Annotated in this window: 54 protein-coding genes, 1 tRNA gene and 1 pseudogene (1 of these 56 running past the window's edge); 29 read left to right on the top strand and 27 right to left on the bottom strand. The window is 32.6% G+C overall.

Features of this window, described 5'->3' with window-relative positions; all coding sequences use genetic code 11:
• Window positions 1–355: 355 nt before the first annotated feature.
• Window positions 356–1030: a DUF4294 domain-containing protein gene (locus tag C4S35_RS13750; protein ID WP_104000729.1), complete on the bottom strand. Its 675-nt coding sequence runs from the start codon at window positions 1028–1030 to the stop codon at window positions 356–358.
• Between the two features lie 83 nt (window positions 1031–1113).
• On the opposite strand from C4S35_RS13750, the gene C4S35_RS13755 reads away from it, so the two are divergent.
• Window positions 1114–2202 (top strand): M42 family metallopeptidase, encoded by a 1089-nt coding sequence (locus C4S35_RS13755; protein WP_104000730.1) that lies wholly within the window; start codon window positions 1114–1116, stop codon window positions 2200–2202.
• Window positions 2203–2288: 86 nt separating this feature from the next.
• Here the strand turns inward: C4S35_RS13755 and C4S35_RS13760 are convergent, their stop codons facing one another.
• From C4S35_RS13760 to C4S35_RS13775, 4 genes are all read right to left on the bottom strand, one after another.
• Complete coding sequence (locus C4S35_RS13760; protein WP_104000731.1) at window positions 2289–3722, bottom strand: TolC family protein; 1434 nt, start codon at window positions 3720–3722, stop codon at window positions 2289–2291.
• Window positions 3715–6882 carry an efflux RND transporter permease subunit gene (locus C4S35_RS13765; protein WP_104000732.1) on the bottom strand — a complete coding sequence of 1056 codons (3168 nt, stop codon included), beginning with the start codon at window positions 6880–6882 and terminating at the stop codon, window positions 3715–3717. Before C4S35_RS13765 ends, C4S35_RS13760 begins: the two co-directional genes overlap by 8 nt.
• 22 nt (window positions 6883–6904) lie before the next feature.
• Entirely contained in the window at window positions 6905–7987 is a 1083-nt protein-coding gene (locus tag C4S35_RS13770; protein WP_104000733.1) for an efflux RND transporter periplasmic adaptor subunit, read from the bottom strand.
• Between the two features lie 168 nt (window positions 7988–8155).
• Window positions 8156–8551, bottom strand: coding sequence for a hypothetical protein (locus C4S35_RS13775; protein WP_104000734.1), 396 nt, complete (start codon window positions 8549–8551; stop codon window positions 8156–8158).
• A gap of 339 nt (window positions 8552–8890) precedes the next feature.
• On the opposite strand from C4S35_RS13775, the gene C4S35_RS15855 reads away from it, so the two are divergent.
• Complete coding sequence (locus tag C4S35_RS15855) at window positions 8891–9169, top strand: DUF1801 domain-containing protein (protein WP_208618886.1); 279 nt, start codon at window positions 8891–8893, stop codon at window positions 9167–9169.
• A 153-nt stretch (window positions 9170–9322) separates the two neighbouring features.
• Here the strand turns inward: C4S35_RS15855 and C4S35_RS13785 are convergent, their stop codons facing one another.
• The 3 genes from C4S35_RS13785 to C4S35_RS13795 all read right to left on the bottom strand — a co-directional run bounded on the left by C4S35_RS13785 (window position 9323) and on the right by C4S35_RS13795 (window position 13597).
• Window positions 9323–10279, bottom strand: a complete 957-nt coding sequence (locus C4S35_RS13785; protein ID WP_104000736.1) for a phosphoribosylaminoimidazolesuccinocarboxamide synthase — start codon at window positions 10277–10279, stop codon at window positions 9323–9325.
• A 95-nt stretch (window positions 10280–10374) separates the two neighbouring features.
• On the bottom strand, window positions 10375–12723 hold the full coding sequence (locus C4S35_RS13790; protein ID WP_104000737.1) for a S9 family peptidase: 2349 nt from the start codon (window positions 12721–12723) through the stop codon (window positions 10375–10377).
• A 46-nt stretch (window positions 12724–12769) separates the two neighbouring features.
• Window positions 12770–13597 (bottom strand): Cof-type HAD-IIB family hydrolase, encoded by an 828-nt coding sequence (locus C4S35_RS13795; protein ID WP_104000738.1) that lies wholly within the window; start codon window positions 13595–13597, stop codon window positions 12770–12772.
• A gap of 194 nt (window positions 13598–13791) precedes the next feature.
• On the opposite strand from C4S35_RS13795, the gene hmpA reads away from it, so the two are divergent.
• Window positions 13792–14994 carry an NO-inducible flavohemoprotein gene (gene hmpA / locus C4S35_RS13800; RefSeq protein WP_104000739.1) on the top strand — a complete coding sequence of 401 codons (1203 nt, stop codon included), beginning with the start codon at window positions 13792–13794 and terminating at the stop codon, window positions 14992–14994.
• An 11-nt stretch (window positions 14995–15005) separates the two neighbouring features.
• A complete protein-coding gene (locus C4S35_RS13805) occupies window positions 15006–15431 on the top strand; it encodes an Rrf2 family transcriptional regulator (RefSeq protein WP_104000740.1) in 426 nt (141 codons plus the stop codon).
• A gap of 46 nt (window positions 15432–15477) precedes the next feature.
• Here C4S35_RS13805 and C4S35_RS13810 read toward each other — a convergent pair whose 3' ends face one another.
• The gene (locus C4S35_RS13810; RefSeq protein ID WP_104000741.1) at window positions 15478–16428 is read right to left on the bottom strand and encodes a PhoH family protein; all 951 of its coding nucleotides are present in this window, start codon (window positions 16426–16428) and stop codon (window positions 15478–15480) included.
• Between the two features lie 21 nt (window positions 16429–16449).
• Window positions 16450–16995, bottom strand: coding sequence for a hypothetical protein (locus tag C4S35_RS13815; protein WP_104000742.1), 546 nt, complete (start codon window positions 16993–16995; stop codon window positions 16450–16452).
• A gap of 123 nt (window positions 16996–17118) precedes the next feature.
• On the opposite strand from C4S35_RS13815, the gene C4S35_RS13820 reads away from it, so the two are divergent.
• The 5 genes from C4S35_RS13820 (at window position 17119) to dnaN (ending at window position 21995) form a co-directional block, all read left to right on the top strand.
• Complete coding sequence (locus C4S35_RS13820) at window positions 17119–17946, top strand: SAM hydrolase/SAM-dependent halogenase family protein (protein ID WP_104000743.1); 828 nt, start codon at window positions 17119–17121, stop codon at window positions 17944–17946.
• A 63-nt stretch (window positions 17947–18009) separates the two neighbouring features.
• Complete coding sequence (locus tag C4S35_RS13825) at window positions 18010–18306, top strand: putative quinol monooxygenase (protein WP_104000744.1); 297 nt, start codon at window positions 18010–18012, stop codon at window positions 18304–18306.
• Between the two features lie 52 nt (window positions 18307–18358).
• Entirely contained in the window at window positions 18359–19084 is a 726-nt protein-coding gene (gene gldF / locus C4S35_RS13830; protein ID WP_104000745.1) for a gliding motility-associated ABC transporter permease subunit GldF, read from the top strand.
• Entirely contained in the window at window positions 19084–20769 is a 1686-nt protein-coding gene (gene gldG / locus C4S35_RS13835; protein ID WP_104000746.1) for a gliding motility-associated ABC transporter substrate-binding protein GldG, read from the top strand. Before gldF ends, gldG begins: the two co-directional genes overlap by 1 nt.
• Before the next feature lie 107 nt (window positions 20770–20876).
• A complete protein-coding gene (gene dnaN / locus C4S35_RS13840) occupies window positions 20877–21995 on the top strand; it encodes a DNA polymerase III subunit beta (RefSeq protein WP_104000747.1) in 1119 nt (372 codons plus the stop codon).
• Window positions 21996–22178: 183 nt separating this feature from the next.
• Here dnaN and C4S35_RS13845 read toward each other — a convergent pair whose 3' ends face one another.
• The 3 genes from C4S35_RS13845 to C4S35_RS13855 form a co-directional block, all read right to left on the bottom strand.
• Window positions 22179–23951, bottom strand: a complete 1773-nt coding sequence (locus C4S35_RS13845; protein ID WP_104000748.1) for a MutS-related protein — start codon at window positions 23949–23951, stop codon at window positions 22179–22181.
• A 63-nt stretch (window positions 23952–24014) separates the two neighbouring features.
• Window positions 24015–24848 carry a universal stress protein gene (locus C4S35_RS13850; RefSeq protein ID WP_104000749.1) on the bottom strand — a complete coding sequence of 278 codons (834 nt, stop codon included), beginning with the start codon at window positions 24846–24848 and terminating at the stop codon, window positions 24015–24017.
• 352 nt (window positions 24849–25200) lie between these two features.
• Entirely contained in the window at window positions 25201–25407 is a 207-nt protein-coding gene (locus tag C4S35_RS13855; RefSeq protein WP_104000750.1) for a hypothetical protein, read from the bottom strand.
• Window positions 25408–25977: 570 nt separating this feature from the next.
• Between C4S35_RS13855 and mnmE the strand changes: the two genes are divergently transcribed.
• The 3 genes from mnmE to C4S35_RS13870 all read left to right on the top strand — a co-directional run bounded on the left by mnmE (window position 25978) and on the right by C4S35_RS13870 (window position 29432).
• Window positions 25978–27366 (top strand): tRNA uridine-5-carboxymethylaminomethyl(34) synthesis GTPase MnmE, encoded by a 1389-nt coding sequence (mnmE, locus tag C4S35_RS13860; RefSeq protein ID WP_104000751.1) that lies wholly within the window; start codon window positions 25978–25980, stop codon window positions 27364–27366.
• A gap of 325 nt (window positions 27367–27691) precedes the next feature.
• Window positions 27692–28258, top strand: coding sequence for an ATP-binding protein (locus C4S35_RS13865; RefSeq protein WP_159916764.1), 567 nt, complete (start codon window positions 27692–27694; stop codon window positions 28256–28258).
• Window positions 28259–28676: 418 nt separating this feature from the next.
• The gene (locus tag C4S35_RS13870; RefSeq protein ID WP_104000753.1) at window positions 28677–29432 is read left to right on the top strand and encodes a DUF4339 domain-containing protein; all 756 of its coding nucleotides are present in this window, start codon (window positions 28677–28679) and stop codon (window positions 29430–29432) included.
• A gap of 633 nt (window positions 29433–30065) precedes the next feature.
• Here the strand turns inward: C4S35_RS13870 and C4S35_RS13885 are convergent.
• The 6 genes from C4S35_RS13885 to C4S35_RS13910 all read right to left on the bottom strand — a co-directional run bounded on the left by C4S35_RS13885 (window position 30066) and on the right by C4S35_RS13910 (window position 34434).
• Complete coding sequence (locus C4S35_RS13885) at window positions 30066–30659, bottom strand: 2OG-Fe(II) oxygenase (protein ID WP_104000756.1); 594 nt, start codon at window positions 30657–30659, stop codon at window positions 30066–30068.
• Between the two features lie 222 nt (window positions 30660–30881).
• Entirely contained in the window at window positions 30882–32345 is a 1464-nt protein-coding gene (locus C4S35_RS13890; RefSeq protein ID WP_104000757.1) for an AAA family ATPase, read from the bottom strand.
• A gap of 59 nt (window positions 32346–32404) precedes the next feature.
• Window positions 32405–33523: a vWA domain-containing protein gene (locus tag C4S35_RS13895; RefSeq protein WP_104000758.1), complete on the bottom strand. Its 1119-nt coding sequence runs from the start codon at window positions 33521–33523 to the stop codon at window positions 32405–32407.
• Between the two features lie 104 nt (window positions 33524–33627).
• Entirely contained in the window at window positions 33628–34011 is a 384-nt protein-coding gene (locus tag C4S35_RS13900) for a YchJ family protein (protein ID WP_104000759.1), read from the bottom strand.
• A gap of 16 nt (window positions 34012–34027) precedes the next feature.
• Window positions 34028–34270: a hypothetical protein gene (locus tag C4S35_RS13905; protein ID WP_104000760.1), complete on the bottom strand. Its 243-nt coding sequence runs from the start codon at window positions 34268–34270 to the stop codon at window positions 34028–34030.
• An 11-nt stretch (window positions 34271–34281) separates the two neighbouring features.
• On the bottom strand, window positions 34282–34434 hold the full coding sequence (locus tag C4S35_RS13910; RefSeq protein WP_104000761.1) for a hypothetical protein: 153 nt from the start codon (window positions 34432–34434) through the stop codon (window positions 34282–34284).
• A 538-nt stretch (window positions 34435–34972) separates the two neighbouring features.
• Here C4S35_RS13910 and C4S35_RS13915 point away from each other — a divergent pair.
• The gene (locus C4S35_RS13915; RefSeq protein ID WP_104000762.1) at window positions 34973–37816 is read left to right on the top strand and encodes a PAS domain S-box protein; all 2844 of its coding nucleotides are present in this window, start codon (window positions 34973–34975) and stop codon (window positions 37814–37816) included.
• Window positions 37813–38208: a response regulator gene (locus C4S35_RS13920; RefSeq protein ID WP_104000763.1), complete on the top strand. Its 396-nt coding sequence runs from the start codon at window positions 37813–37815 to the stop codon at window positions 38206–38208. Before C4S35_RS13915 ends, C4S35_RS13920 begins: the two co-directional genes overlap by 4 nt.
• 74 nt (window positions 38209–38282) lie before the next feature.
• Here the strand turns inward: C4S35_RS13920 and C4S35_RS13925 are convergent, their stop codons facing one another.
• Entirely contained in the window at window positions 38283–38837 is a 555-nt protein-coding gene (locus tag C4S35_RS13925) for a hypothetical protein (protein ID WP_104000764.1), read from the bottom strand.
• 92 nt (window positions 38838–38929) lie between these two features.
• On the opposite strand from C4S35_RS13925, the gene C4S35_RS13930 reads away from it, so the two are divergent.
• From C4S35_RS13930 to C4S35_RS13955, 6 genes and pseudogenes are all read left to right on the top strand, one after another.
• Window positions 38930–39178, top strand: a complete 249-nt coding sequence (locus C4S35_RS13930; RefSeq protein WP_104000765.1) for a hypothetical protein — start codon at window positions 38930–38932, stop codon at window positions 39176–39178.
• Between the two features lie 176 nt (window positions 39179–39354).
• Window positions 39355–39795, top strand: coding sequence for a KTSC domain-containing protein (locus tag C4S35_RS13935; protein WP_104000766.1), 441 nt, complete (start codon window positions 39355–39357; stop codon window positions 39793–39795).
• Between the two features lie 167 nt (window positions 39796–39962).
• Window positions 39963–40208 carry a hypothetical protein gene (locus C4S35_RS13940; RefSeq protein ID WP_146059557.1) on the top strand — a complete coding sequence of 82 codons (246 nt, stop codon included), beginning with the start codon at window positions 39963–39965 and terminating at the stop codon, window positions 40206–40208.
• 303 nt (window positions 40209–40511) lie between these two features.
• Window positions 40512–41267, top strand: coding sequence for a DUF4369 domain-containing protein (locus C4S35_RS13945; RefSeq protein WP_104000768.1), 756 nt, complete (start codon window positions 40512–40514; stop codon window positions 41265–41267).
• Between the two features lie 18 nt (window positions 41268–41285).
• Window positions 41286–41672, top strand: a pseudogene (locus tag C4S35_RS13950) (TlpA family protein disulfide reductase); the annotation flags it as partial.
• 173 nt (window positions 41673–41845) lie between these two features.
• Window positions 41846–41926: transfer RNA gene (locus tag C4S35_RS13955), tRNA-Tyr, on the top strand.
• Window positions 41927–42077: 151 nt separating this feature from the next.
• On the opposite strand, the gene C4S35_RS13960 is transcribed toward C4S35_RS13955, so the two are convergent.
• Both C4S35_RS13960 and C4S35_RS13965 read right to left on the bottom strand, forming a co-directional pair.
• Complete coding sequence (locus tag C4S35_RS13960) at window positions 42078–42767, bottom strand: SIMPL domain-containing protein (RefSeq protein WP_104000770.1); 690 nt, start codon at window positions 42765–42767, stop codon at window positions 42078–42080.
• Between the two features lie 55 nt (window positions 42768–42822).
• The gene (locus C4S35_RS13965) at window positions 42823–43461 is read right to left on the bottom strand and encodes a rhomboid family intramembrane serine protease (RefSeq protein WP_104000771.1); all 639 of its coding nucleotides are present in this window, start codon (window positions 43459–43461) and stop codon (window positions 42823–42825) included.
• A gap of 115 nt (window positions 43462–43576) precedes the next feature.
• Here C4S35_RS13965 and C4S35_RS13970 point away from each other — a divergent pair, with 115 nt between their 5' ends.
• On the top strand, window positions 43577–44446 hold the full coding sequence (locus C4S35_RS13970; protein WP_104000772.1) for a lysophospholipid acyltransferase family protein: 870 nt from the start codon (window positions 43577–43579) through the stop codon (window positions 44444–44446).
• A 106-nt stretch (window positions 44447–44552) separates the two neighbouring features.
• On the opposite strand, the gene C4S35_RS13975 is transcribed toward C4S35_RS13970, so the two are convergent.
• The 4 genes from C4S35_RS13975 to C4S35_RS13990 all read right to left on the bottom strand — a co-directional run bounded on the left by C4S35_RS13975 (window position 44553) and on the right by C4S35_RS13990 (window position 48907).
• Window positions 44553–46040, bottom strand: a complete 1488-nt coding sequence (locus C4S35_RS13975) for an aminotransferase class V-fold PLP-dependent enzyme (RefSeq protein WP_104000773.1) — start codon at window positions 46038–46040, stop codon at window positions 44553–44555.
• 379 nt (window positions 46041–46419) lie between these two features.
• The gene (locus C4S35_RS13980) at window positions 46420–46956 is read right to left on the bottom strand and encodes a porin family protein (RefSeq protein WP_104000774.1); all 537 of its coding nucleotides are present in this window, start codon (window positions 46954–46956) and stop codon (window positions 46420–46422) included.
• Between the two features lie 34 nt (window positions 46957–46990).
• A complete protein-coding gene (locus tag C4S35_RS13985; protein ID WP_104000775.1) occupies window positions 46991–47767 on the bottom strand; it encodes a membrane metalloprotease in 777 nt (258 codons plus the stop codon).
• 96 nt (window positions 47768–47863) lie between these two features.
• A complete protein-coding gene (locus C4S35_RS13990; protein ID WP_104000776.1) occupies window positions 47864–48907 on the bottom strand; it encodes a hypothetical protein in 1044 nt (347 codons plus the stop codon).
• A gap of 258 nt (window positions 48908–49165) precedes the next feature.
• Between C4S35_RS13990 and C4S35_RS13995 the strand changes: the two genes are divergently transcribed.
• From C4S35_RS13995 to C4S35_RS14005, 3 genes are all read left to right on the top strand, one after another.
• Complete coding sequence (locus C4S35_RS13995) at window positions 49166–49681, top strand: RNA polymerase sigma factor (RefSeq protein WP_104000777.1); 516 nt, start codon at window positions 49166–49168, stop codon at window positions 49679–49681.
• 61 nt (window positions 49682–49742) lie between these two features.
• A complete protein-coding gene (locus C4S35_RS14000; protein ID WP_104000778.1) occupies window positions 49743–50657 on the top strand; it encodes a FecR family protein in 915 nt (304 codons plus the stop codon).
• The gene (locus C4S35_RS14005) at window positions 50644–53178 is read left to right on the top strand and encodes a TonB-dependent receptor plug domain-containing protein (protein WP_104000779.1); all 2535 of its coding nucleotides are present in this window, start codon (window positions 50644–50646) and stop codon (window positions 53176–53178) included. Before C4S35_RS14000 ends, C4S35_RS14005 begins: the two co-directional genes overlap by 14 nt.
• Window positions 53179–53260: 82 nt before the next feature.
• Here the strand turns inward: C4S35_RS14005 and glmM are convergent, their stop codons facing one another.
• Window positions 53261–54649, bottom strand: a complete 1389-nt coding sequence (gene glmM / locus C4S35_RS14010) for a phosphoglucosamine mutase (protein ID WP_104000780.1) — start codon at window positions 54647–54649, stop codon at window positions 53261–53263.
• 119 nt (window positions 54650–54768) lie between these two features.
• Between glmM and C4S35_RS14015 the strand changes: the two genes are divergently transcribed.
• The 5 genes from C4S35_RS14015 to C4S35_RS14025 form a co-directional block, all read left to right on the top strand.
• Entirely contained in the window at window positions 54769–55353 is a 585-nt protein-coding gene (locus C4S35_RS14015; protein ID WP_104000781.1) for an acyl carrier protein phosphodiesterase, read from the top strand.
• A gap of 65 nt (window positions 55354–55418) precedes the next feature.
• Window positions 55419–57104 carry a gamma-glutamyltransferase gene (ggt, locus tag C4S35_RS14020; RefSeq protein WP_104000782.1) on the top strand — a complete coding sequence of 562 codons (1686 nt, stop codon included), beginning with the start codon at window positions 55419–55421 and terminating at the stop codon, window positions 57102–57104.
• 20 nt (window positions 57105–57124) lie between these two features.
• On the top strand, window positions 57125–57265 hold the full coding sequence (locus C4S35_RS16375; RefSeq protein ID WP_146059558.1) for a DNA alkylation repair protein: 141 nt from the start codon (window positions 57125–57127) through the stop codon (window positions 57263–57265).
• 12 nt (window positions 57266–57277) lie between these two features.
• The gene (locus C4S35_RS15530) at window positions 57278–57379 is read left to right on the top strand and encodes a DNA alkylation repair protein (protein ID WP_146059560.1); all 102 of its coding nucleotides are present in this window, start codon (window positions 57278–57280) and stop codon (window positions 57377–57379) included.
• A gap of 56 nt (window positions 57380–57435) precedes the next feature.
• A protein-coding gene (locus C4S35_RS14025) for a chloride channel protein (protein WP_104000783.1) crosses the window boundary here: on the top strand, window positions 57436–57671 show its beginning. 1549 nt of this gene lie beyond the right edge of the window; 236 of the gene's 1785 nt are visible here — the first part of the coding sequence; it begins with the start codon at window positions 57436–57438; the stop codon falls past the right edge of the window.

Raw genomic sequence — 57671 nt, forward strand, 5'->3', positions numbered from 1 at the left:
GAAAGTGTTTTCCTCTCCCCGGCCCTCTCCGAAGGAAAGGGTGACAAAATGGATAGATTGATGCTAATCATTATACAATTGGTCGCAGAAATGTAGTACTGTTAGTATACACTTTCACTCCTATATAGGAGAACAAATCAATAGTGGGCATTAGGACTGTTCCTTCGTAGAAATCAAAAATTCGATGAAACGCTGCGCGCGTTAGGGATAGCAGCGGAAAGCCCACAAGAAAGTGAAGTGAAACGCAACTTTATGAGGACTTGTAACGAATAGCCCGACCGTTTATAAAAAAGAGGCTAATACCCTTATTGATAATAGCCTCTTTTTTTATAAGCGGGAACGCCCAAATGGTACTCTAATTTATTTTTTGTGCTTTTGACAACCAAGAATCCGTTAAGCTGTCATAATCTACAGGAGCTGCAGGTTTTTGATTTTGCAATCTTCCAGATTCGAAAGCTCTTACCAATATTGTTTCTATTAAATAGTCTTCGTTGACATCGTAAGGAGCATATTTTGTCTTTAAATTGATATCAAACATACTAGCCGCTGTGTTAGACCAAAAAGCTTTCCAACCACTTTTAAGGTTTTTGACTAGATCATATGTTGTTATACCGGTTTGACGATGAATTAACTTTACGAGTATTTGACCTTGCTTACGGGACAGCTTTTTGAGCTTGGATTCAAATTCATTACTAAGGTAATCTTCAACTATCTTAAAGTATTTCTTCTTTTCCTTATTTGTATGAAGTGCTGCCATTCCTTTATTAAGAACAATCAATCGCTCCGAAGCCAGTTTTGCATAAGGATAGGTTTTATAAACTCTGTTTTGAAGAATCATAAATTGCTTTTTCGCTTCAGGGTCGAGTTTCTCTTTAAAGACTACTAATTCGGGTAATTGTATGGTGTCATTTAGTATTGAATCGTTTTCAGTTAATACATAACCCATCTTGGTAGTATCTTTTGGGGTTATTTGAGCATTAACTTCTATAGTTGTAAAAAGTAAAAAAAAGAAAAGTATACCGATCTTCATTGGTTGAAAAATTTAATTGCCAAAATTATACATTATTAATGCAACTGTGATGCCAAATTTATAATTTAGCAAAAAATAACTTTATGAGTGCTAAATCAATATTAAAAAAGTCATCACTTGACTTTTTAGAAAACTATCTTAATAATGCATCGCCTACAGGATATGAAAGTGGCGGGCAAAAATTATGGATGGATTATTTGAAACCCTATGTTGATACTTTTATAACCGATACATACGGTACTGCTGTAGGAATTATAAATCCAGATGCTCCATACAAGGTAGTAATTGAAGGTCATGCAGACGAAATTTCTTGGTATGTAAATTATATTACTGAAGACGGCTTAATCTATGTAATTAGAAATGGTGGTTCAGATCATCAGATTGCTCCTTCAAAACGTGTCAATATCCACACTAAAAACGGAATTGTAAAAGGTGTTTTTGGCTGGCCAGCTATCCACACTAGAAATAGAAGTAAAGAAGAAGTGGCTAAAGTCGATAACTTGTTTATTGATATTGGTTGTGAAACTAAAGAGCAAGTCGATAAAATGGGAGTTCATGTTGGTTGTGTGATTACATATCCTGATGAATTCATGATTTTGAACGAAAATAAGTTTGTTTGTCGTGCCATTGACAACCGTATGGGTGGGTTTATGATTGCTGAAGTGGCTCGTTTGTTACACGAAAATAAAATAAAACTTCCTTTTGGATTGTACATCACGAATTCTGTTCAGGAAGAAGTAGGTCTTCGTGGTGCAGAAATGATTACTAAAACTATCAAACCAAACGTAGCAATTGTTACTGATGTTTGCCACGATTCTACTACTCCAATGATCGAAAAGAAAATTGAAGGTGATACAAAAATCGGCAAAGGTCCTGTAGTTACTTATGCGCCGGCTGTTCAGAATAATTTGAGAGAACTGATTTTAGAAACTGCTATGGCTAAAGAAATTCCGTTCCAGCGATTGGCTTCCTCTCGTGTTACCGGTACAGATACCGATGCTTTTGCTTACAGTAATGGCGGTGTAGCTTCGGCTTTGATCTCATTGCCTTTGCGTTATATGCATACAACCGTTGAAATGGTACACCGTGATGATGTAGAAAATGTCATTAAATTGATTTATGAGACCTTATTGAAATTGGAAAATGAAGAAACCTTTTCTTATTTCAAGTAATTTTTAGCTGTCAATAAATTTATCTGCTTTATATTTAATAAAAGAAGCCGGGCAATTATGCTCGGCTTCTTCATTATAGGTTTATTTTATCTCCAACCACCTCCTAAATCTCTATACACATGTACAAAAGCATTCATCTGATTTTTTTTGGTTTCTATCAATTCCATTTTAGAATCTAATGCATCACGTTGCGTCATAAGAACTTCAAAATAATCTATTCTAGCTGACTTAAACAATGCATTAGAAGCATCAATAGACTTGTTAAGAGCATCAACTTGTTGCGATTTTATACTATAACTCTTTTCTAGATTACTAATCTTCGATAGTTGGTTCGAAACTTCCAAATACGCATTTAGGATAGTACGTTCGTAGTTATACATTGCCTGAAGTTGGCGTGAATTGGCATTGTAAAACTCTGCTTTAATTCTATTTCTATTAATAAGCGGTGCTGCTAAATCCCCAGCTAAAGAATACAGTAAAGATTCAGGAAATTTCACTAAATAAGATGTTTTAAACGCTTGTAATCCAAAGGCTGCAGAAATATCAAGTGACGGATAAAATTCAGCACGAGCGACTTTTACATCTAATTTTGCTGCTGTCAATTCTAATTCAGCTTGTTTGACATCTGGACGATTTTCTAATAATTGTGACGGAATTCCAGACTTTATAGCTATTGTAGAAAAATTCAAAAAGACATTTTTATCTCGCTTAATTTTTTCTGGATATCGCCCTAATAAAAAGTTGATTCTATTTTCCGTTTCTACGATTTTTTGATTGATTTCAAACTCCATACTTTTTGATGACAAAACCTCTGCTTGAAATTTTTGAACCGCAAGTTCAGTTGCTCTTGCTGCTTCTTTTTGAACTTTTACAATATTTAAGGCATTATTTTGCAATTCAATAGTTTGTTTTACTATCTCTAGTTGACTATCTAAAGCTAACAATTCATAATATGAATCAGCTACTTCGGCAATAAGATTAGTAACAACAAAATTTTTGCCTTCAATTGTGGATAAATACCTGCTTACAGCTGCTTTCTTAGAATTATGTAGTTTTTTCCAAATATCTACTTCCCAGTTGGCATAAGCTCTCAAATTAAAATCAGTAAGAGGATCTGGAAATTCTTTTCCTGGAGCAACTTCAGTAGAAGCATCACCAGCCCCTTGGCTGGTATATCTTCCCACTTTTTCCACTCCTGTCCCAGCTCTCAAGCCAACTGAAGGTAATAAGGCTCCTTTTCTAACTCGGATGTCATTCTTAGCAATTTCTATTTCTTGCAAAGTAATATTTAATTCCTGATTGTTTTTTAAGGCAATATCGATTAAATCAACTAGGTTTTTATCATTGAAATAGTTGTGCCAAGTAACCTTTGACACATTAATTGAGTCTTTACCACTGCCATAACTTTCAGGAACAGTACTATTTGCCGTTGATGATGCTACCGACGGGGCTTTACAGCTAATTATGCTAAGGCAAGTGCTCAACATTATAACAAAGCTTTGTAACTTATTTTTATTCATTATGATCGATTTCTTCGGTTAATGGATTATTGTTTTGTTTTTTGACTAATTTAATTTTTGCCGCAATACTACCAAATATGTAATACAATCCCGGAATAATTAATACACCACAAACAGTTCCTAAAAGCATTCCTCCAAGAGCAGCGGAACCAATGGTTCTATTCCCTATTTTACCTGGACCTGATGCAAATACTAATGGAATTAATCCAGCAATAAATGCAAATGAGGTCATTAATATGGGACGGAATCTAACTTTGGCACCTTCCAAAGCTGCTTCTAATATTGTTGCACCTGCTTCATGCTTTTGGACGGCAAATTCAACAATCAAAACGGCATTTTTACCAAGCAACCCAATAAGCATTACAAAAGCTACCTGAGCATAAATGTTGTTTTCTAAACCACAAATTGAAAGTAATAAAAATGACCCAAAAATACCTGCAGGAAGAGATAATATGACTGCAAAAGGCAAAATAAAACTTTCGTATTGCGCTGCTAAAACTAAATAAACAAACAGTAAACAAATCAGGAAAATAAATATCGCTTCGTTACCACGACCAACTTCATCTTTAGATATTCCTGCCCAATCTATACCAAATCCTCTTGGTAAAGTTTTTTCTGCCACTTCCTGGATCGCTTTAATAGATTCTCCGCTACTGTAGCCAGACGCAGATTGACCACTTATTTCGGCGGCATTATACATGTTGTGACGTGTGATTTCTGATAAACCGTAAACTTTATCCATATGCATAAACGCCGAAAACGGAACCATTTCATCACGATTGTTTTTGACATACAACTTCAAGATATCTTCTGGTAACGCCCTATATTCTGGAGATGTTTGAACAATAACCTTATATTGGCGATCGTATTTAATAAAACTAATTTCATAGTTACTACCAACCAATGTAGAAAGCGTGTTCATGGCATTATCTATAGTAACACCTTTTTGTTGGGCCATATCGTTATCAATTCTCATCATGTACTGCGGGAAACTTGCACTATAGAAACTAAACACCGATGCTAATTCTGATCGTTTATTCAATTCCTTTACGAAATCATTGTTTACCTTTTCCATTTTCTTGTAATCGCCAGAGCCTGCTTTATCAAGCAAACGCAATTCAAATCCGCCCGCTGCCCCATAACCCGGCACCGCTGGTGGTTGAAAAAATTCAAGAGTTGCACCTGTAATATTTTTTGATTTTTCTTCGAGTTCTTTCATGATCTCATCAACAGAATGCTTGCGGTCTTCCCAACTTTTTAGGTTAACTAAACAGGTTCCTGAATTGGCTCCTGTTCCTTCAGTTAAAATTTCAAATCCAGCCAATGCTGATACAGATTTAACACCATCAATTTTTTCTGCAATTTTTTGAAGTTTTAAAGCTACATCATTGGTTCTTTCTAAAGAAGATCCTGGAGGAGTTTGTATAATAGCGTAGAACATTCCTTGGTCTTCATTTGGAATAAATCCTGATGGAAGACTGTTATTTAAAAAAAATATTCCTAGACAAAAACTGATTAAAACACCAAATGTTAATGTTCTTCGATTTACAATTTTATTAAGTATCCCTGTATATTTTCCAGTAAGTTGATTGAATTTATCATTAAATCCATCTAAAAAATTATTTAACGGAGTTTTCTTTCTTGCAACACCGTGATTATTTTTTAACATCATAGCACAAAGAGCAGGCGTAAGTGTTAATGCCACAACGCCAGACAAAATAATACCTGTTGCCATTGTGATAGAAAATTGTCGGTAAAAGATACCTACCGGACCAGACATAAATGCAACAGGAATGAATACTGCCGCCATCAAAAAGGTAATGGCTATAATAGCCCCACTAATTTCGTGCATTGCCTTTTTAGTAGCCTTGAGGGGACCTAAATGCTCTTCTTCCATCTTAGCATGTACTGCCTCGATGACAACAATGGCATCATCAACTACAACACCAATAGCTAAAACAAGCGCAAATAATGTAACCAGATTTATCGAAATTCCAAAAATCTGCATGAATGCAAATGTTCCAATAAGTGAAACAGGTACTGCGATTGCTGGAATAATAGTAGAACGCCAATCACCTAAAAATAAGAATACTACTAATCCTACCAGAATAAAAGCTTCAACCAAGGTGTGAATTACTTTTTCGATAGAGGCATCTAAAAATTTTGATGCATCATAACTAATTTCATAATCTACCCCTTTAGGGAATGAGGTACTCTTGATTTCTGCTAATTTTGCTTTTACGTCTTTAATTACTTGAGAAGCATTACTTCCATACGATTGTTTTATTGTTATGGCTGCAGAAGGTTTACCGTTTAAATTCGAATAAATATCGTACATCGAACTTCCGAATTCTACATTGGCAACATCTTTCAGTCGCAGAATTTCACCATTTGGATTGGATTTTAAAATAATATTTCCATATTGTTCTTTAGTGGTAAAACGTCCAGAATATTTCAAAACAAATTCAAATGCTTGAGAGCGTTTTCCCGAACTTTCTCCGGTTTTACCCGGCGAAGCTTCTAAGCTTTGTTGGGATAAAGCTTCCATTACTTCATCAGCAGAAATCTTATACGCTAACATTCTGTCTGGCTTCAGCCAGATGCGCATCGCATAATCTCGGTTACCCACAATATCTGCATCACCTACTCCATCAACTCTCTTAAGTTCTGAAAGAATATTAATATCTGTAAAATTATATAAGAATTTTTGATCCATTGTCGGATCTTTGCTATACAAGTTAATGTACATCAAATTGTTAGACTCTTCACGAGTAATTTTTACTCCTTCTCTAACTACAAGTGGCGGTAGTTTATTAACTACTGACGCAACCCTGTTCTGAATATTTATTGAAGCTTGGTTAGGATCAGTTCCTAAATTAAAGATTACTTGAATTGAAGCTTCCCCATCATTACCGGCATCAGATGCTATATATTTCATTCCTGGAACACCATTAATAGCTCTTTCTAAAGGAATTACAACTGATTTAATCAACAATTCATTATTTGCTCCAGGATATTCCGCTGTGACATTTACTTTTGGAGGCGAAATAGACGGCAATTGAGTAACTGGCAAATGGGTTATAGCCAAAATCCCAAGTAATACTATCATCAGTGATATCACTATTGACAATACTGGTCTTTCTATAAATTTATTAAACATTTCTTTATCTTTAGGATTACGACTATTCTGCTTTTAATTTCAAATGATTCAGTACTTCTGATGGTTTCTGAAAGGCATACTTTATTTTATCATCCTCTTTTACTTTCTGAACACCTTCCAATAGAATCTTTTCATTTTCAGTAATACCGCTTTTTACTACATAAAGGTCTGGCATTTCTCCTGTAATGGTTATTTCTCTTGATTTCACAACATTGTTTTTATCAACTACAAAAACATATTTTTTATCCTGAATTTCGTAGGTTGCTTTTTGAGGAATTACTAAAGCATTATGTTGTGGTACTATCATCTGAATCTCCCCACTTTCTCCATTTTTTAGCAATTTATCTGAGTTTGGAAACCTAGCCCTGAACGAAATATTTCCTGTTTCACTATTGAATTCACTTTCAATAACTTCTACATTTCCTTTATATTTAAAAAGTTGTTCGTTTGCTAAAAGTAAACCTACTTTAGTTTCGCCACGATCTTTAACATCTGTTTGATAATTCAAATATTCTGGTTCAGAAACATTGAAATAAGCAAACATCTGACTGTTATCTGACAGACTAGTTAACAATGCACCTTCGTCAACCAAACTCCCTAATTTTAATGGAATACGGTCAATAGTTCCAGAAAATGGAGCTCTGATTTCAGTAAATGATAAATGTAATTTTGCCAAAGAAACTTCGGCTCTAGCTTGTTCTAGTTTTGCCATTGCCAAAGCCTGTTCATTTTTTGAAACTATCTTTTTATCCACTAAAATTTTAGTGTTTTGTAATTCAATCTCGGCTCCTTTAGCTTCTGCCTGTGCTTTTAGTAATTCAGCCTGAAACTGTGTTGGCATAATTTGAAACAATATTTGACCAGCTTTTACATACTGACCTTCATCAACATAAATTTTTTGCAGATATCCTTTTTCTTGATTACGAATCTCAATATTTCTTATTGATTTAATTTGTGTAACATACTGTTTAGTAAAACAAGTATCTATTCGTAAAGGATTAGTAACTGTAAACTTAGTAACTTCTTCTTTTTCTTCCTTTTTTGAGTTACAACTAACAAGAAATAACGCGGCCATTAAGCCCGTAAACACAGCAATTTTTTTCATGATTTAAAATAGTAATTAAGCAATTGATTTGTGGAATTCAACGATTCCTTTTGGAGGTAACAAATACGTAAAGTTGCCTGGAATTGGCACAAAAGCCATTCAAGAAAATAAATAAGTATCACTTAAAAAAGGCAATACTAATCAGTAACAAATAATATCAATTGATTATCAGATTCTTAACACTTTATTTGTAATGTAGATTGGTGTAGATTGGCCTCTGATAGGCTCACAATTATAAAAAACATTGTGGTAATATGGATTTTCAAGAGAATCACCATAAGACAAATACCATTTAGCAAGCAAAGAGTGTTTTACTTGGAATAATTTATTTGTTTTACCATCTTCATGATTATCGCAATGAGAAAATTCTTCATCTAAGTCAAAATCACTATATTCAATCAATGAGTAAGAATGATGTAAAATAGTAATTTGATCTTGTTCTATTGATGGAAGATTACAATTTGAAATTGAAACAAAAGTACTTTTATACAAATTCGCTTGCATTTTATTTCCTCCTGTAAGCAGTAAGGTAAAAAAATATAATATAAATACTGTTTGTTTCATTTGCGAACAAAAGTAAAAAAATATATGCATCAAAAAACGACTAGAATGTTAAAAAAAACCAATATCGCTATTATAATTTATTTAGGATTATAGTCGTTAGAAATTTAATTTTACTGAAAAAAAAGGTACTATTATCTTGATTTGATAATTTAGACAATGCCATAAAGTTTAGATAAAGGCCATTAACAGAAATTGAAATCTTGACTTTTTTATTTACTTTAGTTTTATCGAATCTTGTATCTATTTCTTTCCATAAAAATACCCCAAATAGTGTGTAACTTTTTGGGGGCAGTCTATTACAGTGACGCTTTTTTAAAATTCAATAAAATTATTAAAAACTTGCAATTAGTTTTGATTCTGGTAATTTCAAAAATACAACAGCATCTTTTGCGTTCGCTATTTCGATATATTTTAATGCGTTGGCACCAATTGCATTTTTCTCTTCTAGGAATCTATACCGACCAAGAACTGCTGAATCAGATCGTCATCGAACTTAGCTCCCAAAAATTAGATATGGGAAAAGGTTGCATCCGATTTAAAAAGATGGATCAAATTCCATTTGATTTAAATGCAGAATTAGTGCAAAAAATATCTGTTGAAGAATGGATTAATTGTTAAGAATCTCAAATTAAAAAATCAAAATAAGCAACAATCTTAAAATTAAAAATTACGAATGTCATTAAAAAAAGATTTTAGGATGGGTATTACTCATAAAAAAAAACCGCAATTCATAGTGTGAATTGCGGTTTTTTATTGAATCTATTTTTAGATTTATTTTCTACTCTTTAGATAAGCCAAGACATTTTTCTCAATTCTTTCATCAATATTTGAAATATCAGCCTTTAAAAAATTTTCTCCTAAGATATTTTCATATAATTCGATATATCTTTCTGAAACCGTTTGAATATATTCATCAGTCATATCAGGAATTTGTTGTCCTTCCAGCCCTTGAAAACCATTTTCAATTAACCAGCGACGAACAAACTCTTTTGATAATTGTTTTTGTTCTTCGCCTTTATCCTGACGTTCTTGATATCCTTCAGCATAAAAATAGCGAGAAGAATCCGGTGTGTGAATTTCATCAATCAAGACAATCATGTCTTCTTTGGTTTTACCAAATTCATATTTGGTGTCAACCAAGATCAATCCACGGCTAGCTGCAATTTCAGTTCCTCTTTGAAATAAATCTCTTGTGAATTTTTCTAAAACGATATAATCTTCTTCAGTAACGATTCCTTTTGAAAGAATAGCTGAACGCGAAATATCAGCATCATGTTCTCCATTATCTGCTTTCGTGGTTGGCGTAATAATAGGTTCCGGGAATTTATCATTTTCTTTTAAACCTTCTGCCATTTTTACTCCGCAAATTTCTCTTTTTCCAAGAGCATATTCACGAGCAGCATGACCAGAAAGATATCCACGAATCACCATTTCAACTTTAAAAGGTTCACATAAATGACCAACAGCAACATTAGGATCAGGAGTTGCAATTAACCAATTAGGAACAATATCCTGCGTCAATTCCATGAATCTAGTAGCAATTTGATTTAGGATTTGACCTTTGTACGGAATTCCTTTTGGCAAAACTACATCAAAAGCGGAAAGCCTGTCTGTAGCAACCATAACCAAAAGTTCATCATTAATATTATAAACTTCTCTTACTTTACCTCTGTAAACTGATTTTTGATTAGGAAAATTAAAGTCAGTTGTTGTAATTGTATTGCTCATTATAGTTGTTATGTTGTGTTGTGTTGTTTTTAATAAATGCAAATTTAAAATTATTTCATACAGATTCACTAAAAAAAGAGTAGTTTTTACTTACTCTATTTTTCAAGAAGCGTATTGTTGAATAAATTAAGAATACGGCTGTATTCATCAACCCAAGAATAGGTTTCTTTAAAACCATGAGATTCAACCGGGAAACTTGCTAAAGTCCATTTTTTCTTTCCTAATTCTATAAAACGTTGTGATAAACGAACGATGTCTTTGTACTCCACATTGTCATCAATCATTCCATGAAGCATCAATAAATTTCCTTCTAAATTATTTGCAAAATAAATTGGAGAGCTTTTTTTATAGGCATTTGGATCGGTTTCCGGGAAATTAAGAATATTTCCTGTATATCCATGATTATAATGCGCCCAATCCGTCACTGAACGCAATGCAGCCCCCGAAGCAAATTCTTTGGGAGTAGTAAGCATTGCCATAAGCGTAATGAAACCACCGTATGAACCGCCATAAATTCCAACTCTGCCAGCATCTATTCCGTAGTTTTGAATCAAATAATTTTTTCCGTCAATCTGATCCGTTAAATCTTTTCCTCCCATAAATCGATAAATTCCGGTTCTGAAGTCACGACCATATCCATCACTTCCTCTATAATCTATATCTAAAACAGTGTAACCTAAATCCACTAATAAATTATGGAACATGTATTCTCTGTGATAATTACTCCAATAATTATGGGCATTCTGTAAATAACCTGCACCATGAACAAAGAGTATCGCCGCTTTATTTGCTTTGTCCGTTCGTGGTTTGTATAATCTGGCATGCACTAAAGTTCCGTCTTGTGCTTTATAAGTAATTACCTCTGGTGTGCGCCAAGAATATGCTTTGAATGCTTCGGTTGTTGAGTTTGTAATTTGGCTAAGATTTGTATTTTTTTTATTTTCGGCAACATACAGTTCCCAAGGTTTATTTTTATAAGAATAACGAACCAATAAAGTATTCTCATCTGGAGATAAACTTACTTCGTGTGCGCCATCCTTAGTAAGAAGTGGCTGTAAAACACCATCTGAAACAGGCAGTTTATAGAAATTTCTATTTCCTGGATGCGTTGTATTGGTCGTTAAATAAAATGATTTTTTATCTTTTGACAAAGTCACATTACGAACTTCCCAATTCCCTTTAGTGAGTTGTATTTTCTTTTTTGACTTTAAATTATAAGTGTATAAGTGAGAATAGCCCGTTACTTCTGATGGAAAATAAATGGTTTGGTTGTCACCAAGAAATCCAAGTGTTCCCGAATCAAAAGAATCTGAAGGAATTCCGGGTCCGCCAATCCATGCTTCATCGTGTTGGTGTTCAATTTCCTCAAAAGTTCCTTTTTCTAAATTTAGACTCACCAACCATCTATCCTTATTATCTTGACTTCTTATTTCAGCAATTCCGTAAGAACCATTTTGATTATAAACAGGTTCCTGAACAACAATTAGTTTATCCGCTTTTTCTTTGTTACTTGATTTTTCATACAAACTCAAATATTTTGGCGCATCTTGAATATGACTCAATGATGAAAAATTTACCATGTAAACAGAATCCTTAGCAATATTGTAAATTCCAAATTTAGTGTTTACCAAATTATTTATAGATACTTTTTCCTTAGTATCAGGCGTTTTATTGTACCCATCAGCAGTAACGAAAACTTCCATTTTTTCGCTTTTTGTATCTGGCTGTTCTGTCAATCTAAAAGTCGCATAATTTCCATTTGGGTTTATTTTTATACTTTCCAAAGCGTTTTTTCCATAATAATATCCTTTTGGAAAATCCGATTTTACAGCATTTGTTTTTACCAGATTCCATTTTTTCTTGGCCTCTTGATCCCGCACAAATTGAAACAGTTCATTCTGCTGATTTTTCAAAAAAGAATCGGTATCGGTATCAGCATCAACCGCTTTTCCTTTCTTAAAATTAGTAATTTGAATTATTGTTCCCTCTTTAGTATTGTATTTGAATACATTTTCATTCTGCTCAAAAAATACAATCCCATCTTCAAAACCCAACTGCAAGTTCGAAATTGAACCACTCTGTTGATACAGTTTTTTAGAAACCTTATTTTTAGCTGAGTAGGAAAATAACCTTCCTTTATCAATATAATAAAATAAATCTGAGGCTTTGTTTTCCTTGAAATCAAACTTAGAAAATTCAGCTTCTTTTAAAGAGGCCAATTCCGGTTTTGAAGAACCATTTTTCCAAAAATAAGTAGATAATCCAAATTCATTATTTGGATTCCATTCGAAATAAACTTTTTTTCCATCCAATGACCAACGCCCATTTACTGGCTGAACGCCAATAAAAGCATCGCCTTTCATTATTTCTTCTAACTTTAAATTTTGACTTTGACTTGCTATGGAAAAGAAAATACAAATAAGAACTGCTATTTTTTTATTCATTTTATTAAAGGTTATTTTAGAGGAGATTTAGGTTTGGTTGGGAAAATTATTTCGAGACTTCTAAATTTAAAATTGTTTGCGAAAGGTATTTTGCAACACCATCATTATCATTTGAAGTAATTATTTCTAAATGCGGAAGCTTGTTTTTCAAACTATCAGGAGCATTGCCCATTAATATCCCTCTAAAAGTTGAATTCAACATTTTTTCATCATTATAGCCATCCCCAAATGCTATTGCATGTTCAAACATTAAATTCTCTTTCTCAAGTATTTTAGCAATAGCAATGCTTTTATCGACCGATTTATCCATAAATTCTAAACAAAGCGGTAAGCTAAAAGCATGACTAAAAACATCAGGATGCTTCACCAGAATTCTATCCCTTAATATTATTAATTTAGCATGGCTGTCGTGCGTAAAAAACATTTTAATTGCGCTGACATCTTCAAGCGTTTTAAAATCAACTAATTCTGGGATATAATTTAATTCGGTTTGAAAACTGTTTAGTTTTTCATTGTGCTTATTTGTTTGCCAAACATTTTCTTTAAAAAGTACCGTTGTAAATTCAGGTTCAATGTCTAATGCCAAAACCGATTTTATTGCCTCACTATCCATATCGTAAGAAAAAAGCAATTCTTTATGAGGAGAATGAATTCGAGCGCCATTGGAAGTAACTAAATAAACTGGACATCCTAAACTTTCCACAATTGGCATAGCATCAAGATGATGACGGCCGGTAGCGACAATAATTAAATAGTTTTGATTGTGAAGTTTTTGAAAAACAGTTTTGGTATATTGGGATATTTTGTGATCTGAATTGAGTAAAGTTCCGTCTAAATCACTAATAACTACTTTAATTTTTTCTTTTAAAATCATTTCTTTTTAACTGAAATTTTATTTATTACAAATTTATTGCATTTTTAAGAGAAACGCAAAAATTTATAAAAAGTTTAGGTTATCATTTCCTGACGATATTTTAAAAAATACATTTAAAACACATTGTTGCATTTAAAATACAACAATATATAAAATGATTGCTATATTTGTAAAAATTAAAATATAATAAAGTCATGAATTCAAGTCAAAAAGAATTAATAAAAGCAACTGTACCAATTTTAAGAACAAATGGAAATGATTTGATATCCTATTTTTATCAAAGAATGTTATCCAATAATCCAGAGTTGAAAAACATTTTTAACATGGCAAATCAAGCTAGTGGAAAACAACAAAATGCTTTAAGTGGAGCTGTTCTTGCTTACGCTGAAAACATAGAAAATCCTACTGTTTTGATTAATACGTTAAAATCAATTGGAAATAAACATGTAAGTTTAAATATTCAACCAGAGCAATATGATATTGTTGGAAACCATTTAATTGCATCGATAAAAGAAGTATTAGGTGATCTCGCAACAGTAGAATTAATTGAAGCCTGGACCTGTGCTTACAATGAATTGGCTCAAATAATGATTAGCATTGAGGCTGAAATGTATCAAAACACAATTAATAAAAAAGGAGGCTGGAAAGGCTGGAGAACCTTCATAATCTCCAAAATTGTAAAAGAAAGCGACGAAATTAATTCATTTTATCTTACGCCGGAAGACAGCAAAAAAATTGCCGATTTCTATCCGGGTCAATATATATCTGTGAGTACTTTTATTCCTGAATTAGGTTATAAACAGCCTAGACAATATAGCCTGTCTTCTTATTCTAATAGTGAATATTATAGAATTTCGGTAAAAAAAGAAATCAGTCAAAATACAACTCCTGATGGAATTGTTTCCAATGCATTACATAACAAAAAGGAAGGTGATATAATTGAAGTTAGCGCACCAGCGGGGGTGTTTTTTGCAGATCCAGAAGCTAAAAATCCTTTGGTATTAGTTAGTGGCGGTGTTGGACTTACTCCGATGATGAGTATGGTTGAAACCAATAAAAATTCACTTCAAAAAAATCGAACAGTTTGGATTCACAGCTGTCGCAATGAAAATGTTCATGCGTTTAAAAATACTATCGAGGATTTAAACAATGAAAATGAGTGGTTAACCTCTTTCGTTTTTTATGAAACTTTACCCGAATCAGCAACAAACGCTATCAAAGGAAGAATTGATTTGCATCAAATTAAAGAAGAAATCCTTATTGAAGATGCAAAATATTATATTTGCGGACCGGCTATTTTTATAAAAGTTCAATATCAATCTTTGGTTGCACTTGGCGTAAATAGAGAAAATATTCTGTATGAAGAATTTGGCCCTCAATTATTAAGCCTTAATTAGTAAATTTTAATATGAAATTGAATCACTTTACCGATTTTAGTATGCGCGTTTTGATGTATTTAAATCAAAAAAATGATACTCCCCAAAGTTCTTTGGATGATTTAGCCAATACTTTTAAAATTTCGCGAAATCATCTCATTAAAGTGGTTCAATTCTTATCGGCAAATCAATTAATTCTCACCAAAAGAGGAAAGAATGGCGGAATAGTGATTTCTGAGAAAGCAAAAGAAATTCTATTAGGCGATTTAATTCACCTATTAGAACAAGACGATACACCTATCGTCAACTGTGATTCAAAACCTTGTATCTTTCAATCACACAATTGCAAACTAAAATCGTTGTTCAATTCCGCTTATCAGGCTTTTATTGAAAGCTTAAATCAGCACAAACTTTCTGATTTAGAATTCAAAACTTGGAATACTATGTTTCAGGATTAATAAAAAAATTAAAAAAGGAGGCTTTATGAAAAAGCCTCCTTTTGTTTTAATCATTATTTTCAATCATTTTATAGGCATCAATTACTTTTTTAACTAATCGGTGTCTCACAATGTCTTTATCATCCAGATATATAATTCCAATTCCTTCCACATCTTTTAGAACTAATATTGCTTCTTTAAGCCCTGAAATAGTTCTTCTTGGTAAATCGACTTGTCCTGGATCTCCCGTAATCATAAATTTGGCGCTTTTTCCCATACGAGTCAGGAACATTTTCATTTGCGAATGAGTAGTGTTTTGGGCTTCATCCAAAATTACAAAAGCATGATCCAAAGTTCGGCCACGCATAAATGCCAAAGGTGCAATCTGGATAATTCCTTTCAATATATAATCTTCCAGTTTTTCATTGGGCAACATATCACGCAAAGCATCATATAAAGGTTGCATGTAGGGATCCAATTTTTCCTTCATGTCACCTGGAAGAAAACCAAGGTTCTCCCCTGCTTCAACTGCCGGACGCGTGAGTATAATACGTTTGACTTGTTTTTCTTTCAATGCTTTTACAGCCATGGCAACACCAGTATAGGTTTTCCCTGTTCCTGCCGGTCCAACTGCAAAAAGCATATCGTTTTTATTCATGGTATCCACTAACAATTGTTGGTTGGGAGTCATCGCCTTTATGATTTTACCGCCCACTCCGTGTACCAGAATTTTGTCATGATCGCCCATTCGCTCCACTTGCTTACCATCACTTAAAATAACACGCTCAATAACGTTGTTATCAATAGTATTGTAACGTGTAAAATGAAGCATCAACCGTTGAAATCGTTTTTCGAACTCGTCCAGAACTTCTTTTTCACCAAAAGCTTTCAAGGTCGTTCCGCGAGCGACAATCTTTAATTTTGGGTAATATTTTTTAATTGTTTCAAGATGAGTGTCTTGAGCGCCCCAAAAGTCTTTTGGAGCGATGTCTATGAGCTCGATTATCCTTTCGTTCAAATTAAGTATTTTTAGGTTATTTTAATTTAATGTCAATCGCAATCCAATTCCGTTTGAATTGGTAATTAAATCCAGTTTTTGATTATTGTATTGTTTATATCCAATAGTCGATTGATTATTAAATTCAGTAACGACATTTTCAATTTTTTTTGAAAACCCAATTTTTATTGGAATTGCAGCTGCAAACGAAGCAAGTCCAATATATGTTGCTACACTGGGTTTTGCTCTTCTACCACTCGAACCACTTCCGCTTCCAGGTATTCCGGCTGAAACTATAGTAGAAAATCCATCCGAGATCGCATTATCAAATGCAACTATACCTAAATCAAACACAACCATCCCCAATCCGCCATATAACATAATATTTCCTATCGTTTTCTTTCTCCTCCCGGAATTATAATCCGCCAGTAATTTTTCATTATTTGCTAATAGCGCTCTGACTCCATCCGACGAAATTTTATTATTTTCCATATCACTAATGGTACCATTTGACTTATAAATTAGTTTTTGAGAATAAGATTGAAAACTACAAAAGAAAAGCAAAAGAAAAAAAATGGGTTTGATCATAAGTTTTGTTTTAAATTCAAATTGAAAATTCTATTTAATTAAAGATTAAAATACTTTAGCTTTGCGTTTCTCAAATTTAATGAAAATTAGGTTTACAAAATACCAATAGTTATAAACAAATTTATGTCAATAATTACCCTTACTTCCGATTATGGCTTGAAAGACCACTTTGTAGGTGCGTTGAAAGGGAAAATATTGTCCGAGTATTCCGAAGCAACAATCATAGATATTTCGCATGATGTAGACCCATTCAACACTGTTGAAGCAAGTTACATTATTGGAGCTTCTTACGCGAGCTTTCCAAAAGGTTCTGTTCATCTCATTGGAGTTGATATGGAATTTAATAAAGAAAACCAACATATTGTCATGCAATGGAATGACCATTATTTTATTGCCGCCGATAATGGGATTTTAAGCATGATGTCACAAAAAATTGTTCCGCAAAAAATGGTGGCAATTAATATACACGATCGTTTACCGAGTGAAGCTACTGATCTGGATGTTTTTGTAAAAGTAGCCTGTCATTTAGCCAAAGGGGGATTAATGAATGTCATTGGTAAAGAAATCAATACGATTAAGCACGTTACAAATCTACAAGCCACGATTTCAGAAGATGGGAATTCACTAAAAGGAAATGTGATTTACATTGATCATTTTGGAAATGTTATTACTAATATTTCTAAAAAGTATTTTATTGAAGTTGCCAAAGGCAGGCCTTATGAAATCGTTTTGAAAACCAAAAATATTAAAACTATTTTGCCAAATTATTCGGCCATTGCAAGTTCTGATAAATATCCGATTAAGTCTTATGAAGGAGAAAAATTAGCCATTTTCAATGAAGCTGGTTATCTGGAAATTGCTATTTTCAGAAGTAATCCTTCTAAGGTAGGATCTGCGAATAGCTTGTTGGGATTGAATTACAGAGATATTATAATTATAAAATTTGTTTAAAGTTTAAGGTTTAAAGTTGAGCAGCTTTAAACCTTAAACTTTAAACCTTAAACAAAAAAAACAATGTTTGTACGAATAGTAAAATTGAGCTTTCACCAGGAAAACATTCCTGCTTTTTTAGAAAACTTCGAATTGATGAAAGAAAAAATACGAAACGCTCCAGGAAATCGTTTTTTAGAGCTGTATCAGGACAAAGACAATAAATGTATTTTTTTCACCTACAGTTATTGGGAAACCGAAGAAGATTTAGAAAATTATAGAAAATCAGAGCTTTTTTATGATGTTTGGTCTTTTACCAAGAAATTATTCAACGATAAACCAGAAGCTTGGAGCGTTGACAAATTAGTGAGTTTACAGTAATCCACTTCAGTTATCAGTTTCAAATAACCAAATCAACGAATAAACAAAAAAAATGAAATCCATATTATTACGAGAGATAAAATCTTTTTTTGGTTCACCCATAGGTTACTTGGTAATCGCTATTTTTTTAATTAGTAACGGACTATTTTTGTGGGTCTTTGAAGGAGAATACAACATCTTGAATACTGGTTTTGCCGATTTAACTCCATTTTTCACCTTGGCCCCATGGATATTAATCTTCTTGATTCCGGCAGTAACTATGCGCAGTTTTTCTGATGAAAAGAAACAAGGAACTTTAGAATTATTATTGACCAAACCATTGAGTATTTGGCAAATTGTAAATGGGAAATTTCTTGGAGCTCTACTCTTAATTGTGATGGCAATCATTCCAACTTTTATTTATGTTATGGTAATTTCTCGTTTGGGAATTCCCGAAGGTAATATCGATATGGGAAGCACAATTGGTTCTTATTTTGGTTTATTGTTTCTAATTGCAGGATATTCTGCCATTGGAATCTTTACGTCTACGCTGTCCGAAAATCAAATTGTGGCATTTATAATTGCCGTTTTCCTATGCTTCGTTTTCTATTTTGGGTTCGAAGGTTTATCAGCTATTGTTCCTAAGATTTCTTCCTTTATTTCCTCCTTAGGTATGCAGGATCATTTTAAAAGCATGAGCCGTGGAGTTCTGGACACCAGAGACATTATTTATTTTTCAAGTGTTACGGTTTTCTTTTTATCCTTGACTGTTTATAATTTAAAATCTTTTAAATCGTAATGAAACCTATTAAAAAAAGCAACTTAAAAACTTTATTGGTTACAATCGCAATTTTGCTGATTATAAATGGTATTGGGAACCAATTATTTCATCGTTTTGATTTAACCAAAGATAAAAGATATACACTTTCTGCCACTTCTGTAAACATAATTAAACAAATACAAAATCCTTTGTCTATAAAAATTTATATGCAAGGCGATTTACCAGCTGAATTCAAACGATTACAGCAGGAAACTCGACAATTATTAGAAGAATTTCAGGCGTATAACAAAAATATTGTTTTCGAATTTGTAGATCCATTGGAAAACAAAGACGAAAGCATGGACAACATAAAAGAATTGTATCGCAAAGGATTGACTCCAATAAATATTACCGTTGATGACAAAGGGAAACAGTCGCAAGCTATGGTTTTTCCTTGGGCGATTGCAGTCTATAATAATAAGGAAGTCAATATTCCTTTGTTGAAAAACAGAATGGGTGCTTCGACTACTCAAAAAGTAATTGGATCCGTTCAACATCTGGAATATTCTATTGCTGATGCTTTAAATAAAATTACTAAAGACAAACAAAAAAAGATAGCTGTACTCAAAGGAAATGGCGAGCTTCAGGATATATTAATGGCTAAATTTTTAATGCAAGTAAGAGAAAGTTATCACATTGGACCTTTTACTTTAGATTCGGTTGCCAAAAATCCTATTGGAAGTTTAGACGCTTTAAAAAAATATGATTTGGCCATAATTGCTAAACCAACAGAAACTTTTTCGGATGCAGAAAAACAGGTTTTAGACCAATTCATTATAAATGGGGGTAAAACTTTGTGGCTTGTAGACCAAGTTTCTGCAGAAATGGATAGTTTATATAATTCATCAGGATCAACATTAGCATATCCAAGAGATTTAAATTTGAATGATTTATTCTTTAAATACGGAATCCGAATAAATCCAGATTTGATAAAAGACGAACGTGGAAGTCCAATAAAATTAGCTTCCGGAGATCAAGGAAGCGCAACTCAATTCCAGGAATTCAACTGGAAATTTGCACCTCAGGTTTATCCAAATAGTCCGCATCCAATTGTGAAAAATTTAGGTGGAATCAAATTCGATTTTGCTAATGCAATCGATACGTTGAAAAACGGAATTAAGAAAACCATCTTGTTGCAGTCTTCTCAATATTCGAAAAAAATTGGCACGCCAACAGAAATCAATTTAAATACAGTAACCGAAGAAACAAGTCCAAATGATTATCTGAACAAAGGAAATATTCCGCTTTCGGTTTTGTTAGAAGGTTCATTTCATTCTATGTTTGAAAATAGGGTTTTACCATTCGATCAAAAGAGTTTTGAAAGCAAAGGAAAAGAAAACAAAATGATTGTTATATCAGATGGTGACTTGATAAAAAACCAATTGGATAAAAACTTTCAACCAGTAGAATTAGGTTACGATCAACGCTTTGGAAATTTGTATGATAATAAAGATTTTCTAATAAATTGCGTCAATTATTTGCTGGATGATACTGGACTTATTAACATTCGAAGCAAAGATCTTGACTTGCCATTATTGGATAAAGAGAAAGTTTATGAAAACTACACCGCTATACAATTCATAACTATCGGGCTACCAATTCTTATTTTAGCACTTTTTGGAATCCTATTTACATTCCTAAGGAAGAGAAAATACAGCAAGTAGATGTTAATAAAAAATTTTCCATACTAAAGTACTTTACGATATATTTGTAAAATGTATGGTTTTTAAAAATAAAATAAAAAGTATACCAAAAAAATAAAATATAACAGATGAAATTTATAGTATCGAGTTCGTACTTATTGAAACAATTACAAGTTTTAGGTAACGTTATCAACAGTAGCAATACTTTACCTATTTTAGATAATTTTCTATTTGATTTAGATCAGAATGTATTGACGGTTTCTGCATCGGATTTAGAAACAACGATGTCAGCGGCATTAACTATAGATTCTACGAGCAAAGGAAGTGTTGCTGTACCGGCAAAGTTACTATTGGAAATCCTAAAAACATTTCCTGAGCAGCCATTAACGTTCACTGTTGAAGAAAATAGCACGATTGAAATTAGTTCTAATTCTGGAAAATATGCTTTGGCCTATGCTCCGGGAAATGAATTTCCTAAAGCTGTAAACTTAGATGATCCTTCAGTAACATTAGTTCCTGCCGATGTTTTGGCAACCGCTATCAGCAAAACTATATTTGCTGCTGGAAATGATGATTTACGTCCGGTGATGTCCGGTGTTTTCTTTCAGTTTTCGCCACAAGGATTGACATTTGTAGCTACTGATGCTCACAAATTAGTCAAATATGCACGTACAGATGTTGTGGCTTCTCAAGTGGCTGATTTTATTATGCCAAAAAAACCTTTGACTATTTTAAAAAATATTCTCACAAGTTCCGATGCTGAAATAAAAATTGAATACAACGATTCGAACGCTACGTTCTCTTTTGATAACTATATTTTGATGTGTCGTTTGATTGATGGTAAATATCCAAACTATGAAGCGGTAATTCCAAAAGAAAATCCAAATAAATTGATGATTGACCGTTCACAGTTTTTGAGTTCTGTTCGTCGTGTTGCTATTTTCTCTAACAAAACTACACACCAGATTCGTTTGAAAATCGCTGGTGCTGAATTGAATGTTTCTGCTGAAGATATTGACTATTCTAATAAAGCAGAAGAAAGATTGACTTGTGATTATCAAGGTGATGATATGCAAATAGGATATAACTCTCGTTTTCTTACGGAGATGTTGACTAACTTGCAATCAGATATGATTATGCTTGAAATGTCTTTACCAAACAGAGCTGGAATTCTAACTCCTGTTGATGGATTAGAAGACGGTGAAACGGTAACCATGCTTGTAATGCCAGTAATGCTAAATAGCTAACCACTATTTAGATTTTAAAATACGCTATTAACTAAACCATTTTTATATTTAAAAAACCGTCTCGTTTAATTACGAGACGGTTTTTTGCTTTTAGTCCTTTTAATTTTTGACATTCCGACGAAGGGGAATCTCATCGTGTAAATCCTTTTGAATAATTTTACAATATGTTAACTGAACACTTTTCTAAATTACTCCCATTTTTTTCATTAGGAAAGTAGCACTTCGATTTTTACAAATTCCATCCCGAAGTTTATAGTCAAAATGTAATTCGTCATTGTGGATTTCGACTTCAAAACATTTATTGGTAAGTGTATTAGGAAAGTCATTAGTTGTCAGACAAACTTCAATATCATGCGTTGCGATGGCGCCAATAGCCTTTTTTGCAATCACTTTTTTGACAACTTCTATGGTTCCATTTCGTTTATCATCAGAATTGGTACCTCTTAATATTTCATCCAATAAAACAAAAGCTGGTCTTTCTTGCAATTCATCCATAATTTGTTTTAGACGCTTTATTTCGGCAAAGAAATACGATTCACTGTCGGATAAAGAATCTGATAATCGCATTGAAACCAAAACTGGTAAAGGATGTACATTTGCACTGCTGGCACAAACAGCCGATCCCATTCCTGACAACACCATATTAATCCCTAAGCTGCGCAAAAAAGTACTTTTGCCAGACATATTAGAACCCGTCAAAATCATGAAGGATTGCGGATGAAAACGCACCTCATTCCCTACTCTGGTTTTCTCATTTAGCAACGGATGACTTAGATTAGAGAAATCAATTTCGAAATTTGTATTTATATTTGGAAAAACAAACCCCGGATTATTATAGGATAAATTACCCAAGCTATTCAACATTTCAAATTCACCAATTACTTCTAACCAATCTTCGAGCGCTTCAGCATGACTCTTTTTCCATTTTATCAAAGATTTTAAAACATGAAGATTAAAAAGAAAAGTTCCGTTGAATACTAATGCGGTTACAAAATTTCCAATACTGTCCATTTTCGAAAATAAAACAGCCAATTGCTTCAGATGAACACTGGCGTTTTCTTTTTTATAAGTCAGTTTTTGTCGCAAATCAATCAATTTTTGAGATTCGAAAGTTTCCTTCTCAATTTTTTGAACCAGTAAACTATATTGATTGATGATTTTGTCGACGTTTTCTGCATTGGCAATTTCAATTTGAATACGTCTCAAAAATCTACCCATAAAAGCTAAATTAAAAACAAACAAATAAGTTAAATAGGATACAAAAACTAGCTTTGATGTCACCAAATATGCGATAAAAACACCAAAGAATAGAACAGGTGAAATATAAGAAATCAACATTGTAGCTTTTGATAGAGGCCTACTTTCTGAGGTACTCCATTTCAATAAAGTTTCATAACTGGATTGCGTATCCTGACTTATTTTGGCGAAAGCCAAGAATTCTTGACGCCAATCTAGCTTTGTGGATAATTCTTTAATGGCTTTATGATTTTTTAAAATTTCCTCATTTGGCAAAAGCGTTAAAAGTTGTTTAGCCAATGTTTTTTTACCAATAAATGTGGCTGTTCTGTTTAGGTTTTGAAATAGGGAATCTTCTCCAAAAATATCCAAATCGTATGCATAAGGATGATGAAAATCGTTGAACTCCTGACCGTTTTCAAAAATGATTTTTTTCCTTTCTAAATAAGATATTTCATTTTTATTAATTTCAATTAGGGCAATCAATATCTGTTTTTGTAAAGATAATTTTGAATGAAAACGCATTAAAAGAATAAATGACCCAAAGAGTACAACAGCCAAAATAATCAAAACAACTTCGCTTGTTTGAATGTAATAATAGATGGAAACTAAAAAAAGTACAATAGTTAGCAGTCTAAAAAAACTGATACTATTGTACTTTTTGTTAATTGTATTTAATTGTGTTGAATAGCTTTCTTTTTTCGATTTATATACTTCCATAATTCATTTGATGAAATGCAAATATAACGAAATTAGATCTGGGCTTGAAGCCTAATTTTAGCATCAATCAATATGGATGGCTAAAATTGGAATATCAAAATTGGTCGCCATTTTTTTAGTGAAACTAGGTTTGAATAATCCTTCAAAAAAACCTCTTTTATAGGTAAGCATAGTCAATACATCAATCTCTTTATACAGAATAAAATCTAATATGGTTTCTTTTACTTCGTCACTATTAGTAACAAAAAACTCTATTGGCTCTTGCATAAACTCTGTTTCCCATTTTTCTATTGTATCTTCAGAGACATCAGAATCACTTGTTTTTACATAGAGACATTTTACTTTAGCCTTTGTTTTTTTAGCAATATCCAAAACGGTTTTAAGTGCCTTTTTATCTTTAGGTCTGAAACGGGTTGTAAACCCAATTGTTTCAACTTGTTTGAATTTTGCATCTACTGGTACGCACAACATCGGAACATCGATTTTTGCTATTGCAGACCCTGTGTTTGTACCTAAGAAGAAGGATTCCCACCCTGTCGCTCCGGAAGTTCCCATTACTACAAAATCAATTTTATCTTCCTTGATAGATCTTTTAATATTAAATAGCAAATCACCATCCATAAGTCGGTGAGAAATTTTTATTTCGTCCAGATTGCGTTCTTCAGCTATTGCCCGGAGTTTTGGAATCTCCTCTTTAAACATCGTAAATTGGGATAATTCCAACGAATCATAGATTACTGCATAATTTTCCGGGAAAAACTGATTATCAAACACGGGTAATTCAAATGTATGCAACAAAATGAGCTCTCCTTGAACTATTTTTGCAAATTCTAAAGCATGCACAAAAGCATTCGTGGCAACTTCAGAAAAGTCAGTGGGAAATAGAATTCTTTTCATTTTAGCATGTATTTTAAATTAGTTCTTTTATCAAAGATAATCATTATACTACATGTTTAACCTGACAATTATCAGGTATTTACTTAATTATTTAAAAAAAACAAAAAATATTTCGTATTAATTTAATAAATTCTAAAAAGTAAAATAATAATGCAGTCAAATTAATTTTTATTCGGGAATGGCAAGAATTGGAATATTACATGAAAAGCTAGTTTTTTTGAAAGACTAATCTGGAATAATTTTTTTTTTCAAAAAAATTCTTATGATAAACATGCATCGTAATCATGTTAATTTTATTCAAATCAATAATTTCTGGAATAATACCCTCAATATTATTATTGCTAATGAGATGCTAGGTAATATCTTTATCCTTGATACTTTTCTGAAACTCTTCCCTAAAAGCATCTATGTATGCATCAAATACTTTAGCAAAGTCGATTACTTTTTTTTGAACTTTGATACCTTCATAATTACATTTTATAAGGAAAAGTATTTTTGTTATTTGCTCGCATTTTAATTTTTCAGGTATTGCAAATAATACAGCTTTAGTATCATTCATCACTTTTATAGTTGCTGTTTCTAAAAAAAATTTCTGTTAAACTCGTTACTCCTGTGGTTCCCATAATAACATAATCGATATCTTCATCTATTGTAATCTTAAATATTTTATTGATTAAATTGCCATGATCCAAAAGATTACTTATTTTTATATGTTCCAAATTATTTTGTTCCGCAATTCACCTTAAAAAAGGAACTTAATCTTTATAATTCTCAAAAATACCTAACTCTAAAATATCATAAATTTTATTCAACACACCCGTAACATTACTGTAACCTACTTTAGGTAAATCATAAACATTTAAAGTAATAATTTCCCCTTTTATGCTATCGCCTAGTTTTAATGCCTAAATGAATGCATTTATAGAAGCTTCTAAAAAGTCCATTGGAAACAGAATTTTTTTCATGATCTTTAGTGATTAACTATTTATATAAATTTACAAAAAAAAACAAATTATCTCGTTAATTCCCTGATTTAGTTCGTTTTAACCTCTAGTAACGTTAATGGTTTTATATGTGAGTCTTGCTGTCATGTAAGTTTTACTTACTTTTGCATAAAATTGAATACAATATGATACCTCATGATTCCATAGTAGCATTAGCAACCCCTTCTGGAGCTGGAGCAATAGCCGTAATTCGAATTTCTGGCGAAGATGCCATAGTTATTGGTAATTCTGTTTTTCGATCCATTAAAAACAAAAGCTTATTACAACAAAAAACCCATACGTTACATTTAGGCCATATTATTGATGGCCCCAAAACTTTAGATGAAGTCTTAGTCTCCATTTTCAAAGCTCCGAACTCCTATACAGGTGAAAATACAATAGAAATTTCCTGTCATGGCTCCACCTACATTCAACAGCAAATTATTCAGTTATTGCTTAGAAAAGGATGCCGAATGGCTGATCCTGGTGAATTTACATTAAGAGCCTTTTTAAACGGTAAACTTGATTTATCTCAAGCCGAGGCTGTAGCAGATTTGATTTCATCAGATAATGAAGCCTCACATCAAATTGCCATGCAACAAATGCGCGGTGGTTTCTCTAACGAAATTGCCAAATTGCGTGAAGAATTATTAAATTTTGCTTCGTTAATTGAACTCGAATTGGACTTTGCTGAAGAAGATGTAGAATTTGCAGACCGTACCCAATTTCATGAATTACTGAACCGAATTGAATTTGTTCTCAAGCGATTAATCGATTCGTTTGCGGTGGGAAATGTCATCAAAAATGGAATTCCTGTGGCTATTGTGGGTGAACCCAATGTGGGAAAATCCACGCTTTTGAATGCTTTATTGAATGAAGAACGCGCCATCGTTTCCGAAATTGCTGGTACGACACGTGACACGATTGAAGACGAATTGGTGATTGGAGGAATTGGATTTAGATTTATAGATACCGCGGGAATTCGTGAAACCGAAGATGTAGTAGAAAGCATTGGGATTCGTAAAACTTTTGAAAAGATTGAACACTCTCAAGTTGTAATATTTCTTTTTGACAGCTCAGAATTTAAAATATCTGGTTTAAAATTGAAAGTAGAATTGGAGAAAATCAAAAATCAATTTCCGTTAAAGCCTTTAGTGATCATTGGTAATAAAGCTGATAAATTAACCGAAATTGAAATTCAAAATCTAAAAACAGAGATTCCCGAAGTTTTGCTCTTATCTGCTAAAGAAAAAACAAACGTTGAAGATCTTAAAAATGAATTACTGTCCTTTGTCAATACCGGGGCTTTACGAAACAATGAGACAATAATAACCAATACAAGACATTACGATTCCTTACTAAAAGCTTTAGACGAAATACAGAAAGTAAAATACGGGTTAGAAACTAACTTGTCTAGTGACTTGATGGCATTGGATATTAAGGAAGCTTTGTACCAATTTGGGATGATAACAGGACAAGTTACGAATGATGAATTGCTTGGTAATATTTTTGCTAATTTCTGCATCGGAAAGTAAATAGCCAAAATTTTAAAAAACTGAAACAAACTGAAACCATGTAAATCAATGGTTTTTTATTTTTAAGATTTTTATCTTTACTTTTTTATTTTTTTTGTGTTTTTTGTACCAATATCGTACCTCTTTAAAATTACTTATTAGATTAGAATGAAAATCTGACAGATTATGTCCATTATTTACCAATGATTCTTTTTAAATCGAATAACCACTATTTATTTCAGTTAACAATGAGCTCGATTTAAGTATTAATCGTAGGTGTGAATTTTGTAAAAATTAGTTTGTTGCGAAGACTTGAAAAACCGGTCAAATTGACCAACATATTCCAGTGCAAACTGACCACCCATTCCATTACAAAGCAAATATTGAAAGAATCAATTTTGACCAAACTCGTAATGTGAATCGAAATACTATACTGCGTCTGGCAGAATGTAAATTTGTAGAAAAAAATGAAAAAATTTTAATCACAGGAAGTACTGGTGTCGGCAAAAGCTATTTAGGCTCTGCCTTGGATTATCAAGCGCGTATCCAAGGTTTTAAAGTGAATTATTTTAATAACTCGAAGTTGTTTGCTAAATTAAAAATTGATAAAGCAGATGGCTCTTACTTGCGAGAATTAGCTAAAATAGAACGGCAAGATGTTATCATATTAGACGATTTTGGACTCCAAGCTTTGGATAGCAGTAACCGAATTACCCTTTTAGAGATTATTGAAGATCGGCATAACAATGGTTCTATAATTGTAATTTCACAAATCCCAGAGCATGGCTTGTATGACATCATTGGAGAAAAAACCATTACTGATGCCATTTTAGATAGGCTGATAAATGAATCTCAGCGAATCGAATTGCACGGAGAATCTATGAGAAAGAAAAGAGGGATAAACAAAGGGTAATATTTTAAATGAATTTGAATATTAATTAACAGATGGAAAAAGTAGTTTTTAATGAAAAATAAAGGTGGTCATTTTGCTCTAGAATTAAGCGATCATTTTGAATTGGAATTCGGTGCTCACTTTAAATTGAAATTGGGTGGTCAATATCACTTGAATTTGCACTTATTCCAAAGTCGCTGCAGCTAATACTCGAAAATCCTCACAATGGAACTATTCTTTAAAGCCAAAATTGACCCAGTAGCATTTTTAAAAGGAAATTATATTGTACGGGTTTACAGAAAAATGAAAACTTCATAATTTTTAATTGAATATCACGGACAAACATTCAAATTAAAATACTGTATAGGAAAAAGCGATTTGTTTTGTACTTTTGAATATTCAAAAAGCATCAAATCTATAAATACACAAGTATCATTACATGAATATCTATTATACACACAACGGAAATGAAAGTAGTGGTCCATTTGGACTAGACGAATTAAAGAGTAAAAAAATCACAAAAACGACTCCCGTTTGGTGTCAGGGAATGGAAGACTGGAAATATGCAGGAGAAATAACGGAATTGAAAAGTCTTTTAATGGTAGCACCTCCGCCTTTGAAATCTATGATTACAACTGCTCAAGCACCAAAAGAGATAGAAAATGATTTAGAAAAAGAGATGGATCCTAAAATTTTAGGGCTAAATAAGAACGTCTTTTTTCCAACAATAATTGTTTTAGTTTTAATCATTGTATCCGTAAGTTTTAATCTTTTTGAAGAAAATAGAAAAAATTTATTAGAACAAAAAAATACGATTACCGAAAAAAACAACCAACAATTTCAATTACAAGAAAAAGAAATTGAGGAACAAAAAATTCGTATTGCAGAGCAAGAGCGTAAAGAAGCAGAAAGGATCACTGTCGAAAGAAACCAAAAAATAAGCAGTAGACTTTTGGAGATTCAGAAAATTCTTCTCACTGATATTAGAAATTTAGAAGAGGCAAAAAATAAATTAATTGAGGCAAACGAGTTTGAGTTTTTAAGAACAACCGATGAAAAAAATGATGATATCAGTTTAATTCAAAGAGATATTGAGCATTGGATTAGTGAAATTGATAACCTCAGAAAAGAAAAAGATCAATTGTATTTAGAATTGGAAAAAACACAAGCAAAAATAAGTGGAGTTAGTGAATAAAAATTAGATTTTATTTTTAAAATTACTGTTTATTGATTTCGTTTAACTACTAAAAGAAATCTTTAAAGTATGGAAAAGCATTGTTCTGTTGCAATATATCCTTCTGAAGACGTTATAGTTTTGCTTAAATCCATGAACAAAGATTGGCCAAGGAAGTGGGTTGGTTTCATAGTAAAAATTCGTTGGGACATATTTCCATCTGTGAATTCAAAGCTACTATTGTGACAATTGAAATTATTAAAAATCGCTTAAGCAGCGTATTCAATACTTTAAAACCCGTTGAACTCTGTTTAAATGAATTTAGCTATAATCCCAATGGCGCATTTTTTACATCACCCAATAAAGATTAAAAAAACAGTTTGAAACCGATAATGAAACGATCTTAAGAATCGCTTCATAAATTGGATATGCAAAATTGTGTTGATCAAAATTGTGTCCATTGCAAGAAGATTAACTCGTAAAAAGCTTGAAAGAGCTAAAAGTTTATTTTTTTTGATAGACGTGCATTTTTTGTTTGACAGTACTGTTTTGCAAAAGCTTGATGGGAACATAAAACAGTTTTTTGCAATCGATCAATTTAAATGTGATAATAACCCACAACCAGAAGGTATACAGGGAACACTTTTTTAGTAATCAATCACACTTCAACCATCCTGTAATACTCATTCGGGTATTTTGGGTTACCAAAACCTCGTGAACCAACTCGTCACTTTTGAAGAAAACCGTTTTGCCCTGAGTAGGTGCAATTTTTTGGTTGTTGTTTAGCTGATGAATTAACAATTCGCCTCCGTCACTTTCTTGCCAATCACTATTCAAATAACTAATCATGGAGTATTTTCGGCTCGGGTTATTTTTGAACTGGTCCAAATGCTTTAGATAAAAATCACCTTTTTCATACAAGGAATAATGAAACTCATATCCTGTAATTCCAGTATAACAACTTAGATTCAAATAGGTTATAAAAGCTTCAATTTGAGCAAAAAATTCGTTTTCGAAGATATTATTGTGTTTCTTATCCAACCAATAAATAGAATCGCTTCTCACCGCACTATCATATGAAACAGCTTCTGAGTTACCTGTTCCTGCTTCCATTAACAAACTCTGTTGATTTAGGTTGAGTAAATTTTGCTTTAAGCTATTGGCCAAAGCGTCACTTAAAAAATGTTCAGATATTCCAACTTTATTTTCAATATAAGAGGCAATTAAATCCTCAAAGCTATTTTCCATGACTTTTTGTTGACTGCAAATACCGCCAAGGGGACAAGGTAGACTAAATAAAATCGTTAGCGTCCCATTATGAAATAAATAAAAATTTATAGTACAAAACATTCCCTTTTGAAAATAAAAAGTCCACAAGAAAACATTATTTTAACCATTTAAGGCATTTAAGAAACTTTAAAAATTATAGTTGCTTAAATGCCTTACAAGGTTCAATAAATAGTACGTTATTTACAATTTACTGATAAAGCTTCCGTAAATATCCTTGAACTGATATCCTTCAGAGAAACGGTCTTTGCTCAGTTTTTTATATTCTACCAATCCCCAAAGAATAAATTCTTTCATGAAAAATTTATCTTCCTTTTCCACTTGCGGTTGGTATTTCTTTATTAAAACTTCCAGCGGCACAATGCTACCTAAAATTCTTTGATACTCTTCATCTGTACAATCGTCTAATAATTCGAAACCGCTTTCTGCAAAAAACCATTCGATTATATCTGTGTAGGCATTTTTAACATCTTCTTTTTCTAATTTTTCAATTTTTGGAAAATAGGCAGGGAAAAAAGTATGAATAGCATCCCCCAATAAATGCTGTGCTACAGCGGCAGCTCCCTCCTGCTCTCCTTCATAAACCAATTCAACTTTTCCGGTAATAGCAGGAATAATTCCCATAAAATCAGATAGACGCAAAGTAGTTTTATCTTCTCCGGATTTCAAAGCTCTTCTTTCGGCAGTACTTAATAAATTTTCTAAGGCCGTTATACTCAACCTTGCACTCACGCCACTCTTATTATCAATATACTCACTTTCTCGCGCTTCAAAACTGATTTGTTCCAATAAATCTCGGGCTAACGAAGGAACATGAACCATATCACTTTGTACACCGTCCAGCTTAGCTTCCTGCTCCGTAATGGTTCTTGCAATTTTAATTGTTTCCGGATAATGCGTTAAGATTTGAGAACCTATTCTATCTTTCAATGGCGTAACAATACTACCACGATTGGTATAATCCTCAGGATTTGCAGTGAAAACAAACTGCATATCCAGCGGCATTCTCAACTTGAATCCACGAATCTGGATATCACCCTCCTGCAATATATTGAACAAGGCTACTTGAATTCTAGCCTGTAAATCAGGTAATTCGTTGATAACGAAAATACAACGGTTAGCTCTTGGAATCATCCCAAAATGTATCACACGATCATCCGCATAAGACAATTTTAAATTTGCTGCTTTTATCGGATCTACATCGCCAATTAAATCCGCAACGGTAACATCTGGCGTGGCTAATTTTTCGAAGAAACGGTCGCTTCTGTGTAACCAGGAAATTGGAGTTTCATCTCCTTTTGTTTCAATGACGTCTTTTGCAAAACGGGAAATCGGTTGAAACGGATCGTCATTAATTTCGGAACCAGTCACAAATGGAATATATTCGTCCAGTAATTCAATCATTTTACGTGCCAATCTTGTTTTGGCTTGACCACGAAGACCCAATAAATTAATATTGTGACGCGATAAGATTGCACGTTCTAATTCGGGAATTACCGTATTCTCAAAACCGTGAACGCCTTCAAAAGTTGGTTTTCCTGATTTTATTTTTTCTCTAAGATTAGAACGCAATTCATCTTTTATGCTTTTACTTTCGTAACCTGCTTTTTTTAATTCCCCTAGTGTTTTTATATTTTCTATTTTCATATTGCTTTTGTTATTGTTAATGCTTGCCAATTTGTTATCGATTGTGCTCGAACTGACTACTATTTTATTCTCTTCTTACGATTCGTTTCATAATCCTCAAAAATCATTTCCCCAAGTCCTTTTAATCCGGTATAAAATGCTTTTCCTTGATTGGCTTCGGTAAACCGATTTACAAATTGCTGTAAATACGGATCATTGGCAATCATAAAGGTAGTTATTGGAATGTGCAATTTTCGGGCTTGTTGTGCCTGATTGTAGCATTTATCAACAATATATTCGTCTAGTCCATTACTGTTCATATAATAGGAACCATCTTTTTCGCGAACGCAACTTGGTTTTCCATCTGTTATCATGAAAATTTGTTTGTTGGTATTTCGTTTCCTGCGGAGAATATCCATGGCCAATTGCAAACCGGCAACCGTATTGGTGTGAAAAGGTCCAACTTTTAAATATGGTAAATCCCGAATAGCAATCGTCCAGGCATCATTTCCAAAAACCAAAATATCCAAAGTATCTTTTGGATAACGTGTTGTAATCAACTCGGCAAGAGCCATCGCCACTTTCTTGGCTGGAGTGATTCGGTCTTCACCATACAATATCATACTGTGACTGATATCAATCATCAAAACCGTACTCATTTGGGATTTGAATTGGGTTTCTTCGACAACCAAATCATTTTCGGTCAACATAAAATCTGCAACTCCATTATTAATTTGGGCATTACGCAAACTTTCTGTTAAAGAAATTCTTTCCAGTCCATCTCCAAAATGAAACTCTCGAAATTCTCCAGTATGTTCGTCCCCATTACCGGAATGCTTTGTTTTGTGATTGCCACTACCCGAACGTTTTAGATTTCCAAAAATATTATCTAAGGCTTGTTGTCTAATGGCGCGCTCGGTTTTTGCAGTAATTCCAATTCCAGAAGTTCCATCTTCTTTGAGTTCATCGCGGATGTAGCCTTTTTTCTTTAAATCTTCTATAAAATCATCAATGGTGTAGTGTTCATCGGTAAGTTTATATTCTTTGTCCAATTCTCGCAACCAATCAATTGCTTCATCAAAATCTCCTGAAGTGTGCGTGATCAATTCTTTAAAAATCCCAAAGAGTTTATCAAACGGAGTCTGAAATGGGGCTTCGTATTGCTTAAAATAAAATCCTTTCTTATTGTTATTTTTCATAGACTTTAAAATTACATCATTTTAAAATGTAGTCTAGACAAACGTTTATTAATTTTTAGTTAAAAACATCAACACAATATAAATACGTTTTTATAAAAGAGTAATTAAGTAAAAAATTGTCCATCGACATAAAACCAACTTCCATTTTCGAGTTTGAAAGTCGAAAGTTCGTGATGAATTTGTTTTTGAAGTTTGCTATCCAGGAAATAAGCTTTAAATTCCACCATATTCTCAGTTGCATTTATAATTTCTAATTTAAGCCATTGATTACTGGTTGCCCAATGTAGAATTTCGGATTTTGAATGACAATTTCTCTCCGAAATATGTGTTGTAGCCAATATATAATCAGCCTGAAGTGTGGCATAAGCGGAATAACGCGATTGCATCAAAGCTAAAGCTGTTGGCACTTTTTGAGTTCCATTTATAAAAGGTTCACAACATTCCTGAAAGCTTTTTTTAGAACCACAATAACATTTTTTTTCAATCATTTTTTTGATAAACTTTTCAGATTGAACCGGCTACTTGTCCGTTAAGTCCAATTATTTTTTGATGTAATTGATTTAACAATACCTGATACCTACTTATTTCCATTAGGTCGTCATCGTCATCGGAGAAATCAAGCAATTCGTCTAATTCTTCACTCACTACAACTAATTTATTATTAGCTTCCCGTGCATTTTTTTTAGCAATAAAATCAATTATTTCCTGAACATTATTTTTTATCGCATCAAATTTATCTTTTTGCATTTAATTATATTTTAGTTATTCTCAGGTATATTGTTTTCGTTGAACTTTTTTACAATTTGTTTTAATTTTTCTTTACGATCTCTCTCAGCCTGTTTTGCCTTGTCTTGTGCTTTATGCAACTTATCGTTGTGTTTCTTTATATTCCCTTCATTATTTCTACTCATTACTTTTTATTTTACTTATGAAAATCAATAATTTGATTCAAAAACTTACGCAAAGTTCGGGTTTATTATTGAAATTCAGATTTTTTTTATCCTGATTAGCTTATCGTACTGATTATTAGTGTGTAATACATAATTAAATTTAACCGTTCGGTATGATTAGTTTTTAATGATAGTTTTTCGTCAGTTCAAATGATTTTCGACAGAAAATTGTATCGATAACAGAAAAACGGTTCTCAATACATTTTTTGTTCCATTTTATTACACAAAAAACACTCGACCTAAAACTCTTAATAATTACACCCATCGGTTAACTCTCTAATTTAAAACTATTTAATTTTATTTTTTCAAAAATTAAAAAATAAGAGTAAAAAAAGTTAAAATATTGAAAATCATTTAATAACAAATAAATACAAAAACAAATAAAACAATAAAAAATAAAGTTAGTCACTATAGCTAATCTCTAGTGGTTATTAAACTTTTTTTTTTACATTTATCACCTAATATAAAGCAGCTACTGAAAGCCTTTCAAATTGAAAAGATGGTATTAAAAAAAAAATGGCCCAAATTTATCTCTTGGTTTTTAACTAGGCCAAAAACTGCAGGTGTATTTGTATTCATTTGTTTAAGTTTTATTATTGGCTTTACTGTTTATCAGCAATATCGAATTATAAAAGAAGATGAACGTAGAGAAATGAGTAATACGTTACAAATTGTCGATCAGAATATCGAGCAATTACTCAAAAACTCCTACACCACTACATTGACATTAGCATTAACCATTAATGACAATGGTATTCCTCAAAACTTCGAATATGTAGGCAAGGAACTGATGGATTCTAATAGTAGTATTTTTGCGGTAGAATTAGTGCCAAAAGGAGTGATCAAGTATATTTATCCGTTGAAAGGGAATGAGGCGGCAATGAATTTAAATCTGTTTGCTGACTCCTATCTCAAAAAAGAAGCTCTAAAATCAATTGTGAGTCAAAAAATGTATTTTGCAGGTCCTTTAAAATTAAAACAAGGAGGTACAGGAATTGTTGGAAGATTCCCTGTTTTTCTAGATAAAAAGTTTTGGGGATTTTCGGCTGTCATTATTAAATTAGAAAACTTGTTAAAATCTTCGGGAATTAATAGTGTGGATAACTCCAAATATTATTTTCAGTTATCAAAAAAAAATCCGGTTACCTTAAAAGAAGTTTTTTACTTACCTAATAAAAGTGATTTTTCTAAAAAATATAATATTTCAGTAACTATTCCAGATGGAGACTGGAAATTATATCTGATTTCTAAACACCAAAATTATCTGTACTACCAAATTTTAATTCCAGCACTTTTTGGTTTTATTTTTGCTGCAGCTTTTGGTTTCGTCATAAATTCTCTTTTAAAAATGCCAAAAGAATTACAGCTTTTAGTTCATATTCAGGCAACAAAACTTTTGAATAGTGAAATAAAATACAAATCAATTTTTGATCAGGCCGCTGTTGGAATTGCTTATATTGATTCTTGTTCAGGTAATTTTTTAGAAATAAATAAGCAATACTGTAACTTGTTAGGAAATTCTGAACAGGAAATGAAAAAGAGAAATTTTCAATCTGTAACCCATCCTGATGATCTAGAAGAGGACTCAATGAATCTGGAGAAATTAAAGTCCGGAAAAATAAGGGAGTATTCAATGGAAAAACGGTATATCACAAAAAAAAATGCTGTTATCTGGACAAAACTTACTGTTTCTCCACTTTGGAATATTAACGAGCAACCCACAACTCATATTGCAATTATTGAAGACATTTCATCAAAAAAAGAAGCAGAAGAATTAATTAAAAAAAACGAAACACGTTTTAAAAGTTTGTTTGATGATTCCCCGTTACCGTTAAGAGAAGAAGATTTTTCAGATGTTAAAAAATATCTTGAAGAACTTAATTTAATGTGTCAAGATATAGATACAGTAAAAAACTACTTTCAAAAAAACCCGAAAAGTGTTATCAAAGCGCATTCTCTTATTAAATTAATTAGCGTAAACAAAGCTTGCCTAAAATTACATATGGTTAAGACTAAAGAAGAACTTTTGTTTAACAAGTCAACTTTATTCAATGAAGATTCTTCATGCTGTTTTAGCCAACATCTCTTAGCAATAACTCAGGGCGAAAATAATTTTATTTTTGATACGATCATAAAAAATAAAGCAGGACAACATCGAGACGTGAATTTAAGATGGAATGTAATAGAGGGGTATGAAAAATCACTCGAAAGAATTATCGTATCCACTGAAGACATTACGGACCGAAAATTATCCCAAAACGTAATTCTTAAATCACAACAAAGAATCGAATCTTTAATTAATACTATTGACGGAATTGTTTGGGAATGTGACGCTAAAACCTTTGCTTTTAATTTTATAAGTCAAAAAACAGAAAAAATATTAGGATATACCACCGAAGAATGGCTTGAAAATCCAAATTTTTGGACAGACCACATACATCCTGAAGATAGAAACTGGATAATCGAAAGTTGTGCCTTACAAACAAGCCGAAATCTAAATCACGATTTTGAATATAGAATGATTGCAAAAAATGGTTCTGTTATCTGGTTGAGGGATATTGTGAATGTTGTACTAGAAAATGGCAAGGCCGAGAGTTTATGCGGTATTATGATTGATATTACCAAAACCAAAGAAGCAGAAAAAGAGTTAAATGATTCCTTCAATTTAGTCACGGAACAAAATAAAAGATTACTAAATTTCTCTTATATTGTTTCGCATAATTTAAGATCGCATACCAGCAATATTTCGTCAATTATGGATCTGATTGAAATTTCGGAATCAGAACAAGAAAGAAATGAGATGATCCAATTATTAAAATCTATTTCTAATTCCTTGAATGAAACCATGCTTCATCTGAACGAAGTCATTAATATTAGAACGAATATTGGTTTAGTGTCAGAATCATTAAATCTAAAACAATATATAGATAATGCACAAAATGTTTTAGCGGAACAAATAACATTGAATGATGTTTCAATTACCACTGAAATTCCAAAAATTGTGATGGTAAACTATAATCCGGCTTATCTGGAAAGCATATTATATAACATAATTTCTAATTCTATCCGTTACAGACATCCGGAACGAAAACCAGCTATTTCAATAAAATGGATTATAGAAAATGATTTAACTATACTTCAAATTTCAGATAACGGTGTTGGAATAGATCTTGTAAAAAATGCAGATAAAATCTTTGGAATGTACAAAACATTCTCTAACAATTCTGACGCAAAAGGAATTGGACTTTTTATTACAAAAAATCAAATTGACGCAATGGGAGGAAATATAACCGTAGAAAGTGAACCTAATATTGGAACAACATTTAAAATATATATTCAATGAGAAAAAAAACAATATGGGTAATAGACGATGATATTATTTACCAAATTATAGTTAATAAAATTATTGAGAAATCTGAAATGTTCTCTTCAATATCTTCTTTTAAAAATGGTAAAGAAGCATTAGATGCAGTGACTAATTCATTCAATGATAATGAAACACTACCAGATATAATCTTATTGGATATTAATATGCCAATTATGGATGGATGGGAGTTTATGGAAGGAATGACTCTTTTAAAGCCTTCAATCACAAAACAAATCATTGTTTATGTCGTTAGTTCTTCCATAGCAGCGGAAGATAAAAATAAAGCAAAAACGTATCCAGACATCTTAGGATACTTATCAAAACCTGTCAATATTAATGACTTAATATTAATTGCTTCCAACGATTAAAGTAATCAAAGTTACATTTTAAATTTAAATCGGATGATAAAAAATCTTCACTGGAAAAAGGTTGAATATTAAAATTAAACTATTTCTCTTTTAATTTCCTCTAAGGTTTTATTAGTGAAAATTAATTGATCAATTATTTTTTTTCTTAAAACATCCAAATTATCATATTCAAAATATTTTGCCCAAGAAGTCAAAGTAAAGAGATTCCTTATTTGTTTAATTTTTTTTGTTGTTTCAAAACTTGTTCGAAGTATTGCCTTACTATCATAATTCGGATTATTTTTATGCTGGTAGTTGACCGTGTTTTTTAGGTAATTTGCTTCTAAATAATACAATTCATCCAGCGCATTATCCAGATAAAAATTCTCCCAAGGCGCAAAACCCAATTTAATTTTACTTTCAAAACAATCTAATTCTAATACCAAAGGTTCTAAACGCCATTTGCTATTAGCCAACCGGCCCCAATGATTTGACAATCGATACATCCCTGATTTAGAATAATAATAACTGCTTCCAGATTTACTTTGGTATTGAACTACTAATCCTTTCAGACTACTCAATGGCACTTCCTGAAACACACAAAAGGTGTTTTTGAATGAATTTGGATTGGGACGAAATATTTTTTCCATAAAACAAAGGTAATCAGAAAGTCCAAAATAGAACAAGGCAACTAATATTTGATTAGCTTTGCAAATTAGAATTTCATTAAATAAAATAGATCATGACCAAAGCTTCAGAAGAAAGGATGTTACAAAAAGGGGTATATACCGGAATAATTGAAAAAGATGAAAACAACAACTTTTTTTGTGGTGAATATCTTTTAGATTACAAAATGGTTCAAGCTAAACATACTGTTGGAGATTGGATTACAATAAAATCCATAATCGAAAACCCAAGTGATATTAGTTATAATAAATATCAAAAAAAGTCAAAAAACTTTGATAAAGCAAATAACAAGCCACAGCAATAAAAATCTTTCAAAGTTATTTTTCAAACAAAAATCGTTGGGAATAATTCCTTTTTTTTTGAAATTTTTTTGGTCATAAACTAAAAAGTTAAAAAAAAGTGTACCTTTGCAAAAAATTTGTCGATTTTGAAACCAAATTATATTGATTTTATATTAAAAGACAAGTAGTTACCATATTTATGAAAAAAATAGTTGAATACCGCAAACTACTAAATGTAGACAAAACTGCTGAGCTTAAAGATTTGAAAACGATTTATCGTAATGCGATGAAAGAAGCACATCCTGACAAATTTTCGGGAGATGAAGCTGGATTAAAAGCTGCTGAAGAAAATAGTAAAAAGATTATTGAAGCTTATCATTTCTTGGTAAGTATCAATCCTGAAACACTTAAACAAAATCTACCAGAATATACTGAAACTATTGCAACTGCAACCATTTCAGATTATAAGTTTGTTGAAGGTAGATTGATTATTAATTTTTCAAACGGTAGTGTTTACGAGTATATCAGTGTACCAAAAGCAACTTACGTGAAAATGGTCAACGCAGATTCTCCAGGAAGATTTGCCAAAAGACATATTCTTAATTCATTTACTTGGAGAAAAACAATTAACCAAGATTAATTTTTTTTTAAAACAAATAGACCAAGCACCCTTTAAATGGGTGCTTTTTTATTTTAACCAACATAATAAATGATAATTCAATTTGCTACAAAAAAAAATAAAAATTAATATTGATTAATCAACTTGTTTTTAATACTTTAGTCACCCTAAAAAAACAAATAAAAATCATGACCGATCCTTGTATTTTATTCAGATCCCAATATAAAAAAGCAAAGGAAACGCTTGATTTTCTGGAAAAGCAAAAATATCAAATAGAATTAGATCTTAAATCAAATCCTATCTCTGCTGATCTTAACAAAAAGTTGAGAGAAATCAATTTAGACATTAAGATAACCAGTAACGAATTAGAACATGCCAATTATAGTATTGATAAATGTGAAATTAAACATGCTGCAATAAAAAAAAATATTTAATATAATTTGTGTTTTGCAATTGGTCAAAATTTTCACATAGCAGTTAATCAATTATAGTACTTTTAATCTACAACCGTAAAAGTTGCTAAAAATCAAATATATAAATACAATCCTTGTTTAGAAAGTCCCATTAAAAAATAATCTCCAATTAAATTTAAAGAAGCGATTTTTATTATTTCGTTTTTAATGGTCCAAATTTCTTATTAAGAATAAAAAACTATAACAAAAATTTAAGTGCTAAAGTTGTAGATAATTTATTTTTTTAAATACTTTTGCTTACTTAACTTAATTAACTAATAAATAATGAAAAAAATAATTTTATTACTTTCGGCTGTTGTGATATTGACTTCTTGTACTAAAGATAAATATACTATAACTGGTACTGCAGCAGGATTTGAAAATGGAAAAACAGTAATCATGGAAACCCAGAATGAAAATGGTATGGGAATGATTGCTATTGATACTGTAAAAATTGAAAACGGTAAATTTGAAATTAAAGGAAAAGCTTTAGAACCATCTTTCCATACACTGCAAATTGAAGGTGTACAAGAAAAAATTCCTTTTATTTTAGAAAATGGAGATATTACCATAATTGTAAATAAAGACACCCTTCAAAAATCAAAAGTTTCAGGAACATATAATAATGACGAGTATGTAACTTTCAATAAAGAAATCACTCAAGTTCAAAAGAAATTAATGGATTTCCAAACGAAAAACATGCAAGCGATGAACGCTGCTCAGCAAGCTAAAGATACTGTTGTAATCAATGGATTGATGAAAGATTTTGCTAAAATTCAACAAGAAGTTGGAAAAGCTTCAAAAGATAAATATGTAGCTTATGCAGAAACGCATCCAAAATCTTTTATTTCTGTTTTAATTATTCAAGGAATGTTGAATGATCCAACTGCTGATGCTAAAAAATCAGAAAAAATGTACATTGGCTTAGATGAATCGATAAAAAACACTAAACCAGGTAAAGCAGTAAAAACAAAACTTGCTGAAATGAAATCACCTTCTGTGGGAACTACTCCTCCAGCTCCAGCAACGGAAGCTAAATGAAGAGCAGATTTTTCCGGTCCTAATCCAGAGGGGAAAGTAATTTCTCTGAAAGAATGTTTAGGAAAAGTTACAATAGTTGATTTTTGGGCTTCTTGGTGTGGTCCCTGTAGAGCAGAAAATCCAAATGTTGTTGCAATTTATAAAGACCTACATTCAAAAGGTCTTAATATTGTTGGTGTGTCTTTAGATAAAGATGAGAAAGCTTGGAAAGAAGCTATTGCAAAAGATAAATTGACATGGAATCATGTTTCAAATTTAAAATTTTGGGACGAGCCAATAGCCAAACAATATAATGTAGAATCTATTCCTGCCACTTTTATTCTTGATGCATCAGGAAATGTAGTAGCAAAAGATTTAAGAGGTGAAGAATTAAGAGCAAAAATTATGGAGCTTTTAGCTAAATAAGCCCAATTAACATCATAAAATAAAAAATCTCCCCAGTGGAGATTTTTTTATTTTATTCAATACCAATGCTTTAAAAATAATACTAAAATTAAGTGCAAATTTAGTTTGGAAACTTCGAAACAGTTTTTATATTTGCACCCGGTTAGCACAATAAGCAATGCTTGTTGAGTCTTGGGGAGATACTCAAGCGGCCAACGAGGGCAGACTGTAAATCTGCTGTGTAAACTTCGCAGGTTCGAATCCTGCTCTCCCCACAAAAACGTTTCAAGCAATTGAAACGTTTTTTTTTTGTAAAAATAAATCTGAATTTAATAAGCTCACATTTTAATATAATATAATCTCAAAAAAAAGTCCCATCTCATTTTTTAAATGCGATGGGACTTTTCTAATTATTAGCTTATTTTTTTATTCCAAAATAAAACTTACAGTGACATTAGCAGTAATATTGATTTCGCCTACCGCAAGCGTTTCTCGTGGAGCTTTAGTATCACTCATCTCCATTGATTTCACGGCCATATACATAGGTTGTGGATAAAAAGGCTGTGAATTGTCAGATATCGTCATAGCACGCCCTATTTTTTGCCCTAAAACAGAAACATAGTCTTCCGCTTTCATTTTCGCCTCTTCAATCGCTAATTTCCTTGCTTCTGATTGGTGCTGAGCCAACTTTGATGATTGAAAGGTTACATTATCTATTCTATTAATTCCCTCATCTACTAATCCATCCATTAATTCATCATATTTTGATAAATCTTTTAGTAAAATCTCAAGGGTTTGAGTCGCATTGTAACTATGTTTCTTTTTTTCATAATCGTATTGCGGATTTAAAGACACGCGTTGCGTTTTATAATCAGCAGGATCCAAGTTCATTTTTTTAATAAACCTTAAAACCGCTTCCATTTTTTGATCATTCTCTTTTTTAACATCTTTCGCATTGTTCCCTTTGGTCTCAACAGTAACGACTATAGTTGCCTGATCTGGAATAACCTTTACTTTCCCTTCTCCATTTACAGTTATTTGAGGAATTTGTTTAATTTCTTGACTGTAAGACGCCGTCAGAAATAGAATCGACAGAAGTAGTATTGCTTTTTTCATCTCAATATTATTTAATTGTTTTGTTGTAATATTCTTTCAAAAGTTGTGCCATTAGTTATAGTTTCCCCATTTTTTCCATCGCAAAAAGAATAACTATGGGAATGGCCAATAAAATCACCATTAAGGTATGATCTACGAATAATTGAGGGTCTTTTATCAAAGTAATCACATAACCGCCAATAGCACCTCCAAAATGAGCAGTGTGACCAATATTGTCATTCTTAGCTTTCATACCGTAAATGGAATACATCAGGTAAAGAATTCCAAAAAGATAAGCCGGTATAGGAATAACGAAAAATATACCTAACATCATATCCGGTTGCAATAAAATTGCCGAATATAAAACACCGGTAACAGCTCCGGATGCCCCCACGGCTCTGTAGCTATAATCATTTTTATGCATAAGCATGGTCAATAAACTTCCAAAAATTAGACTTCCTACGTAAATCAAAGCAAAAGAGAAACCTCCCAAATATTCAATAACAACAGGCGCAAAAAAATATAGCGTCAACATATTAAAAATCAAATGTGGAAAATCTGCATGAAGAAATCCTGATGAAAACATTCGAATTTGTTCTCCCGCACGGATACTGCCTACATGAAATTCATATTTTCTAAAAAAAGAAAGATCGTTAAAACCTTTATAACTCATCAGTACATTAGCAACTATTATTCCTATTAAAATGGCATTCATAAAGTGTATTTATTGTGAATTGTAAATGTAGTGATTCTCTTAGATCTCACTAGTAAGTGTTCAAAATATATATGGATATTCATTTTTGCCTTATCTTTGCAAGAAAAAATACTGAATGCAATTTCTTATATTCATATTAGCCTATCCATTCCTGTGGATAATTTCTATTCTTCCTTTTCCTATTTTTTATTTGCTGTCTGACATCGTCTATTTCATAGTCTATTATATCATTGGTTACCGAAAGAAAACCGTTAGAGCAAATTTAGCCTTGGCATTACCACATCTTAATGACAAAGAACGTCTTGTTATCGAGAAAAAATCCTATCATCATTTATGTGATATGTTTATGGAAATGATAAAAACCATGACCATTTCCTCGGAAGAAATGAACAAAAGATTTATAATAACGAATCTGGCAGTTATCAAAGAATACGAGAAAAAAGGAAAAAGTATTATACTAATAGCCTCTCATTATGCAAGTTGGGAATGGTTAATTACATTGAACCAAAAATTATCTTTTCAAGGTGTAGGTGTTTATAAAAAATTAGCAAATAAATATTTTGATAAACTTGTTAGAGATATACGTTCAAAATACAATACTGAATTAGTTCCAACATATAAAACAATTCCATTGATTGCACATAATCAAAAAAATGGTATTCACTGTGTATATGGATTAGCCAGCGATCAATCCCCAAAATTAGACCGGATATTTCATTGGGATAGCTTCATGGGCGTAGAAGTTCCTGTTCACACGGGTCCTGAAATGTTAGCGAAAAAATATGATCTGACTGTTGTTTTTGCAAAAGTAAAAAAGGTTAAAAGAGGGTATTATGAACTTACCATAATTCCACTTAGTGACAATCCAAAATCAGTTCCGGACTTTGGGATTACCCATAACTTCATAAAAGAAGTAGAAAAACAAATATATGAAGCTCCCGAATATTATTTTTGGACGCATAAAAGATGGAAACACAGGAAATAATAAGGCGTTTTCAATTGCAATTTCCAGTTTAAAAAATTAAAACTGACTAATTCAAAAACAATATGCTTTTGAATAAGTGATTTCTTCTGTATAAAACCTGAACTTCTTATAAAGAAAACCAGTTTTTTACCAACTCATCTTCTAATGGTTTTGCTTGTTTATGTACAAACTCATTTGTAACAGCATTATAATTATAATCCAAAGCCCAAGTTTTATGGTTTTCCGCCAATGCTTTTATTCCATTACAAACAAATTCAATTTCAGCAGTTGTAGTAGTGGGATGAATAGACATTCTGATCCAGCCCGGCTTTCTGATTAAATCTCCAAGTGTAATTTCATCAATTAATTTATGGGACGTTTCTTGGTCAACATGCAATAAAAAGTGTCCGTAGGTTCCTGCACAACTGCAACCGCCACGAGTTTGGATTCCAAATTTGTCATTCAATAACTTCACGCCCAAGTTAAAATGCAAGTCTTCCACAAAGAAAGAAATCACCCCTAACCGATCCTGGTGCTGTACTGCGAGGATTTTAATATTGGAAACAGTTCCTAATTCCGAAAAAATATAATCTACTATTTCGTGCTCTCTTTTTAAGATGTTTTCAATTCCCATTTGCTCTTTCAACTGAATAGCCAATGCCGTTTTTATTACTTGAAGAAAACCAGGAGTACCACCATCTTCCCTATCTTCAATATTATCGATGTATTTGTGCTCTCCCCAAGGATTGGTCCAACTTACTGTTCCGCCACCAGGATTATCCGGAACCAAATTTTGGTATAATTTTTTATTAAAGACCAAAACACCGCAAGTTCCCGGTCCGCCGAGGAATTTATGAGGTGAAAAGAAAATGGCATCCAAATAACTTTCCCCATCTTCAGGATGCATATCAATTTTTACGTAAGGTCCTGAACAAGCGAAATCAACGAAACAAAGTCCATTGTTTAGATGCATTATTTTTGCCACTTCGTGATACGGAGTTCTGATTCCCGTAACATTAGAACACGATGTTATGGAAGCTATTTTAAAAGGTCTTTCTTTATATTTTTCCAATAACAATTGCAGATTTTCTATACTGAATAAGCCATCTTCTGAAGAAGGAATAACCTCAACATCGGCAATAGTTTCTAGCCAAGACGTTTGATTCGAATGGTGTTCCATATGCGAAATAAAAACAATTGGTTTCTTTTCGGCTGGAATAGTGATATAATTTTTTAAGTTTTCGGGTACTTTTAAACCTAAGATTCGTTGAAATTTATTTACAACTCCGGTCATTCCTGTCCCATCAGTAATCAAAACATCATCAGCACTCGCATTCACATGATGTTTGATAATATGACGCGCCTGATGATATGCTTTTGTCATTGCTGTTCCCGAAACTGTAGTTTCTGTATGGGTATTGGCGACAAAAGGACCAAATTCATTGATCAATTTTTCTTCGATAGGGCGATATAAACGACCACTGGCTGTCCAATCTGTATAAATAATTTGTTGCTGCCCGTAAGGAGTTTCAAATTTTTGATTGATTCCAATAATGTTATCGCGAAACTGTTGAAAGTATTGTTCTAATTGAGTTGGCTTTTCTTTGGTGGTCATTGTATTCTTAATTTGAGTTCAAAGATATAGGTTTTCTTGCTATTTCTAAAATTAGAAACTTATTTGGACAATCAGTTATGAAATTAGGTAATGCAATTTTCTAATACTTCCAAAAAAGGAACCATTTTTCCAAATTTAGCCCCGGTTGCAGTGAAAATCCTTTCTAGTCCTGAACTTGTTTCAGGACTAGAAAGATTGTAACGTAAAACGGGAACATTATTCCTGAAAAAGCCCCAATAACTCGCTCCAGAAATGGAAACAAATTTGGCTTAAAAACAAAATCCTTTCAAAAGTTTGCACTCTGAAAGGATTTTTATTTTAAAACTAGTTACGATTATAAATCAAACCCTACTGAAAATTGCCAAACTCTGTTATGTGCCTAACCACTATCATACAAATCTCCTAAACCCAAATGATACCGTACACCTAAACTCACACCGGAATCAGTTTTAAAACCTCCTCCAAAGTTCATTCCCCAATCAAAATTGTTTGGATCGTATTCTTGTGAACTACTAAACAAACCATCATATTCTTCTTTGTGAGAAATAGCCAATCCTATTTGTGGGCCAGCTTCCAGAAAGAAATTTTTAGAAGGATATGCCTTAAGCATTACCGGTAAATTGATATAATTTAATTTTTGAGTAAATGTCGCATTACCGTCTTTGATCTCATATCCTTGTTGAGAATACATTAATTCTGGTTGAATTGAAAAATTTGGGCTAATAAATTCCTCACCATAAACACCAACATGAAATCCATGACGTTGTCCTGTTTCTCCTTGACCGTCATAATTTACTGCGGCTAAATTATACCCGCCTTTTATACCTGCGTTTGATTTGTGATCCGTTTTATTTTGGGCACTGATTGAAGCTACCATTCCAAAAAAGAAGGCGATTATTAAATTCTGCTTTTTCATAAAATTACTTTTTTTGAATTACTATATATATATTTTATTTTCCTCCATTGGCACGCAGATCTGCAATACATTGCGCGTCTAACTGCGGTGCTGATCCACCTGAAACCATATTTCCAATACCATTTCCTGTTTCTGAAGACCAAAACATTAAGCAACTATTTACATTACAATGCTTAGCATGTGCGGTATCTTCATGATTACTTTGCAAAGCAGTACCAAGGTTTGTCAGTCCAAGAATATGTCCAAACTCATGTGTAATTACCGTAGTTTCAAGCAAAGTCCTATTGGGCTCAAATGGACTATCGCTTAAACCTTGAACGGTTTTTTCATAAATAACAAATGAAGTATTTCTATACGCGGTTCCTAAAATAACACTTGTACTTGTATCACTAGTTGATTGTCCATCAGCAAAGAATGCCCATATCGCTATTTGATTTGCCGTATTGTATTTTGTTCTGTTAGCATCCTCAATTGCTGCAATTTCTTCATTTGTATAAGGAGCATTTCCTGGCGAGGCAATTGCTCTTTTAATTACAGATATTCCCCCAGGTTTATAGGTTCGGGCTTCCAGAAATGCTACGAAGTTGTTTATTGCGGCAGTTGTGGGTTCAAAACCTACGACATAAACCAATTCAACAACTGTACTTTTAAAAGTATTGTCAGATAATAAATCATTTGCCGAACTACCGGTAGGCTTTTTATTGTTAGCAATGGAACTTCCTGTTCCGGAAACGTTACTTAAATCATCCTCTTTTGAACAGGATAGCAATAAGCCAAAACATATCGTTAGTACTGCAATTCTTTTTTTCATTATTATCTTTTTATGTTATTAGTTAATTTATAAATAACAGCTACAGTATTTACCGCAACTTTTATTTATTATATAGCATTCAAATTAAACCCTGCTTTATATTTGTTTTAAAACTACTGTTACAGCTGCGTTAGTAGTACTTTGTAATGAAATTGATGTAGCACTGAAACTAGTCACTTTCCAATTATTGTTTAATAAATTGAATGTCGCATTAGCTGAAAAATTCAACTTCAGAAAAACTTCTAATTGTGAACTTACAGCATAGGTTCCATTTACTGTTGAGTTTAATGTACTAACAGCGGTTACAGACAAATTATTTGCAAAATCAAACGTGTAATCTTTGTAGCTCGTTGCCGTATTGACTCCTGATGTTAAAAATGATTCCACTCTAAACTTTCCGTTTACTAAAATTGTTTCTAATTTTTTACCGTTTTGCACTGCTGCTGCCATCGTTGCTTCTGTTTTTAATGAGGCAGTAATAGCGGCTTGCAATTCAGCGTCACTGGATATCGTCATTTTGGTTCCATCCGCAATTGTCGCAGAAATTGGGTAGTTTACCGAAAATAATTCCGTGCTGCTTACATTAGACATATACGTATATAATTGTTGTTTGGATGTGATGACAACACTTCCTGTTTGAACTAAACTAACATTATACGTTAAAATTGTAATTGGGAAGTTAATATTTACCGAAGAAATAGCATCTTGTCCAGAAGCCTCTGCTGATGTACACGCATTAAGAATAGCATTATATTCGGTTTGATTAGTAACGGTAACCTCTGTATAGTTGCTTAATCTTACTTTTAAAGGGAATTGCAAAACAACAGTGTCTTGATTATTATTGTATTGCCCTAAAATAGAAATAACTTGTTGGTAGTCTAATTGACTTAGAATAGAAACCTGAACACCATTGACTTTTGCAATAGCTGGTAATACAATTGAAGAGCAAGAAGATCCATCCAAGAAATCGTCAAATGAGCCATCGTACATAGAAGTACGTTTTAAATTGTTTGCAGTCGTAGAATTGGCAGCATTTGTATTTGGATTTTCTCCTTGTACGTCATCAATTTCACTTTGACATGATGTAAATCCAAAGATAGCAATCAATGCAATTCCTGTAATCGTTTTTAATTTTTTCATAATTTTCAAATTTAATGTATTTTTATATTTACAAGCGTTGTATTTAGCGCCTTTCTGTTAGTAAGACAACTACGCTTATTTTTACCCTACGAAAATTTTAAAAAAAATATAAAATTTTACAAATGAATTTATAAAATACTGTTAATCAATAAATTAAATTCTAAACTGTTTTTCATAAAAAAGCAATTGTAATTTACGCAATTGCTTTTTGCAAAAATAATTTACATTTACAGCCTAAAAAAAATGAATTAATACTCAATGAGCGCCGAAAAAAGTACACTTTGCGAAGAAAATCACTTTAGAGACTTTTACTTAAAGCACGTGCAATCTGCAAATAATTTTGCGTATTACAAATGTGGTGATGATGAAGCTGCATTAGATTTGGTGCAAGATGCTTTTACCAAAATTTGGGAAAATTGTTCCAAAATTGACTTTAGTAAAGTCAAAACATATTTGTTTACCAGCATTAATAATTTATTTCTGAATAACATAAAGCATCAAAAAGTGGTATTGAGGTACGCCAAAGATGCGCCTAACCTAGACACCAATAATCAAAGTCCCGAATATTTATTCGAAGAAGAAGAATTCAAACAAAAACTCACAAAAGCTATTGCATCATTGAGTGAGGCACAGCGTGAAGTATTTTTATTAAATCGAATAGATGGAAAAAAGTACCGGGAAATAGCAGAGTTACTCGATATTTCTCAAAAAACCGTAGAAAAAAGAATGTCCGGTGCGCTGCAACTATTAAGAGCCCAAATAGAAAATATATAATTACTCATTCATCTGTAGGGTAATTTAAAAGTTAGTTGTCTTATAAACATAGAGATACAAAATGAAAAACGAAAAAGAGATCTTAAAATGGTTAAATAATGAGCTTTCAAGCGAAGAAATTGAAGATTTAAAACAATCTGAAAATTTGCAAACACTTGAAAAGATTGCTCATTATGCATCCCAACTGGAAACTCCAAAAGTAGATGCACACGCTGCTTTGGAAGCTTTTAAGGCCAAAAATCATTCTAAAAAGAAAACAAAAGTCAGAACTTTAGACTTCAAGGCATTGTATAGAGTTGCCGCTGTTCTGGTTGTGATGTTGACCTCTGCTTATTTTTTGTTTTTTAATAATACCAAATCTTTTGAAACTCAAATAGCGCAAACAAAAACGGTCACGCTTCCCGATAATTCTGAAGTAATATTAAACGCCGCTTCAAAATTAACTTTCAATGAAAAAAAATGGGCTGATAAAAGAGCTTTGACTTTAGAAGGAGAAGCTTATTTTAAGGTACAAAAAGGACAAACGTTTAGTGTAAACACAACCGCGGGAGTCGTTACCGTTTTAGGGACACAATTTAACGTCAAGGAACGCAAAAACTATTTTGAAGTAAATTGCTACGAAGGTTTGGTGAGTGTGACATATAATAACGAAACTATTAAATTACCTCCCGGAAAAACATTCCGAGTTATAAATGGCATTATCGAAAATGTTGAAGATATTAATGCCCAAAATCCCTCATGGATTCAACAAGAATCGAGCTTTAATAAGATTCCACTAAATCAGGTTATTGCAGAATTAGAGCGTCAGTATGACATAAAAATTAAAGTGAAAGGTGTAGATACTTCAAAACTCTTTACGGGAAGTTTTACACATACTGACAAAGAAATAGCGCTTCAAGCGGTTACAATTCCGCTTAAATTAAGTTACAGAATCGAAGGCAAAACCATTATATTTTACACCTATGATGTTAAATAAATGGATGATTTACTTGCTGGTTTGTATTGGCAGTATTTGTTATGGACAAAATACAGCAAAAAAAGCACCTTTGACAGCGGTCATTATTACACTCGAAAAACAATTCAATATCAAGTTTTCGTATGCCGTTGAAGATGTAGCCACCATTGAAATTGATAAGCCGAATACTTCTTTTACATTACAAGAAACAATTGATTATCTAAATTCGAAAACGATTTTAAATTTTAAGGCTTTAAACGATCGATATGTTACCGTTTCAGTGTTGAACAAAACTATATCTATTTGCGGAATTGTTTCCGATGAAAAGAAATCTCGCTTAGTTGGCGCATCGGTTTTTGTAAACAATATTGGAAGAAGTACAATAACCGATAAAAACGGTACATTTAACCTGCAAAATATTCCAATAGCTGCCACGCTTACTATTTCTTATGTGGGTTTTGAATCCAGACAGTTTTCGGCAAACGAATTATTTTCAGCACAAAATAATTGTAAAGAAATTGTTCTTTCTACAAAAAACGAAGAGTTAAATCAGGTCCTGATAAATGTTTATTTGACGCCCGGATTACAAAAATATCTGGATGGAAGCACCGTTTTAAACACTAAAAAATTTGGTATTCTTCCCGGATTAATAGAACCTGACATTTTGCAATCCATTCAAGCGCTTCCCGGTGTGGAAAGCACCAATGAAAGCATTGCTAATATAAACGTGCGCGGCGGAACTAACGATCAGAATTTAGTTCTTTGGGACAATATTAAAATGTATCATTCCGGTCATTTCTTCGGGTTAATTTCCGCGTACAATCCTAATCTTACCAATAAAGTTATCGTTAGCAAAAATGGAACAAGCGCTGAATATAGCGATGGCGTTTCCAGTACGATAAATATGCAAACTAAAGACCTGGTTTCAAATATATTTTCAGGTGGCGTAGGAATTAATTTGATAAGTTCCGATGTTTTTTTAGAAATTCCAATAACTAAAAAATTAGAACTTCATATTTCGGGACGTCGCTCAATTACTGATTTGTTTAAATCTCCTACTTACACTAAATACTTTGATCGTAGTTTTCAGGATACAGAAATCAATGCCGATAGTAATCAACGCGGTACGTCTTCTGATTTTTACTTTTATGATTATTCCGCGAAATTACTTTTTGATTTCAATGAAAAACATCAATTCAGGGCGAATATTATTGGTATCAATAACGCCTTGGATTATTCGGAACGAAACATTATAAACTCAAACCAAACTCAATCTAAAACCAGTACTTTAACTCAGAAAAATATTGGCTACGGCGGAAATTGGAAAGCACAATGGAATTCAAAATTAAGTTCAAACTTCATCACTTACTTTTCCAGATTCAATATTGACGCTAACGATTATAGGGTAGAAACAGATCAGCGCTTGACAGAAGCTAATGAAGTGCTGGAAACGGGAGTTAAACTCAATACACATTACAAAACTAATGACAACTTAAATTTCTTGTTTGGGTACCAATTTAATGAAACGGGGATGTTAAATCAAACTACCGTTAGTGCTCCGTTGTACTCTAGCACTAAAAAAGATGTTTTATTGAATCACGCCTTATTTTCTGAGGTGGAATACAATAAAAACAATACCTATTTGAGAGTTGGATTGCGTTTGAATTATTTTCAAAAATTCGAAAAGCTTTTGGTCGAGCCAAGAATAAACATTCGACAAAAATTATCAGATCAATTTGCTTTAAAATTAGAAGGGGAATTCAAAAATCAATCTACTACACAAATCGTGGATTTTGAAGATGATTTTTTAGGTGTCGAAAAAAGGCGTTGGGTTTTAGTAAATGATAAAGATATTCCGATTGCAACGAGTAAACAAGGTTCTTTTGGTGTGGAATTCAATAAAGACAAACTAAATATTGAGGCTACAGGTTTTTATAAAATTGTTGACGGTATTACAGCTTCTAATCAGGGTTTTTATAACAGTTTTCAGTATACCACCGCAAATGGAAGTTACACCGCCAAAGGTTTAGAATTTTTAGCTAATAAAACAGCCCGTCAATATAGCGTTTGGGTAAGTTACACATTTAGTATAAACAACTATGAGTTTGATACTTTTACCCCTTCCACTTTTCCTAATAATGCAGATATAAGGCATTCTGTATCGCTTGGTTTCTATTACAACATCCTTAAAAATCTAAAATTAGCTGTCGGTGGTATTTATAGAAATGGTTCACCGTATACAAAACCAATTGAAGGCAAAGAAACCGTGCAAAACGGAAATAACACTCTCGTGAATTATGATTTTCCAAACAATCAAAATCTGGATGATTTCATGCGATTAGACGCTTCCATAAATTATAATTTCAATCTGTCGGAATCTATTAAAGCTTCGGTTACTGCCGGTGTCATTAATGCTACCAATCAAAATAATGGTATCAATCGCTATTACAAAGTTAATCCAAATAACTCAAATGATGCCGTTCAAGTAGATAATAAATCACTAGGCTTAACGCCAAATGTAAGTTTTAGAGTGAATTTTTAATTCCATTTTATACCGCATAATAAAACATAAAACCCTTTCAAATTTTATTTTGAAAGGGTTCTATTTATATAAAAATCCGGAATTATATTCCGGCAACTGCTTTAATTTCATCAATGATTCGTAGTGCCAAAGTATCTGCTTTCTCTTGTGAAGTCGCTTCGGTATAAATACGAATGATTGGCTCCGTATTCGATTTTCTGAGGTGAACCCAATTTTCAGCAAAGTCAATTTTCACACCGTCAATGGTTGTAATATCTTCATTTTTATATTTCTCAGTCATGGCAACAAGAATGGCATCCACATCAATTTGTGGCGTCAATTCTATTTTGTTTTTGCTCATGTAATATTCCGGATACGAAGCACGCAAAGCAGAAACCGTCATTTTCTTGTTGGCCAAATGCGTTAAAAACAGCGCCACTCCTACCAAACTATCACGTCCGTAATGCAGTTCTGGATAAATGATTCCGCCGTTTCCTTCACCACCTATTACAGCATTATTCTTTTTCATCAATTCTACTACGTTCACTTCACCTACGGCACTGGCTTCATAGCTTCCGTTATGCCCATTAGTCACATCACGCAAGGCACGAGAAGACGACATATTCGAAACCGTATTTCCTGGTGTTTTACTCAAAACATAATCGGCACAAGCCACCAAAGTATATTCTTCACCAAACATTTCTCCGTCTTCACAAATGAAAGCCAAACGATCAACATCAGGATCTACCACAATTCCTAAATCAGCTTTTTCTTTTACCACCAATTCTGAAATATCAGTCAAATGTTCTTTCAACGGTTCCGGATTGTGCGGGAAATGTCCGTTTGGTTCACAGTATAATTCTACTACTTCAACGCCCATTAATTCCAATAATCTTGGGATAATAATTCCACCAGAAGAATTTACACCATCAACAACCACTTTAAATTTAGCTGCTTTTACTGCATCAACATCCACCAAAGGCAAATTCAACACTTCATCAATATGAATATCCATGTAAGCGTCGTTAATCATAATTTCTCCCAAATCATCCACATCTGAGAAATCAAAAGCTTCCGCTTCCGCAATTTCAAGAATTTTCAAGCCTTCTTCTACATTCAGGAATTCTCCTTTTTCATTCAATAATTTCAAGGCATTCCATTGTTTTGGATTATGAGAAGCGGTAAGGATAATTCCACCTTCAGCTTTTTCTAACGGAACAGCCACTTCGACAGTTGGTGTTGTAGAAAGACCTAAATCAATGACGTCTATTCCTAAACCAATTAAAGTATTTACCACCAAATTGTGAATCATGGGTCCAGAAATACGGGCGTCACGACCTACAACAACAGTAATTTTTTCTTTCCCGATATATTTTTTCAACCAAGTTCCGTACGCCGCAGCAAATTTAACCGCATCAACAGGTGTCAGGTTATCCCCTACTTTACCTCCTATTGTTCCACGTATTCCCGATATTGATTTTATTAAAGTCATTGATTATTGTTTTAAATTTTGAATTATAAAGTATAAATTGCTTACAAATATAATAATTGACGGTTTATAAAAGTCATTTAGAATTCAAAATTAACCATTTAAATTCCTAAATTAGGCGAATGAATTTTCTAGCACACATCTATCTTTCCGGTGATAATGACTTAATCAAAATTGGCAATTTCATGGCTGATGGAATTCGTGGAAAACATTTTGAAAATTATCCTTTAGAAATTCAAAAAGGAATTATTCTCCATCGTGCCATTGATACATTTACTGATGCACATCCTGTTTTTAGACAAAGCACTAAACGGTTGCATGAGAATTACCATCATTACGCGGGTGTAATTGTAGATGTTTTTTACGACCATTTTTTGGCTAAAAACTGGAACACGTATTCTGATGAAAAACTGGAAGATTTTGTATCGCGATTTTACCAATCTTTGCAGGATAATCACATCATTCTTTCGGAAAGAACAAAGGGAATGATGCCTTACATGATTGAACACAATTGGCTGGTGAGTTACCGAACAGTTGAAGGAATTAATCGGATTTTGACTCAAATGGATCATCGTACCAAAAACGAATCTAAAATGCGATTTGCTACCATTGAGCTTTTGGAATTTTATTCGGAATTTGAAAATGAATTTAACAATTTCTTTAAAGAATTAATCCTATTTTCGAATACTAAAATAAGCACTTTATGAAAAAACTCTTTTTCTAAACCTTTGGTCTTGAAAAATTATATTCATTACCAATATATACTATAAAAATGAAAAAAATTATTATTGTACTCAGTATTTTTTCTATTGGATGTAAAACCCAAAATGTAATGGTAAAGCCCACTGGACTGGTTGCTGATAAAGCAATGGTAGTTTCGGCACGTGTAGAAGCTTCAAAAATTGGAGTGGAAATCATGAGAAAAGGTGGCAATGCTTTTGATGCGATGGTTGCAACCGAATTGGCTCTTGCAGTTGCTTACCCATTTGCAGGAAATCTGGGTGGAGGCGGTTTTATGGTCTACCGCAAAGCAAATGGCGAAATAGGTTCTTTGGACTACCGAGAAAAAGCGCCACTAGCAGCCAGTAAAGATATGTTTCTTGATGAAAAAGGAAATGTGATAAAAGGAAAAAGTACTGAATCTCCGCTCGCTATTGGAGTTCCCGGAACGATTGCAGGCGTTTTTGCAGTTCATGAAAAATTGGGTTCATTACCAATAGAAGAAATTCTAAAACCCGTAATTGCATTAGCCGAAAGAGGTGTTGTTGTTACCAAAAAACAAGAAGACCAATTAAATACTTATCGAGCTAAAATCATAAAAGTAAATGGCGACAAAACGTTATTTGCAACCATTTTCAAAGAAAATGATTTCATAAAATATCCTGCGCTGGCAGCTACATTGAAAAGGATTTCAAAAAATGGCAGAGATGAATTTTACAAAGGCGAAACAGCTAAAACATTAGTCAAATATCTTCAGGAAAAAGGAGCCTTAATCACCTTGCAAGATTTGGCGAAATACGAAGCGAAATGGAGAACTCCGCTTACTTTTGATTACAAGGATTTGAAGGTAATATCGATGCCTCCACCCAGCAGTGGCGGAATATGTCTGGCTGAAATATTCAAAATGATAGCGCCTTTCGATCTGGCTAAAATGGGACATAATTCAGCGGAAGCCATTCAAGTTATTGTTGAAGCCGAAAGAAGGGCTTACGCAGACAGAAGTTATTATCTGGGTGATCCGGATTTTGTGAAAATTCCCTTGAAAGCATTAATGTCTGATGATTATTTAAAACAGAGAATGTCAAATTTTAATTTTGAAAAAGCCACTTTATCATCGGATATAAAAGAAGGAAAAGTAAATTATAACGAGAGTATGGAAACGACCCATTATTCGATTGTGGATCAATTTGGCAATGCCGTTTCATCTACTACAACATTAAACGATGGTTATGGTTCTAAATATTATTGTGATGAATTGGGCTTTTTCCTTAACAACGAAATGGATGATTTCAGTGCCAAACCCGGTGAACCTAATATGTTTGGGTTAGTAGGAAATGAAGCCAACAGTATTGCCCCTCAAAAAAGAATGTTGAGTTCTATGACTCCAACTATTGTAGAGAAAAACGGTAAATTATTTATGGTTGTGGGTTCTCCCGGTGGTTCTACGATTATTACATCGGTATTGCAAACGATATTAAATGTTTACGAATATAGTTTGAGCATGCAGGAAGCTGTAAATGCACCACGTTTTCATCATCAATGGTTACCGGATTTAATTACTTTTGAACCTAACACTTTCGATGCTAAAACCTTTGAAACCTTGAAATCAAAAGGGTATATCATCAATGAAAAAACGACACCAGTGATTGGTAAAGTAGATGCAATTTTGGCTTTGCCAAATAAAACTTTAGAAGGAGGAGCCGATTTTAGAGGAGATGATAAAGCAGTTGGATTTTAGAAAACAGAATTTTATGACCTTTGAACCTAAAAGTAGAAATTGCTTTTGAAGAAAACCAAAATGCGGAAAATGCATTTGCTATGGCAAAATACATGCGGAATAATTTTCTTTTTTTTAAAATAAAAACTGATGACAGAAGGCGTATTTTTAAAAAAATTTGAAAAAAAAAAGCCATTGGCTGGACAGTGAGAGAATGGGCAAAGACAAATCCGGAAGAAGTGAAAAATTTTGTTGCTAACAATAATTTAATCCTTTTAAGTACAAAAGAAGCCTAAAAAAATATCAAGAAAGCTGATAATAATTGTAATTTAGCGTTCTTTAAAAAAATAGAATGTTCAAAAAATATCTCTCTAAATTAGAAACCGTAGTAGCTTTTGCACAATCCATTTTAACACCAAAACAGTTTATATTTTTATCTGCGGTTTTAGTTGGTATTTCCTCGGCATTTGCAGTAATTGTATTAAAATCCTTTGCACACTGGGTGTTTTCTTTTGCGACTTATATTAATGGTATTCTAAAACTAAGCTTCATCAATAGTATTTTACCAATAATTGGAATACTCTTAAC

The organism is Flavobacterium urumqiense, assembly GCF_900108015.1.
In the GTDB taxonomy this organism is placed as follows: domain Bacteria; phylum Bacteroidota; class Bacteroidia; order Flavobacteriales; family Flavobacteriaceae; genus Flavobacterium; species Flavobacterium urumqiense.

Excerpts from the sequence above, each read along its gene's own strand:
- C4S35_RS13750 (WP_104000729.1), bottom strand. The coding sequence starts at position 1,030 with ATGAAGATCGGTATACTTTTCTTTTTTTTACTTTTTACAACTATAGAA.
- C4S35_RS13755 (WP_104000730.1), top strand. The coding sequence starts at position 1,114 with ATGAGTGCTAAATCAATATTAAAAAAGTCATCACTTGACTTTTTAGAA.
- C4S35_RS13760 (WP_104000731.1), bottom strand. The coding sequence starts at position 3,722 with ATGAATAAAAATAAGTTACAAAGCTTTGTTATAATGTTGAGCACTTGC.
- C4S35_RS13765 (WP_104000732.1), bottom strand. The coding sequence starts at position 6,882 with ATGTTTAATAAATTTATAGAAAGACCAGTATTGTCAATAGTGATATCA.
- C4S35_RS13770 (WP_104000733.1), bottom strand. The coding sequence starts at position 7,987 with ATGAAAAAAATTGCTGTGTTTACGGGCTTAATGGCCGCGTTATTTCTT.
- C4S35_RS13775 (WP_104000734.1), bottom strand. The coding sequence starts at position 8,551 with ATGAAACAAACAGTATTTATATTATATTTTTTTACCTTACTGCTTACA.
- C4S35_RS13785 (WP_104000736.1), bottom strand. The coding sequence starts at position 10,279 with ATGAGCAATACAATTACAACAACTGACTTTAATTTTCCTAATCAAAAA.
- C4S35_RS13790 (WP_104000737.1), bottom strand. The coding sequence starts at position 12,723 with ATGAATAAAAAAATAGCAGTTCTTATTTGTATTTTCTTTTCCATAGCA.
- C4S35_RS13795 (WP_104000738.1), bottom strand. The coding sequence starts at position 13,597 with ATGATTTTAAAAGAAAAAATTAAAGTAGTTATTAGTGATTTAGACGGA.
- hmpA (WP_104000739.1), top strand. The coding sequence starts at position 13,792 with ATGAATTCAAGTCAAAAAGAATTAATAAAAGCAACTGTACCAATTTTA.
- C4S35_RS13805 (WP_104000740.1), top strand. The coding sequence starts at position 15,006 with ATGAAATTGAATCACTTTACCGATTTTAGTATGCGCGTTTTGATGTAT.
- C4S35_RS13815 (WP_104000742.1), bottom strand. The coding sequence starts at position 16,995 with ATGATCAAACCCATTTTTTTTCTTTTGCTTTTCTTTTGTAGTTTTCAA.
- C4S35_RS13820 (WP_104000743.1), top strand. The coding sequence starts at position 17,119 with ATGTCAATAATTACCCTTACTTCCGATTATGGCTTGAAAGACCACTTT.
- C4S35_RS13825 (WP_104000744.1), top strand. The coding sequence starts at position 18,010 with ATGTTTGTACGAATAGTAAAATTGAGCTTTCACCAGGAAAACATTCCT.
- gldF (WP_104000745.1), top strand. The coding sequence starts at position 18,359 with ATGAAATCCATATTATTACGAGAGATAAAATCTTTTTTTGGTTCACCC.
- gldG (WP_104000746.1), top strand. The coding sequence starts at position 19,084 with ATGAAACCTATTAAAAAAAGCAACTTAAAAACTTTATTGGTTACAATC.
- dnaN (WP_104000747.1), top strand. The coding sequence starts at position 20,877 with ATGAAATTTATAGTATCGAGTTCGTACTTATTGAAACAATTACAAGTT.
- C4S35_RS13845 (WP_104000748.1), bottom strand. The coding sequence starts at position 23,951 with ATGGAAGTATATAAATCGAAAAAAGAAAGCTATTCAACACAATTAAAT.
- C4S35_RS13850 (WP_104000749.1), bottom strand. The coding sequence starts at position 24,848 with ATGAAAAGAATTCTATTTCCCACTGACTTTTCTGAAGTTGCCACGAAT.
- C4S35_RS13855 (WP_104000750.1), bottom strand. The coding sequence starts at position 25,407 with ATGAATGATACTAAAGCTGTATTATTTGCAATACCTGAAAAATTAAAA.
- mnmE (WP_104000751.1), top strand. The coding sequence starts at position 25,978 with ATGATACCTCATGATTCCATAGTAGCATTAGCAACCCCTTCTGGAGCT.
- C4S35_RS13870 (WP_104000753.1), top strand. The coding sequence starts at position 28,677 with ATGAATATCTATTATACACACAACGGAAATGAAAGTAGTGGTCCATTT.
- C4S35_RS13885 (WP_104000756.1), bottom strand. The coding sequence starts at position 30,659 with ATGGAAAATAGCTTTGAGGATTTAATTGCCTCTTATATTGAAAATAAA.
- C4S35_RS13890 (WP_104000757.1), bottom strand. The coding sequence starts at position 32,345 with ATGAAAATAGAAAATATAAAAACACTAGGGGAATTAAAAAAAGCAGGT.
- C4S35_RS13895 (WP_104000758.1), bottom strand. The coding sequence starts at position 33,523 with ATGAAAAATAACAATAAGAAAGGATTTTATTTTAAGCAATACGAAGCC.
- C4S35_RS13900 (WP_104000759.1), bottom strand. The coding sequence starts at position 34,011 with ATGATTGAAAAAAAATGTTATTGTGGTTCTAAAAAAAGCTTTCAGGAA.
- C4S35_RS13905 (WP_104000760.1), bottom strand. The coding sequence starts at position 34,270 with ATGCAAAAAGATAAATTTGATGCGATAAAAAATAATGTTCAGGAAATA.
- C4S35_RS13910 (WP_104000761.1), bottom strand. The coding sequence starts at position 34,434 with ATGAGTAGAAATAATGAAGGGAATATAAAGAAACACAACGATAAGTTG.
- C4S35_RS13915 (WP_104000762.1), top strand. The coding sequence starts at position 34,973 with ATGGTATTAAAAAAAAAATGGCCCAAATTTATCTCTTGGTTTTTAACT.
- C4S35_RS13920 (WP_104000763.1), top strand. The coding sequence starts at position 37,813 with ATGAGAAAAAAAACAATATGGGTAATAGACGATGATATTATTTACCAA.
- C4S35_RS13925 (WP_104000764.1), bottom strand. The coding sequence starts at position 38,837 with ATGGAAAAAATATTTCGTCCCAATCCAAATTCATTCAAAAACACCTTT.
- C4S35_RS13930 (WP_104000765.1), top strand. The coding sequence starts at position 38,930 with ATGACCAAAGCTTCAGAAGAAAGGATGTTACAAAAAGGGGTATATACC.
- C4S35_RS13935 (WP_104000766.1), top strand. The coding sequence starts at position 39,355 with ATGAAAAAAATAGTTGAATACCGCAAACTACTAAATGTAGACAAAACT.
- C4S35_RS13940 (WP_146059557.1), top strand. The coding sequence starts at position 39,963 with ATGACCGATCCTTGTATTTTATTCAGATCCCAATATAAAAAAGCAAAG.
- C4S35_RS13945 (WP_104000768.1), top strand. The coding sequence starts at position 40,512 with ATGAAAAAAATAATTTTATTACTTTCGGCTGTTGTGATATTGACTTCT.
- C4S35_RS13960 (WP_104000770.1), bottom strand. The coding sequence starts at position 42,767 with ATGAAAAAAGCAATACTACTTCTGTCGATTCTATTTCTGACGGCGTCT.
- C4S35_RS13965 (WP_104000771.1), bottom strand. The coding sequence starts at position 43,461 with ATGAATGCCATTTTAATAGGAATAATAGTTGCTAATGTACTGATGAGT.
- C4S35_RS13970 (WP_104000772.1), top strand. The coding sequence starts at position 43,577 with ATGCAATTTCTTATATTCATATTAGCCTATCCATTCCTGTGGATAATT.
- C4S35_RS13975 (WP_104000773.1), bottom strand. The coding sequence starts at position 46,040 with ATGACCACCAAAGAAAAGCCAACTCAATTAGAACAATACTTTCAACAG.
- C4S35_RS13980 (WP_104000774.1), bottom strand. The coding sequence starts at position 46,956 with ATGAAAAAGCAGAATTTAATAATCGCCTTCTTTTTTGGAATGGTAGCT.
- C4S35_RS13985 (WP_104000775.1), bottom strand. The coding sequence starts at position 47,767 with ATGAAAAAAAGAATTGCAGTACTAACGATATGTTTTGGCTTATTGCTA.
- C4S35_RS13990 (WP_104000776.1), bottom strand. The coding sequence starts at position 48,907 with ATGAAAAAATTAAAAACGATTACAGGAATTGCATTGATTGCTATCTTT.
- C4S35_RS13995 (WP_104000777.1), top strand. The coding sequence starts at position 49,166 with ATGAGCGCCGAAAAAAGTACACTTTGCGAAGAAAATCACTTTAGAGAC.
- C4S35_RS14000 (WP_104000778.1), top strand. The coding sequence starts at position 49,743 with ATGAAAAACGAAAAAGAGATCTTAAAATGGTTAAATAATGAGCTTTCA.
- C4S35_RS14005 (WP_104000779.1), top strand. The coding sequence starts at position 50,644 with ATGATGTTAAATAAATGGATGATTTACTTGCTGGTTTGTATTGGCAGT.
- glmM (WP_104000780.1), bottom strand. The coding sequence starts at position 54,649 with ATGACTTTAATAAAATCAATATCGGGAATACGTGGAACAATAGGAGGT.
- C4S35_RS14015 (WP_104000781.1), top strand. The coding sequence starts at position 54,769 with ATGAATTTTCTAGCACACATCTATCTTTCCGGTGATAATGACTTAATC.
- ggt (WP_104000782.1), top strand. The coding sequence starts at position 55,419 with ATGAAAAAAATTATTATTGTACTCAGTATTTTTTCTATTGGATGTAAA.